Genomic DNA, 57671 nt, shown 5'->3' on the forward strand with positions numbered 1-57671 from the left:
TTGGCCGCCCATCATCATACCTGGCTGGCTTCCATTTTGGCCGCCCATCATCATGCCTGGCTGGCCTCCATTTTGACCGCCCATCATCATGCCTGGCTGGCTTCCGTTTTGACCGCCCATCATCATGCCTGGCTGGCCTCCGTTTTGACCGCCCATCATCATGCCTGGCTGGCTTCCATTTTGGCCGCCCATCATCATGCCTGGCTGGCCTCCATTTTGGCCGCCCATCATCATGCCTGGCTGGCCTCCATTTTGGCCGCCCATCATCATACCTGGCTGACCTCCATTTTGACCGCCCATCATCATGCCTGGCTGACCACCGTTTTGACCGCCCATCATCATGAATCCTTCATATTGTTGAGCCGATTCTACTGACTCTTCTTCATATTGATATTGCATCTCTTTACCCATCTGAGACTCTTGAGGTGACATCCCTTGGTATGGGGCCTGTTGCTGCTGTGACTGAACGGATTGATTTTGGTGATAATCTGGATGGTGATGTGCATTGACATCCATTTTTTGGTTTCCTTGATACTGCCCCTTCACTTCCGGCCCATAAGTGCCAAGTAACCCCTTATTACAGCCGCAATCTTCCTCTTCCTCACCGGCAGTTTGGGAATAATGCTGAGGGAAGTTATGATTGTATGGAGATGGCGATTCGCCTGGTGACTCATAATCTTGCTGCATATATGAACCTGCTACTTGAGCTTGTTGATTCATCCCTCCATAATAATGGTGCGGAACCGGTGCGGAGGCTTGATATGGATATTGTTGCTGGCTTGGTATATTCATGCTCGCCCCTTGGACGAATCCTTGATCCATCATTTGCATGTCAGGAGATTCTCCCCAAAAATCAGAACTCTCTTCCATCATTTGATAACCATGTGTCTCCGGAGCCGCCTGATACCCAGGAGCTACTTGATATGGGGCTTGCATGTGCATATGCGCCCACGGTGGCGGCTGAATGCAATAACCGCTTCCGGGCAAAATTGGCGTTACTGGAATACAATCATCCACCGGCTCACTATATTCCTGTGCTGGCTGTACAGCTGGCTTTTTCTTCTTCTTTTTAGTGACTGCAGGCTCTTCTTTTTTCTTTGGTAAAGGTGGTGGTGCAGGAGGCTTTTGCACACTCATATTGGTCATGTTGACCATATAATAATTATTGATATCGATTTCCGGAATCACCGGCATGGGCACCGGCACTTCTTTTGGAACGATTTTTTGCTTTTCTTTAATGATTGGCTTTGGCTGAACGATCTGCTGCTCTTTCTTGACTGGTTGTTCTTTCACTGGTTGTTTAACGATTGGTTTCTCTTTTACCGGCTGCTGAAATTTCGGCTGTTCCTTTACAGGCTGTTGAAATTTTGGCTGTTCTTTTACCGGCTGCTGAAATTTCGGCTGTTCCTTTACAGGCTGTTGAAATTTCGGCTGTTCTTTTACCGGCTGTTGAAATTTCGGTTGCTCCTTTACAGGCTGTTGAAACATCGGCTGTTCTTTAACAGCCATTTTTTGCATAATTTGCTGCTCTTTTATAGGCGCTGGCTGAGCCTGGTACGGTTGAATTTGGGATTCTTTAATTCCCTGTTGAATATTCACGTTTGGTTTAACCGTTTCTTTTATTACAGCTCCGGATGTCCCTGGAATTTTAATTTTCATTCCGGGCATCATCATGTCCGGGTTGCTCAATTGCGTGTTAACTTTTTTAAGTTCTTCAAAACTGACGCCGTATTTTTTGGCGAGTTTCCAAAGTGTATCGCCTTTTTGGACTATATGAATTTTCACGCTGTTAACCCCTCCTGTGCATATGTCCATATATTCTATGAAGCAGTGGGTGAATTGCTATTATTTTTATCATGAAAACTTATGCGTGAGAAATGACTTTTATGATTGGATCAATGATTTAGTGACATGGAAGGTACTTTTTCGGGGTGGAAATAAATGATATGACATGTCGAAAAAAGACATCCGACTCTTTGGTTTCCATTCTAAAAAAGAATATTCATTTAGAACCATTGCATTCTTCCAAAAAGAGGAGGCAATGGTTTTTAGGTTAGAAGCACTCATGTTTTAAACGCTTCTTTTAAGCTTCTGTCTAAACTCAGGGAAATCCGGGTATAAGAATGTAAATGACCTGAGGCTTTGTCTTCAGGTACTTATCTTACTTCCCTGGAGGGAATTATAATGAAATGGAAAGGTAGACAGGGCAGCTCGAACTTCGAGGACAGAAGAGGCATGAGCAAAAAAGGCATGGCCGGAATCGGCGGAGGGGTCGGATTGGTCATCGTCTTGATCATGACGCTCCTTGGCGGTAATCAAAGCGAATTGCTAGGCAGCTTGAATTCAACTGAATCGAACAATGGCAACACTTATGTCGAAACGGATGAAGAGAAGGAACTTGCGCAGTTCGTATCTGTCGTCCTTGCAGAAACGGAGCAGGTCTGGGCAGAAGAATTCCGTAAAAATGGCCTGGAATATAAGGAACCGACCCTTGTCCTGTATTCAGGCAGTGTCGAATCGGCATGCGGGATGGCAGCTTCTTCAGTAGGGCCATTTTATTGTCCGGGTGACATGAAACTATATATTGATCTCAGCTTTTATCAAGAGTTGAATCAAGAATTTCAGGCACCCGGTGATTTCGCCATGCCTATGTTATTGCCCACGAAGTCGGACATCACGTTCAGACACTTTTAGGGACAACGGAAAAGGAAATGCCCGATCGTTCAAAGGTCAGCGAGACCGAATATAATAGGTATTCTGTCCGTCTTGAATTACAGGCCGACTATTTGGCTGGAGTTTGGGCACATCATGTCCAAGGAGAGAATTTGCTTGAAGAAGGCGATCTTGAGGAGGCCTTGAATGCAGCAAGTGGTGTGGGGGATGACCGTATCCAGGAAAAGGCACAGGGGTACGTGGTTCCAGATAGCTTCACGCACGGTACATCCGAACAAAGGAAACGGTGGTTCAATAAAGGATTTAAATCCGGTGATATGAATGAAGGCAATACTTTTAAAGCGAATAACCTTTAAAATTTCTTTATGGTTTTAATTACATAAAAAAGAGGGGGGCTTCCCCCTCTTTTTCTTTTGATCAAAAGACTTTTTAAAAAGCACTGACTCAAACGCGTTCCAGCATTCTGTTTAAAGCTAGGATGGCATTATCCGCTATGTTCTTCTCCACTTTGATCGGATTGATGATTATACCTTCTTCAATGGATTCTAGCGCCCACAGCAGGTGAGGCAGATCAATTCGGTTCATCGTAAGACATGGACACATATTCGGATTTAACGAGATGATCTTCTTGTCAGGATTATTGGCGATAAGTCGCTTGACAAGGTTCATTTCCGTTCCGATTGCCCAGGAACTACCTGGTTCGGCTCTTTCGATCATATTGATGATGTACGATGTCGAACCCGCATAATCAGACAGGGCGACTACCTCACGGCGACATTCGGGATGAACGATGATATTCATTTCAGGCTGTTCCGCTCGAAGCGTTTCAATATTCGCCGTGGTGAAATTTTCATGGACTGAACAATGTCCTTTCCAAAGGAGTACCTTCAGATCTTCGAGTTCCCCTTCATAGATCAGTTCATCCTTATGCGGATCCCAGACAGCCATTTCATTCAATGGGATACCAAGGTCAAAGGCTGTATTCCTTCCAAGATGCTGATCGGGGAGAAAAAGGATTCTTTCTTTTTGCGAAAGAGCCCACGATACCATCCCTTGTGCATTGGAAGAAGTCACCGTCGCCCCGCCATTTTTTCCTACGAAAGCTTTGATGGCCGCGGTGGAATTAACATAAGTTAGCGGAAGGATCGTATCGCCAAATAAATGCTGAAGCTTTGTCCACGCCCGTTCCGTTTGTTCAATGTCCGCCATATCCGCCATGGAGCAGCCTGCACGCATGTCAGGAAGGATAACCTTCTGCCCTTCTTCAGTCAAAATATCGGCAGTTTCAGCCATGAAATGCACGCCGCAAAACACGATATAATCCGCTTCGCGATTTTGCGCGGAAAGCTGAGCCAATTGAAGTGAATCTCCCGTTGAATCCGAAAATTGAATGACTTCCTCCCGTTGATAATGATGACCTGGGATATAAAGACGGTTCCCCAGTCGTTTCTTGATGTCATGGACCCGATTCTCCATCTCTTCCTTTGTCATCGTTTTATACTTTTCAGGCAATGCATTTCCTGCTGTTTTAGCCATCTCCAATATGTTCATTTCAATATCCCCTCACGTTCTTTGACCTTTGCGCTAATATCAAGTGCCCTGACACTGTGCGTCAAGCTGCCCAACGAAATATAATCTACCCCTGTTTCCCGATATGAAGCTAGATTGTCTAAATGGATCCCTCCAGAAGCTTCAGTTATGATGTGGGCGGGAACCAATTTAATCAGCTGCTTGATTTCTTCGGGGCTCCGGTTATCGAACATGATGATATCTGCACCGGCTTCCACTGCTTCAAGCACCTGTTGTGGTGATTCCGTTTCCACTTCCACTTTAGTGGTATGTCCCAGTTTGGATTTTACCGTTTGAACCGCTTTCGTTATGGACCCAGCGAAAGAAATATGGTTGTCCTTTATCATGACTGCATCATACAGGCCATTTCGGTGATTGAATGCCCCGCCGGAACGTACCGCATATTTTTCAAGCATCCGCAAGCCTGGTGTAGTTTTCCTCGTATCACAAGCTCTTGTCTTCGTCCCCGCTAAAATCAGGGCAGCTTTATTAGCCTGTGTGGCAATGCCGGACATACGCTGCACTAAATTCAAAACGACCCGTTCCCCTTTTAAAAGAGAAGCCATATCGCCGTTCATTCTTGCAAGCTCCTGTCCTTCCTGAAAAACTTCGCCATCTTGAACAAAAAGGAAAACCTCGATTTGCTCATCCAACAATGCAAATCCCGTCTTGATGACATCCCCTCCACTAAAGATCCCGCCTTCTTTTGCGATGAATGTCAAAGTTCCTTGTTCACCTTGATCGAAAATCGTATCACTCGTTACATCGCATTCCCCTATATCTTCCATTAAAAATTGTTGCAGCATCTGCTTAAGCTTCAATATATTCATATAGTCGTCTCCCTTTCACTCGTTTTTTCACATCCGTGCAAGCAAGGATAACCGAGTTTTCAAGCCATTGGGCGTCATCTTCGCTAGGATAGTCACTGCGGAAATGACCGCCCCTGCTTTCCGTTCTGGTCAATGCGGATTCGGCAATCAGCCACGCCACGATCATGCTATTGATTTTCGTTATTTCTTGTATCGATAATTCCGTTACTTCCATATGCAGCAATCTTTCTATATTAAATGTCTCAAGATAATCCTTCAGTCGGGTTAAACCTGCTTCATTTCGAACGATTCCCGCTTCATTCATTAATTTTTCCTGCAATGTCGTGAAATCAGGTAAAAAGGAAACTGGACTGGAGCTCTTGGACTGCTCTTTTTCCTCCGGTATCGACCTTGCCGGCACTTTAGCAAGGAAACGGCCAAGCGTATTTCCAAAAACCAGCCCTTCAAGAAGGGAGTTGCTTGCCAACCGGTTCGCACCATGTACACCAGTGCATGCCACTTCACCAACAGCATACAAAGAAGGGACTGAGGTTCGCCCGTATTCATCCACTTCAATCCCTCCCATTAGAAAATGGTTTCCAGGTGCAACGGGGATTTTCCCCGATTGAAGGTCGAGCCCGTTTTTTTCACATAATGAGCTCACTGTCGGAAAACGATTCTTAAAATCCTTAATCATCGAAATATCCAAAAATACCTTTTCACCGCGCTGTAAATAAGAAAAAATCGTCTGGGCCACAATATGCCTAGGAGCTAGATCTTTCAAGCTATGGACATCCTCCATGATCGGCCTTCCCATTTCAGTCACCAATCTCGCACCATCCCCGCGTACCGCTTCTGAAACCAGCCCTTCCGCTTTGCCATTTACAAAAAGCAGGGTCGGATGGAATTGTATGAATTCCATGTCACGAACTTTTGCTCCGGCCTTGAATGCAAGTGCGATTCCATCACCTGAAACCGTTTGTGAATTTGAAGTGAAATGGTAGAGGGAACCACACCCGCCTGTTGCCAAAACCGTCTGTTCAGCATGATAGGTAACAAGGTCGCCTGCCTTATCAATTGTTTTGACGCCAATGCAGGAATCATCTTTCCCGATGATCAATTCCACTGCAGCAACATTCTCCATCACAGTAATCGATGAGTTTTTCAGGCACTCTATAAGATGTTCCATGATGTACTTTCCGGTGGCATCCCCGTGGCTATGAAGGATTCTTCGTTCACTATGGGCGCCCTCCATGCCAAGCAGGAGAGTTCCGTCATGATCATGGTCAAATCGCATACCTGATTCAATAAGTTCAGCTATAACCGAAGGTCCCTCTTCGACGAGTTTTTCCACTGCCTTCACCTTGTTATATCGCTGACCAGCCGACAGCGTATCTTTTTTATGTAAGGATACTCTGTCACGATCAGATATTGCTGCAGCAATCCCGCCCTGAGCTAAATAAGAATTACCATGACGGATATTTGATTTTGTGATGAGTATCACATGCTTATGTTCACTTGCTTCCAATGCCGTTTTCAAGGCAGCAATCCCGCTGCCTATCACGATGATTTCCGCTTTTTCCATTATTTATTCCTCCTGTTTATGACAGGTGTCTTGACAACTATATTTACATATTATTAAACTATTATCAAGAGTTTTTTAAGATTAAAGGATGGAAGTGATTTCTTGATTTATTTGGATTATGCCGCTACAACTCCGATTGATGAGGAGGCTCTCGACGTATTCAGCCAAGCATCCCGGAAGTTTTTCGGGAATGCGAGCAGTTTGCATGATATTGGCTCTGAAGCGGCACGTTTATTGGATATGTCACGGCAGCAACTCGCAGAAATGCTGAACATAAAAAAGGAAGGAATCATCTTTACAAGCGGCGGATCAGAAAGCAACATGCTTGCCATTGATACGTTCATCGCTTCGCAACCATCCTGGCAGAACCACTTGATCGTAAGCAAAACTGAACATGCATCTCTTGCCAATTACGTGGCAAGGCTTGAACAAGATGGCTTCGAGGTTACTTATTTACGGCATTTGGAAGATGGCCGTGTTGATATTGAGCATCTGCAGGAATGTATCTCGGAGAAAACGTGCTTGGTCATTGTCCAGCATGTGAATTCGGAAATCGGCGTCATTCAACCCATTGAGGAAATAAGTGAAATCGTTCGAAAACACCAGGCTTTTTTTCATGTGGATTGTGTCCAATCATTTGCTAAATTACCGCTTGGGAAGATAGTTACCTCATGTGATGGACTATCCGTTTCCAGTCATAAAGTTTATGGTCCAAAAGGGACTGGGGCCGTCATTTTCCCGGCCATCCATCAGTTGAAGCCACCGGTACCGAATATCACTCATGAATATGGTTTCCGTCCAGGAACAGTGGACGTCCCCGGTATAGCTTCCTTCGTAACCGCTGCTAAGAAATTGGGGGATATCATGGAAGATGAACGAAACCGGATTTCCACACTTAGGATGCAATTGATCCAGCGGCTAACGGAAAGGAAAATCGACTTTCAAATCATCGAAGCAAAAAACGAGCAATTGCCTCACATTCTGGCGCTGACCTTCGCTGGATTGCAAGGACAGTACATCATGCTGGAATTAAACCAGAAGGGATTCGCCGTTTCGACGGGGAGCGCCTGTCAAATCGGTAAACAGGAGCCTTCAAGAACGATGATGGCCATTGGGAAAAGCGAATATGAAGCCCATCAATTCGTCCGCTTTTCCTTTGGCAAAACCACGAAGGCGGACGACATTCACAAGTTGGCGGACTGCATCGAAGGAATAGCTGCCATTCGATAAAACCCTCCAATCTGTGTTAGAATGTTTGTAATTAAAGAGGTGAATGTTTATGGAAAGAAAGAAATTACTCGGGGAAGAAAGACGGACGAAACTCTTACATTTATTGCAAACAAGCGCGGAGCCGGTAACAGGCAGCGAGCTTTCGCAGATAACGAATGTAAGCCGGCAGGTTATCGTTGGTGACATAACCCTCCTGAAAGCGCGGAATGAACCTATCATTGCCACGAGCCAGGGCTATCTGTACTTACAAACAGGGAACACTCAAAAGCCGGAAAGGATCATTGCTTGCCAACACGATCCTTCCCGGACCCAAGAAGAGCTATATATACTCGTGGATATCGGCATCACGGTGAAAGATGTCAAAATCGAGCACCCCGTATACGGCGACCTAACGGCTTCCATCATGGTCAGCAGCCGTAAGGAAGTCCAGCAATTCCTTTCAAGGGTGACGGCGACGAATGCATCTTTTTTATCGGAACTAACGAGCGGCATCCATCTCCATACACTGAGCGCATCATCTGAAGAACTGCTCGACGAAGCGGAGTGTGCTTTGAGGGATGCCGGCATTTTAGTCGATTGAATGAACGAAAAATCCTCAAAAGCCATATCTTTTGAGGATTTTTTTTATTGGCCCCTATGCTCACTCATCATTGGAATTGCTTTCATTTGAGCTGCCATCCCCGGAGTTTTCTTCATCGTTACTTCTCAACTGCCCGATAAGACTAATGATGGCACCGACCGCCTGTACCCAGCCTCCCATCACTTGGATTAATTCAGCATCAGATGGCTTATCTTCCAAATAAGGATATTGATATTTTTGTAAATCCTGCTCCTTATCTTGTTCTTCTTGCTTTTGATCCTTTTCTTGGTCTTTTTCTAGAATGCTATTTTTAAGTTCGGCACTTCCACCTATCGCTTGCATCGAATTCCCAATCACCGACAAAAAATTTCCCGTAGCATTGAAGGCCTGCTCCGGTTCATCCGGATTTTCGTAGGCCCCTGCCAAAGCGGTGCCTCCGCCCAACGCTTGAATCAAATTACCTTTGATGATCAATTCCTGTTTCGTAACTTCATCGAAATCAATGACCAATCCCAAGATAACAGTCGAATTCCCGATCGCCTGTATTTGATTTCCGAATTTATTCAGAGACCAGGTTTCTTCCGCGTCCGCCAATATGGCATTTCCTGTTGCTTGAAGTTCGTTTCCAATCAAATCCAGGTTCTTGCGAAATTCTTCGTCCAAGACATTGGATGGTGTACCCGCAACAGCAGAAATGACGGTTCCTATCGCTTGAGTCCAAGAACCGAAAGTTTCTTTGAATTGATTATCCATCTCTGCTGACCACCACCCTCTCTCTGCATTTTTGAATAAAAAAAGGTGCATCCACTGAATTATTCATCAACGTATGTATTACTGTTCCCATTCCACATGTGACCTACCAAGATTTACTTATTGTATTTGCGTTCATCACAATCGGTGTTTGTTTTTCATCCCGCTCTTTTTATCATGAAAAACTTTCGCCCACATCCTAAAAAATCAAAAAATGAACGCATTCCTTTCTTGCTCTTTTCCTGCCTATTTCTATTTATTTCATAAAATGACAGCCAACCATTTTAGGAACTTGTACGCAAGGGAAATACAAACCTTAACGACAGCCTTCACAAAAAAAATGCCCCGGAAATACTCCCGGGTCACCCTTCTTATTCAATGTATAAAACTCAGCTTGTACCATTTATCACTCTTGAAAAATTTTCACAAATGATAAATCATCGTTGCGGTACACCAGTTTGGACTTTAAAGCATGAATAGCTTCCCATGATCGAAACCGTACATCCTAAGGCCTCGAGCTCAGAGATCGCTCCTGGGATGAGAACATCGTCAAGGGGCATCTCGATGTCGATGATGAAAAAGTAATTGCCCAATCCTGTTTTCATTGGTCTTGATTCAATCTTGGAAAGGTTAAGTTTCCTCCAGGAAAAAGCGGAAAGGACTTGGTGCAGCTGCCCTGAGTGGTCGGCAGGCAGCTGAATCATCAAGGTCGTTTTCTTGTCCCCTTCAACGGTCAAATGCCCTTCATAGTCGACTTCACTGTTGGAAACGACGATAAACTTGGTGTGATTATGTTCGTAATCGTGAATATTTTGTTTTGCAATCGTCAAACCGTACTCCTCTGCAGCCATATCATTTGCAATCGCAGCAATATTGATATCGGGATTCTCCATCACCATCTTTGCAGCTGCTGCAGTGGATGTGACATACTCATATGGAATGCCCCTTAGCTCATTATGTAGAAATTTGCGGCATTGAGCGATGGCATGGGAATGCGAATAAACCATGTCAGGTTTGAAACCAGGATATGCATGATCCGGATGCACCATATAATGCTGTTGGATTGGAATCGTCACTTCGCCTTTCATCGGTAATGTGACTTCATGGACTAAGTAATCCATCGTTATATTTACCGAACCCTCCAAAGCATTCTCGATCGGCACGAGCGCGTGATTCACTTCCCCGTCCCGAACGGCATCAAGGCAGTCCGGAATCGTGTTCATCGGTATTTTTATATCATTAGGAAATAGTCGCGATACAGCTAAATCCGTGAACGTTGCTTTTGGTCCAAGAAATGCAATTTTTGATGTCATATTATAAACTCCTTTTCACGGAAAATCTATTGTTTATGTTATGCCATTTTCTGATTTTTTACAATAGTTAATCGTTAATTTCCTCTTACAAATGAAAACAGCCTGTAGACAAACTCGATAATAATTGAGGATGTCTACAGGCTGTTTTAGATTTTTAAAAATTGACCGTTGATTGGAACGTAGGGCACTCGCTTTCCGCGGGCGGTCCGGGAGCCTCCTCGGCGCCATTGCGCCTGCGGGGTCTCCCTTGGACACGCTTTTCTAAGCAGGAGTCTCGCACACCCGCCCCAATCAACTTGGTTTAAACATTAAGATAGAACTCCTTTTGCCCTTGATCTTTTTTTGTTTTAAAATGATGATAAGGACGCTTTCTAACATTATTCTATTCAACGAGATCAACTTGAAATGATTGATAACTTCCGGACGGGTGGTACCATCATCCACAACACAAATTCCTTAGTGTCTACTGCCGCATGAAACGAATAGGCAAACTGTTCGTTCATCTCTTTATAACATTGTAGCCGCCACTCTCAGAATCAGTTGGAAAAGGTTTCGGAATGTAACGATTCCGAAACCTTTTTGTCTACAAACTGACAGCCTGTACATTTCAAATGTACAGGCTGTTTTCATGCGCCGTTACCAATGATTTCGACTTTTTCGACGAACTCCATTTTACGCAGTTTAGTAAGCAGTTCATCAATATCCATCGTCATCCCACCCGTATTCAGGGATAGGGTGACATTTGCACGTCCCTGCAAAGGAATCGTTTGGTGGATGGTCATGATGTTGCAACCGGATGAGGCGACGAGCCGTAAGAGCTCCGATAGAGTACCAGAACGATCTTCGAGATAGAAGAACAGTGTAATCAGCTTTTCCTTAACAACTGTATGAAACGGAAAAACCGTGTCACGGTATTTGTAAAAAGCACTCCTGCTTAGGTCCACTCGCTGTACCGCTTCCCAAACTGATTCTGCTTTTCCCCGTTCAATCATTTCTTTTGCATCCAGCGTTTTTTTCATCGCTTCGGGAAGGACATCCTCTCGAACGAGGAAAAATTTCTGATCGGCCTTATTCAAACTCCGTACGCCTCCTTTTGCCTGCCATCATGGTTTACAATCAATCAACAAATTCAAATTCATATTCAAGGATACGGACGATATCGCCATTTGTCGCACCTTTTTGGCGAAGGCCTTCGTCGACTCCGAATGAACGAAGCTGTCTGGCGAAACGACGTACGGACTCTTCACGTGTGAAGTCAGTCATTTTGAATAGACGCTCGATCTTGAATCCTGATACGGCAAAGCTGCCATCGGGTTCGCGTTCAATGTTAAATTCATCCGACTGTGATGTATGTTTATATAGAACCCGGTGGATTCCAGTATTCTCTTCTTCATGTTCAAGAGGGAACTCAGGGGTCTCTTCGATTTTATCAGCTATTGCATAAAGAAGTTCACGGATCCCTTCACGCGTAACGGCAGAAATCGGGAAGACAGGATAGTCTTCTTCCAGCTTTTCTTTGAATGCCGCTAAATTATCTGCTGAGTCCGGCATATCCATTTTACTTGCTACAATGATTTGCGGACGTTCAGTCAAGCGCAGGTTATACTCTTCCAACTCTTTATTGATTGTTTGGTAGTCTTCATATGGATCCCGGCCTTCAAGACCCGACATATCGATTACATGAACGATTACCCTCGTTCTTTCAATATGGCGCAGGAATTGATGTCCAAGGCCCACTCCTTCTGAAGCGCCTTCGATCAGACCAGGTAAATCGGCCATGACGAAGCTGCGGTGATCTTCCGTTTCCACCATTCCGAGGTTCGGTACGATCGTCGTAAAATGGTATTCGGCAATTTTAGGCCTTGCTGCGGATACGACAGAAAGCAAAGTGGATTTCCCTACGCTTGGGAAACCAACCAAACCGACATCAGCCAACAGTTTCAATTCCATGACGATATCGCGTTCTTGGCCCGGTTCGCCGTTCTCCGCGATTTCAGGTGCAGGGTTGGCAGGTGTAGCAAAACGAGAATTCCCCCGGCCTCCGCGTCCACCTTTAGCGATAGTGGCGCGCTGCCCGTGCTCAACTAAATCAGCAATGACTTCCTTCGTTTTATCATCAATGACAACCGTGCCAGGTGGAACCTTGATGACCATATCCTTTGCGGCCGCACCATGCATGTTTTTGGACATGCCGTGTTCTCCGCGAGGTGCCTTAAAGTGACGTTGATAACGGAAATCCATTAATGTACGCAAGCCCTCTTCCACTTCAAAAACGACATTGGCCCCATTACCGCCATCTCCGCCGGCAGGTCCGCCTTTAGGTATGAATTTCTCACGACGATAAGCAACTATCCCGTTACCACCGTCTCCGCCTTTTACATAGACTTTCGTTTGATCGACAAACATGCTATCACTTCCTTGTTTTCTGCAAGTCATTTCTTGCTGTATACTTCTCTAAAAGTTAATATCCATCTTAAAAAATATTTCATCCTCATTACATTCAAGAATTTGAATTGATTGCTCTGCCGTTAATGAACTTTCCAAAAACTCGATCACTGGGGATTGATCAATGAACCTGCCTTGCATATGAAATGAACAGTGCATATCGCTCACTTCTTTTTTACACATGGAAACAGCCAGTATATTTTCAAAAAACGGGTCCAGATTCTTATCGAGGACTTTAAAGAAATCGTTTGTCCAGCGATACATCAGCCCGTCCATTTCAGTTGAGCCTTCAAAAACATCAATGATTTCATATTCGCAATAAAATGATCCATTATTCCAATTCGACGTCAACAACATCTCGGTGAACTTAGGTAAATTCAAACTGGAGAGGCGTGCTTCATTCTGGGTTTCAACAATGATTTCATCAATGATGCCCTTGACACGATCGATTCTGTTCAACTCCAGATTCCCTTTGATGATTTGAATTTTATTCAGCCAGTCATGCCTGGTTTGACGCAGAGTTTCAATAGTCGTCCAATTTTTATCCATTATTAACACCTTCAATTATGATAAAGAAACTTTTTTTCAGCTCTATCATGTTGAATACTTCCATTTGTACAGTATATCAAAAAAACAACAAACAGGAAATGAAGCTCGATTCACATGCCTTCACATGAAAGCCCCCGTCCAAAAAATACAGCCGCACACCCTGAGTTCTTTGGACGATGGTAGAGCCATTTGAACTAAAAAAGAGAATGGGCCTTATTTATGCACCAATTGGAGATATTACAGTTGAATTGGAGTGTCTATTTGGTTTAAACCAAATCGGATGGATGAGTAATCTTGGATTTCCCCCCTGAAAGTTTAAGAAAGCCCGCCGATTGGCGAGCCTTTTGTAAGTCAGAGGTTGTTTTCCTTATACTAATGACTAAAGTCTCCTGCAAAATGCTGGTTCATTTCCTATAGTATAAATAAAGGGCCGGACCCCTTCATCACTATATTGCATACCATTATTAAAAATGACGCGGTATATAGTGTCTTGTAGAAGGAATCAGACCCTTTTGAGTCAGCCTCTGTTCAAAGATGCCAATTATGCTTCTTGTGCAACTGGATATACGCTTACTTTTTTACGGTCACGTCCGAAACGTTCGAATTTAACAACACCGTCTACTTTAGCGTATAGAGTATCGTCTCCACCACGGCCTACGTTCTCACCAGGATAGATTTTTGTTCCGCGTTGACGGTAAAGGATAGAACCACCAGATACGAATTGACCATCTGCACGTTTAGCGCCAAGACGCTTAGAGATTGAGTCACGTCCGTTCTTTGTAGAACCTACTCCTTTTTTCGAAGCGAAGAACTGAAGATTTAATCTTAACATTTGTTCCACCTCCTATTGGTTGAGGATAATTTTCATGTATTTACCATAATCACGTTCGATGGTTTGCAGCGATATGAGCATGCCGTTCAAAAGCAGCTGAACCTTCTCTTCCGATTCCGGCGAAAGATTCCCCGGAATGACGCAGCGAAGATAGCCGCCTTCTCTCCCTTGCTCAATCTCAGGCTCTACGTCCGTTAAGGACATGATCGCATTGACTGCCCCGAAGGAAACAGCCGATACACCTGCACAAACGATATCAGAACCTTTTTTAGCAAAATTAGCATGTCCGCTTAAGGTGAACGAAGCAATCCGTTCCTGCGGAGCATCAAATACAACTTTAATCATCTAGAATCAGCCCTTACGCGTTGATTGCTTCGATAACAACTTTAGTGTATGGTTGACGATGACCTTGTTTTTTACGATTGTTTTTCTTCGCTTTGTATTTGAAAACAGTGATTTTCTTTTGCTTACCTTGTTTTTCGACAGTACCTGTTACAGTAGCGCCTTCAACTAGTGGAGCACCGACTTTCACGTCTTCGCCACCTACGAATAAAACTTTGTCAAATGTAACAGTTTCGCCTGCTTCTGCGTTTAATTTTTCAATGTAAACCGCTTCGCCAGCTGCTACTTTAATTTGTTTACCGCCAGTTTCGATAATTGCGTACATACTTGCACCTCCTTAAATGTCTCAGACTCGCCAATCACAGGCGTTTTACCAGAAAGGCAAAAGCTTAAAACCTGTTGTTGAGCGGTTGTAGCACGGGTGCTACAAACATAACATTAAAATCCTAACATGAAACAGGAAAGGCTGTCAATATATTTATACGAATTCCCGCCCTTCACTCGAAAGCCCGCCCGATTTCCTGAATGCTCCCGAAGCGCTTGATGGAGTAGGCATTCCTCGAACCTGGGATAAAAGATAGGAATAACCTTTTAGCGATCAATTCCTCCAGTGTCGGCCGATATGATTCCTTTTCACCAAGCAGCACGTCTGCCACCGCTTTACTGACCTCCACCCAGACCGCTTCATCATCCGTCTTCCTGTGTTCCAGCAGTTCACGTTCCAACCGGAAGGCCACCGTTTCAGGGCTCTCGATTTTACCGCTTCCGCTGCACACGGGGCAAGGCACCGTCGTCATTTCACTTAAAGACGGGGAGGTTCGCTTTCTCGTCATTTGTAAAATGCCCAGTTCCGTAAAACCGATGACCTGGATTCGCTTCTCATCCCTCACCGCTTCCTTTTTGACGATTTCGATGATCTCCTTCTCATGCCGGGACTGGTCCATATTGATGAAATCCACCAAGATGATTCCGCTTATATTCCTCAATCTCAGTTGACGGGCAACCTCTTTCGCTGCAGCCTGATTAACCGCAAACAATGTTGCTTCCTTCGCCACCTTGCCGGTGAACTTACCTGAATTGACATCGATTACGGTGAAAGCTTCCGTTTCTTCAAAAATTAAATATCCGCCATTCTCAAGCCAAACGATTTTCTTGGCCATTTTCTCAACTTGCGCTTCCACATTCCATTCGGAAAAAATATTCTTCGGACCCGATACATGGGATATTTCCCACTCCTTACGGTTTTCCTGTATCCACTTTTTCAACTCCCGATAGGCCTCGAAATCATCGATGGCAAGTTCCCCGGTCGCCGTTCCCGACATTTCGGAAATGATCATGTCAAGGTATGTGTCCCTCTCATAGAGAAGGGACGGGGCCTTGAGGGACGCAGCCTTAAGTTCAAGCCCTTTATAGAGCTCCCGTAATTCAGTTAACCTGTCAAGGAAGACCGATTCACTTTCGCTCTCCATCGAGGTGCGGACAATCAATCCCTCATCAGGATTTTTATACTGCAAGGCCGTTTCCCGCCACTGCTTATGAAGATCATCGTTTTTGAATTTCTTTGAAACACCAACATAATCTATTCCATGTATGTATACGAGGGAATCTGTTGAAAACTCGATCAGCCCAGTCAATTTTGCTCCTTTGGTGCCCGTTTCATCCCGCGTCACCTGAACTAGCAGCTTTTCCCCTTGACGGACAAATTGACCGATCGATGCTTTCCCATCACTTTTTTCTTTCAGCTGGAAAGAGGGAATCTCGTCACGGTGTAAAAAACCATTCTTCTCTGCACCATAATCAATGAAGACGGCATCCATGCCCGGTAACACCTTCGTCACCTTCCCAAGATAAATGTTACCGACCGTACTGCGCTTTTGAGGCGGCATGATTTCAAGTTTACGTAAAACACCATTCTCAAGTACAGCCACTCTTTTTTCGCGTGAAGCTAGGTTCGCGATCATTTTTTTCATCAAAAAAAATCCTCTCCTCAATTTGAAGAAAGGATAACATATTTAATAAGAATATAATAGGTCGCCGATTTTCCCGTTTGTCATTTTCTCTGAAAAATAGGCATGAAGGATTTCCGTTTCATCCAACGAGCCGCTCTCTTTCCCGTTTTTCATGATGATCACGGGGTGTTTACAACCGCGTTGAAACATTTCCAGCACTTTATAAATTGGTTCTTGTGAATCAACCGAGATCGGCTTCAGTTTCGCCAAATCATTCGTATGCCCGTAATGGCGCTGCAAAAGAAAGCGAATGAACGCATAATACCTCTGCCGCCATTCCATGATGAGTGAGAGGCTTATGAAAAAGATGATAAGCCAGATGTTCAAATTGAGCGGATCCAGAATGAGCCAGGTCAAAAAAGCCAGGACAGCGAATACTGCAGAAAAGTGAAGTGTATGTTTCTGCGCTTCCAGAAAGGTGCAGTATAGGGAAACACCGATGAATAGCAGCCGTCCCCCGTCCAAGGGCCAAATTGGCAGCAGATTAAAAATCAGCAGCATAAGATTCATATACAAAAAGGGCTGATACAGCTCATATGGGATAATAGTAAAGAAATAGAGCAAAAAAGCTGCACCAATGAGCCAAACATGTTGAAGCGGACCGGCAAGCACCACCGCCAAATCCTCCTTCAAACTCTTATTTCCATATTCCTCAGTCTCGACAGCCCCGCCAAAAGGAAGCAGCTGGATTGACTTTATCCGCCATTTGAAGTGCTGGGCACAGACGGCATGCCCCATCTCATGTATGAAGACGATGAGCAACAGCATCATCACTTCAACGAAATGGGCTGTGAGGATGGCGATGCCAATGACAAACCACAAAGTCGGGTGCACCCTGATTTTAAACAGTAACTTCCCATATTCACTCAAAGGAAATCACCTTTTTAGGATCGACGAAAGCATCATTTTCTTTTATCGCTAAATAAAATCTGCCCTTGGATCCATCTTCACTTAGTGTAACCTGTCCGACTTCATTGCCCTTTTTAACGAACTCATACAATTTCACATCAATTCCTTCCAGCTGCCCATACCAGGATTCACTTTTATTGGCATGCTGAATGACGACCGTCTTTCCGATCCCCTCCTTTTCACCGGCAAAAATGACTACCCCTTCGTTAACGGCCTCGACCTTTGAGCCTTTGCTCGTTTCCAATATGATTCCCTCACCGTTCGTCTCGAAGTTTTGGGTAATCTTCGCAGAAGCTGGCATTGCATATTCTTCATTCGAATCAACAGTTTCCGTATCGGCTTCATTCGGTAAAAAAGCGATCGGTTTACCAAATGCACTTTCGTACCAATTGGAGATTGAAGCGAACTGAAATTCCTTGTTCATGTTCTCCGTGACAAAACTTCTGGCAGGATCGAGCCGCACAGAAGGGTGTTTGAACATCACCGCGACAATCAGGAACAGACATACACTGGCAAGGATTTTAAAGAAAAAATATTCTTTCTTGAAGAGCGGATGATCTTTCTCGGAATACCCGTTATATGAATCAATCCCATATGGTTCCTCATTGTTGATCTCCGTCCAACTACTGCTTCCTGCCGGTTTATCATTAAACTTGCGTCTTTTGGCGATACGATTGCGGATATCTTTCCTGCGATCATCCATTCCAGATTCCCCCCCTGCTCATGTCAAAGCGCTATATTACAACGTATGAGCAACTTGTCCAGACTATTCTGCACTTCCCTGAAAAATTTTTCCCAATGAAATATTCACCGAATTTCCAAGGTGGTTCGGGCATCTTTTCAGAAAATCGAATAATTGAGATTGATATTGTTCCCCTGAATTTGTTATAATAAAGTGGTTTTAACATTATTGAGGGGGAACATTTTTTTATGTCAATCGAAATAGGCAGCAAAGTACAAGGTAAAGTAACAGGTATCACTAATTTTGGAGCATTCGTAGAATTACCAGGAGGCTCAACAGGTCTTGTGCATATCAGTGAAGTAGCAGATAGCTATGTAAAAGACGTAAATGACCATCTTAAAGTAGGCGACCAAATTGAAGTAAAAGTGATTAGTGAGAAAGACGGAAAAACTGCCTTGTCCATCAAAAAGGCTATAGATAGACCCGAAGGGCAAACCTCTTCTTATACCAAACGCCCACCACGCCAAGGGGATAGCCGTTCTAAAGATTTTCGTTCAAAAGGTAACTTCCAACCAAAGGAAAATTTCGAAGATAAAATGGTTCGCTTTTTAAAGACTAGTGAAGAAAATTTATCGACTCTTAAACGCAGCACCGAATCAAAACGCGGCGGCAGAGGCGGAAGACGCGGATAACCCGCGGCATTTTTAGCATATAGATCAGGCAAGCCAGTATATGGCTTGCCTTTTTTATTTTACAAAAAGCATAAAAAAAAGCGAGGGCATCAAATGCTCCCCGCTTCTTGACAAAGTAATACAGATTTACCGCACACTAAAGAATTTTTTCAATTTGAACATGAAGCCCTTTGGTTCACTGCCAATTGGAGTCAAGGGCACAGATTCACCAAGGATCCTTCTGGCAATGTTCCGATAGGCAATCGAAACTCTATTGTCCGGATTATAGGCAATGGGTTCCTTTTTATTCGCTGCCACAATGACCTGGTCATCATCAGGAATGACGCCGATCAAATCAATCTTAAGAAAATCGGCAACTCCATCGATATCCATTTCTTCATCCTCATGTAGCAAATGGCCGCGTATCCGGTTGATGATCAATCGAGGCGGTTCAATATGCTCTTCTTTTTCAAGCAAGCCAATAATACGGTCTGCATCCCTTACAGCCGGTCTCTCTGCAGTCGTAACGATGATTGCCTTGTCTGCCCCAGCTATGGCATTCCTGAACCCCTGTTCAATGCCTGCAGGGCAATCAATGATGACATAATCATAGTCAGGCTTCATATCGCTGATGAGTTTCCTCATCTGCTCTTCATTCACCACTGTTTTATCACTATTTTGTGGAGCTGGAAGCAAATAAAGCAAATCCTCGAAATGTTTATCCTTAATGAGCGCCTGGTGTATCTTACAGCGCCCTTCGACCACATCGACCAAATCATAGATGATGCGATTTTCCAATCCCATGATCACATCCAAATTCCGAAGACCAATATCCGTATCAATCAAGCAAACCTTTTTGCCTAGAAGAGCTAAAGATGTTCCTAAATTGGCGGAGGTGGTCGTTTTCCCTACACCACCCTTACCGGATGTTATAACTATTGCCTCTCCCACGATTAGAGACCCCCTTCTAATCTATTTAAATTAGGTCTATATTTCTTTAAGACTTGCAGTTTTTCTATAATGATATTTTCTTCTTCATCCATGAAGGCACATTCCAAGTCATGTCCCCATTTCGTGTATTGATCAGGAGATAAATTCACTTGTCCGGCAATGCGCAGCTGGGCAGGCTTCATGACAGAGGCAGCTATTATGGCCTCATTATTCCCTTTATAACCGGCATGGGCTATTCCCTTTAGCTGTCCCATGATATATATGTTGCCACCCGCACGAACCGTTCCGTCGGGATTGACATCCCCTATTAGCAGTAAGTCTCCGGGAACTTCAAAAACCTGTCCCGACCTTATCACCTTGGTCACGGTCGTCACTTGGTTTTCATCTTTCCATCGTTTCGCTTCATCCTTCGTCAGGACATTCGAAATCATCTCATCTACGAAAAGCTTCTTCTTTTTATGGATGACCTCTTTAATCTTTTCTTCTTGTTGTTCATCAAGATAGCGGTTCCCTGTATGTACTTTTACGGAAATGGACGGGTCATTTTCTTGAAACTGATAGTTCGCCGAAAGCTTCACTTCTAACTCTTTCACTAATTCGGAAAATGAGCAAGAATCATCGAGATGAAGCATAAACCCGTCTTTTGTTCCCTTAATCATGACATTTTGCTGAATTCTTTTATTCATGACGTTAGTTTCACCTCAATGAAATATAATTCGACATAGGAAAACAAATTTCCTTTTTCTACGTACACGGAAAAGAGAAAATACATTTCCCGCCTGCTTCTTAAGACACAGGAACGTTATTCCGTTTCTACTTGCAAATCAAGCTTTTCAATCATTCTCTTTAAAGGGTAGCAGCTGATGATAATGAATGCGAGATTCAATAATAATGTCGGAATCAATCTCCGTTCCGCAAATTCACCAAATCCCATATCTGCAAAAGATAGGATGATATTCATCTGAAAGATGACAACCTCTAAAACTGCCGTGAATAAAAGCGAAGTAAGGCAGGCAATCAATATATTATTTTGCAGGATTTTCATGCATTTCGATATCAGATAGGCAAGAAAAGGGAGCAGGAACATGTAAGTCCCAAGGATTTCCGTATATACGACATCATAAGTCAACCCAAGAATCGCCCCATAAAGCATACCCATTTTCCTGGACCCGAACATGGTCAGGAAAAAAACGAAAATCATCATGAAATGGGGCACGAGGATTTTATCGGACCCGAATGCATCTCCAGCGAACATCTGGGCGAAGATGCTTTCAAAAACAAAAAAAACCAAGGCTATGAAAGAAAGGATGAAATATCTCACTCAGCTTCATCCTCCCCTTCACTTTCTTTCGGTACACCGTCCACTTCGCGCTGAACGACCATAACATTATTAATATCATAAAAATCCGTCGAAGGTTCAATATATGCGGTCTGGTTCAATCCATATTGATCCACTTTGACATCGACAACTTTCCCGATCAGCAGACCTTTCGGAAAGATCCCTCCATAACCGGATGTGATGACCAATGAATTTTTCTTGATCTTTTTATCATATGGAATCCGTTTCATCAGCAAAAGGTTCTTCTTATCATCGAATCCTTCAATCAAGCCATATGCTTTATCATCACCTTGAACGATCGCTGAGACACGATTGGCTTTATCGATCGAACTTAGAAGTTGAACCGAGGCCGTGAAATCCGTCGCTGATTTCACCTTACCGACTAACCCATTGGACGTGATGACAGCCATGTTTTTTTCCACCCCATTACGCTTCCCTTTATTAATCGTCAGCATTTCATGCCAGCGGTCGGGATTACGTCCAATGACCGTAGCCTGAGTGGGCGAATACTTCCGCAGGTCATCTTCTTTTTTGAGGCTATCGCGAAGTTCTTCATTTTCTTCCTTTAAATCTTGGACTTGGGTTTTCAATAATACATATTCATCCAAGCGGGCTTTCAATTTTTTGTTTTCATCGTATGTATGTTGAAGGTCTTTTAAGCCCCCTACAAAACCTGTTATACCCGATACTGGCTTATTAAACACATTTCCGACCCAGCCTGTCGTATCTTTCAGGAATTGCTCCGGCCAAGTCAACTCTTCTCTCTCCCTTAATGAAAAACCGATCAATGCCACGAGAACGATAATACTAACGAGCAAGAGAAGGAGCTTTTTATTAAAAAACTGTGGCATGGTGATTACACCTCTATCTAAAATTTCTTAAAAATACACTATGGATTTAATTAAACAGCAAAACATAAGAAAACCGGCTCAAAATTGCACCTTTTGTTGAGCCGGCCCTATTTGAGAAGTAATGCTTATCGCGAATCTCTTGATTTAGTCTTGAATAAATGAATGTGGTCCAGCGCTTTTCCCGTTCCGATTGCAACACAATCCAGCGGATTTTCAGCGATGATCACCGGCATTTGCGTTTCTTCACTGATGACTTTATCCAAATTGCGCAGCAAAGCGCCCCCGCCTGTCAGAACAATGCCTCTGTCCATGATGTCAGCGGCTAATTCAGGTGGTGTTTTCTCTAACGTGTTTTTCACGGAATCCACAATTGCAGAAACTGTGTCACTTAATGCTTTGGATATTTCCTCAGCTGTAATTTCGATCGTTTTCGGTAATCCAGTCAATAGGTCACGGCCGCGAATTTCCATGTTTTCCACGCCTTCCGTGTCTCCAGCAGAACCAATTTCCATTTTGATCGCTTCGGCAGTACGTTCACCGATCATCAAATTGTAGTTCTTACGGATGTAAACGATAATGGCATCGTCCATTTCGTCACCGGCGATACGGATCGATTGGCTTGTAACGATCCCGCCAAGGGAAATGATTGCCACTTCCGTCGTTCCTCCGCCGATATCAACGACCATGCTGCCTGTAGGCTCCCAAACAGGAAGGTCCGCACCGATTGCTGCTGCAAACGGTTCTTCGATAGGATATGCGTCACGGGCTCCAGCTTGTCTGGCTGCATCGATTACTGCACGCTGCTCAACTGCCGTAATTCCTGAAGGCACACAAATCATGACATATGGCTTGTTGCCGAATACGCCCTTCTTTTGAGCTTCCTTCATATAGTACTTCATCATCGTAGCCGTCGTTTCATAATCGGCAATTACTCCATCCTTCATCGGGCGAAGGGCAACCACGTTACCAGGTGTACGGCCGATCATGTTTTTCGCATCGTTTCCGACTGCAACGATTTGCTTTGTATCTGTTTGCACAGCTACAACCGATGGTTCACGTACTGCAATGCCTTTTCCTTTCACATAGACAAGCGTATTCGCCGTCCCTAAATCAATCCCTATATCTCTAGCGCCAATTCCAAACATTATGGTATCTCCCTTTCGTAAACAAAAATGCCTTTTTATAAGTTCAAGTAATAATTTGTCGTATTTTTGACAATAAGAGTTTTGAAAAAGTTTCCTCTTTTAAAAATCATAAACAACATTATATCGTATCGTCAAAAATTTTGATAGTGTCATAAATAACCTTTTTCCTTCAAACTAACATATTTATGCTCCCCGATGATGATATGGTCCAATACTTCAATCCCGATTATTTTACCACATTCGACTAATCTTTTCGTCACTTCAATATCTTCTCTGCTGGGAGAGGGGTCTCCGGAGGGGTGGTTATGAAGACAGATGATAGAGGCTGCGGACCTTTTGAAAGCTTCTTTAAAAACCTCACGCGGATGCACGATCGAGGCATTGAGGCTGCCGATGAATACCGTAGTTTTTTGAAGCACTTGATTTTTCGTATTTAAATAGAGACAGACGAAATGTTCCTGTGACAAAAACCGCATTTCTTCCATGCAATAATTGGCTCCATCTTCTGGAGATCGGATCACATAACGGTCTTGATCATTCAAATTGTTAATTCTTCTGCCAAGTTCGACAGAGGCCAGGATTTGAATCGCTTTTGCTTCACCAATCCCCTTGATCACGGTCAGTTCTTCCACTGAGGCTTCTTTTAGCAGGCGCAGGCCCTTGAAGGAATTGATGAGCCTGCCGGATAGCTGCAGGACGGATTCTTCCCTTGATCCCGTCCTCAATAGCAAAGCAAGCAAATCTTGATTGGAGAGACTTTGCGGTCCGTCCTGCAGAAACCTTTCGCGCGGCCTCTCTTCTTTCGGGTAATCTCGTATTAACATTTTTCCGCTCAAAAAATCAATCCTTCCTTAGAAAAGGGAAGGTGCCAGAGGAAATCAGATCATCCTAAGTCTTCCTGCATCGCTTTTAGTTCCCGGGCCAGTCTTGAGACCGGAAGCCCGACGACTGAGAAATAGTCCCCTTTGATTTGTTCGACAAGAAGAGATCCGTATCCTTGAATCCCATAGCCGCCAGCTTTGTCAAAAGGTTCCCCGCTATCCAGATAACGTTCGATTTCAGCTTCTGGCAGCTCCCAAAATGTCACTTCCGTTTTTTCTGCGAATACTCTGCGATGCTTGCCGAATAGGATGGCGACCCCTGTGTACACTTCATGTGTCCGTCCTGATAACATTTCCAGCATTCTTTTTCCATCCGCCCGGCTTGTCGGCTTACCCAATATCTCACCATCAAGGACTACAACGGTATCCGAGCCGATTACCCAGCTTTCCTGAAATTTTGCTGCGATGGCTTCCGCTTTACGGGTGGCAAGTTCTTTCACCGCTGCATCGGGAAACATGTTTTCATCAATACTTTCATCGACATTGGAATTCATGCTTTCAAAGGGGATTTGAAGAAATTGTAGAAGTTCTTTACGACGTGGTGATGAAGAAGCTAAAATCAATGGCTGCATAATAAAAGTCACCTTTCTTTACATAGGGAGATACATATCTATCCTATCAAATTATGGTGCAATCCACAATTATTGTTTACTAGGAATCGACAAATGCCTATAAGTATTTCCCGGAAAATAAAAAAGGTGTCACAGAGGGTTTTATATTGGGGAGCTTCTCCCATTCGGCAGCCCCCCTTTTTTCTTTACTTAACTCATATGTTTTGGAAATTCAATAAAAAATCAAGAAGACTTTCTTGAGCATGGAATAGCTTTTCTTCGTTCTTGGAAGTCTCATATTCGTCAATCGACTTTGCGGCAGCAGTCAGATCATCGTTCATATTCGAAAACTCCGGCGATAATTTCCCCGCCTTCAGTTCATTCATGTTTTTTTTCAGGGTTTCTTTGTTTACCGTCCCTTCCTTTCCACGAAGCTTGGTTGCGGATATTTCTGCCAACGAAGCATATACTGCCTTCATCTTGTCGAGGGTTTTCTCACCTTCCTTGCTTGTCCCAGCCGCTTCAAAATTGATTTCCTTCCAATATACGTCCACATCATAGGACTTTAAGAACAAAGCCAGCTCCTTACTTGCAGCCAGGCTCTCTGCCGATCCCAAGAATAGATAATAGCTGTCTTCCAATTTGAAAATTTCAGCAGGAACCTGCTTTTCAATGATTTTCTTTTGTATTTGCCTTGCCGCATCCTCGCTGCTGAACACTCCTCCCTGTACAAGGAATGTCTTCAGCTGGTTCCCTGGTTCTGTCACTGCCGCTTTTTTATCCTCAACAGTGGCTTCCGTTGGAACCGAGGTCTCGACCGAAGATACTTCGGCTTTTTCCTTTGTAATCGTTTTAACGGCGATCAAGCCAAGAATCGACCCAAAAAAAACAGCACAAATGACAGCGATCATGAATGTCTTGATCGGTCTTTTATCAGAACTTTTCAGCGAACTGGTACCAAAACCGATGAGCTTCGGCATTTTCTTCTTTGGAGGTGAGGGAACCAATACGATTTTGTTTTCGTTTGAATCCTCAGGGAGTATCCATTCGAAACTCTCATCTGTGTGTTCCTGTTCCTGCTCCTTACTCGCCGCCTCTTGACTTTCAATCTTTTTATCGGCAAATACCTTTTCTTCCCCATTTATTTTAATCGTTACACCCTTGCTTTGTTCCGGCTTGCCCAATTTTTTTCCTCCCCTCCAGATCATTTTTTTCATCCTAACATAGAGGTAAAAAAAAATAACAAGACTTTTGTCGTCTTGTCATTAATAGGTTTCGTCAAATTTCCCTATTCATATAGGGGTAACGAAAATAGACTTCCAGGTACTGGTACTTCTGGTCCATGAACCATTCAATATCGCCACTCACCAATTACATACCTTACCCTTTCATGTCATCTTCACTTGCAGCCAATTGGGGATAGTTCCCCACTGCGCTATTGTCCGGTGATTTTTGACAAATTCCTCTTGGATCAGGATGGTCCTTTAAGCTCATCTTAAAAAAGTTACATACCAATGTAAAAGGGAATCGCCCCAAAAATAAGCAGTCAATGTCCCAAAAACGATATACGGTCCGAAAGGAATAAGTGTTTTCTTTTTTAGGATTCCGGTCATTAGCCCAATGATGCCAAGGAATGCCCCATAAAAGCACGCAAAAAGAAACGATAACAGCACCATCTTCATTCCCAGTACAAAGCCAATCACTGCAAATAGCTTGATATCACCGCCACCCATGCCACCCTGACTCACGACAGCGATCAATAACAGCAGGCTAAAGCCAACCGCGGCCCCGACAATTGAATCCCACCAGGGCGACAGCGGAAATAGAACTCTTAGAACGATAAAAATCACCGTAAAGAAAAGCAGTATTTTATCAGGTATGAGCATATAGGCGACATCAGTCACGAAGATGATCATAAATAATGAAATCAATGTCCAGCCAACCAAGAGTTCGCTCGACCAGCCAAGGACTATGGGAGCAGAGGCAAACAAAACACCGGTGAGTATTTCCACTATCGGATAAAGGGGGGAAATCCTTGCTTTACAGCCCCGGCATTTTCCGTCTTGCAACATATAAGAAATAACCGGTATCAACTCGAGGAATGTCAATGTGCGCCCGCAAGAAGGGCAGGCGGAGCGACGATTCACAAAGGAGTGACTAGCTGGAACACTTAAACCGACAACGTTAAAGAATGAGCCTAAAATTAAGCCGAAGACGAAGAGGTAGATATGGATACACATCATTTATACAAAGTGCATGAGGATTCGATTGCCTTTCTATGAAACCCTAATAAAAAAGTCCCTTCCGCTATGTAATAATCACTGGGGTTCTTCATGATTATTCATTCCTCCCGTCATTTCATTAAGTAGATCCTACCATTCATCAGTCATGTAGAATCAATATATAAACATATTTTAACAAATATACTTGGTGATTTGTTATCAATCACTCTATTAGATTTTTTTCTTTTCAAGCGGCTCTGTTAACAAGAGAAAAGGACCTTTGAAAAGGTCCTTCTCTCATACTGTAGACAAACTCTATGAAAATCGAGTTTGTCTACAGTCTTTTAGGGGTTTGTGCAATTTGAACGTTGATTTCCACTCCAGTCACTCGCTTTCCGCGGGCGGTCCGGGAGCCTCCTCGGCGCCTTTGCGCCTGCGGGGTCTTCCCTGGACTCGCTTTTCCCGCAGGAGTCTCGTACACCCGCTCCAATCAACTTTGTTTTAATTTATAAATAGAACCCTTTTGCTTTAAGTCTTTATTATTAAAAAATGGAATTATTAAAACTTGAGGTGATGAGGATACAAGATATGTATTCAGTGATAGGACGCTCAAGTATTGCTTACCGTTGGTTCTTAGGCTTTGGTTTCCATGATAAAGTGCCTCATTCATTGACATTCGGGAAAAATAATTAGTCCACCTAAGTCAGATCCCTTTAGGCATTTCCTCTGATCAGGAACTCCCTCACAAGTGAAAGGAAATGCAGCGACCCTGTGATGACAAGAATCTCTTTTTCCCCTGTTTTCCTTCTGCCTTCCGTTATCGCCGCCTGCCAATCCTTGTTTATACTTTTATTTGGATGACTGCATTTTTCATAAAGCGTTTTCGCATCCGCCGCCCGTTCATGGTCGAATTCGGTAATGATGATTTCCAACGCTTCCGTTTCCAGCCCATGAAGCATCTCGGAATAATTTTTATCTTTAAATGAACTGAATACAAATCGGTACTTATAGTCGGGGTAATGCACTTTTAGCGTTTCCTTCAGCACGTCGATGCCGGCAGGATTATGTGCACCATCGATGATCACCAACGGCTCATCCGATATTTTTTCAAAGCGGCCATCCCATTTCGCTTCGCCTATTCCTTTAAGGATGCTTTTTTCATCGATATTTTCCATTCCTAATGTGACAGCAGCAATGGCCAGTGCCGCATTCTCCATTTGATGACGGCCTAACATTCGCATTTCCACATTTTCGATGGACCTGTCGGCAAAGGATAATGAGAAACTTTGCCCTCGTTCACTTTGCTTTATTTTGCCTATATGAAAGTCTTTACCTAATTGGTAATAAGGTACGCCTAATGATGCTGCTTTTTCTTCAATCACTTTTGCTGATTCCCCGGCTGTGACTCCGCTGATGATCGGCGCCCCGCTCTTAATGATGCCTGCCTTCTCAAAAGCAATTTCCCCAAGTGTGTTACCCAGGATACTCGTATGTTCCAAAGAAATCGAGGTAATGATCGAAAGAAACGGCTGGATGACATTCGTTGTATCGAGCCTGCCTCCCAAACCGGTTTCCATCAAAACCAAATCCACTTCCTTTTTGCTAAAATAAGAAAATGCCAACGCAGTCAAAATTTCGAACTGAGTGGGACCATTCCCTTTACTGTCCATCTCTTGGATGATCGGCCAAAGCTCCCGGAAGACAGCGATAAAGTCCTTATCACTGATTTCATCCTCATTTATCTTCAGCTGTTCATTCATCCGTATTAAATAAGGTGAAGTGAAGGAAGCGACAGAAATCCCTTGGGCAAGTAGGATTTCTTTAATATATTGCAGTGTTGATCCTTTCCCGTTAGTTCCTGCAATGTGAATATACTTTAGCGCCTTGTGCGGGTCACCTAATTCAGTTAACAATGCTTCCATCCGTGATAGGCCAAAATTCATGCCCAATTGAACTTGGCGCCGTTCAAAAAAATGATTGATTTCTTTCATGGTTGCTACCATTATCGTTGAGCCTCCTCTTTCTTTATACCGCTCTTATGCGTTAAGATTATTTTATCAATATATTAACGATTAACCTAGATGAAAGGTAGTGTTTTACCATGAAACCTTCAGATTTCCACTGTTGGATTGTCGTAAACGGCTATTTACAGCATGATAAGTTTTCCAGTTTAGCTTTGTTCATTAAAGAGGCGGCTGAAAGGAAAGGAATCAAGGCAACCCTTATCCGTAATTCAGATCTCATTCCCATAATCGAAAAAGGAGTGCCACTTCTTAAAGGAGCCTTCGATAAGCTGCCTGATTTTGTTCTGTTCATGGATAAGGACATTCACTTGGCGCGCCATTTGGAATTGCTCGGCATCCCCGTATATAACAGCAGTAAAGCGATCGATATTTGCGACAGCAAAGCAAAAACACATCAAGCATTAACCGGGCATGGCATACCGATGCCGAAAACCTTATTTCCCCCTTTTACGTACGAAGGGATTGAAAGGGTCAATATGGATGCTTTTATACAAATCGGCAATGAACTTGGGTATCCACTTGTCGTTAAGGAAGCATACGGTTCTTTTGGGGAACAAGTATATTTGATCCAAACAGAGGATGAGTTATTAAAGACAATCCGTAATCTTGGCCACAAACCATTTATACTCCAGGAATTCATCGAGCACAGTAAAGGTCGGGATATCCGTGTGAATGTCGTCGGCAATCAAGTCATAGCAGCGATGCAACGCCATTCCGAGCAAGACTTCCGAGCTAATATGACTGCCGGGGGGCAGGCTGCACCATATCTCCCCACCAGTGAAGAAGCACAACTTGCCATTCGATGTGCGCAAATTCTGGGTGCCGACTTCGCTGGCGTCGATTTGTTGTTCGGTGAAGAAGGTCCGCTTTTGTGCGAAGTGAATTCAAATTCGCATTTACTGAACATTTATGAATGTACAGGCATCAACATCGCTGATAGCATGTTCGATTATATCTTGAAAGAATTAGGAAAAGGAAGTGCACCTGATGAAAAAACAAGCAGGCTGGTTGATTTATAACCGTGAGGATGCCATGAAAAATAAAGGATACATAGACTGGATGCTTGACGAAGCAAGTAAGCTTGATCTTGATTTACACTTTCACTTTCGGGAAGACCTTAGGATCGGTCATCGTTTCAACGAGTTGTACGTGGAACATGAGAAGCATCCAATTTCATTGCCAGACTTTGCAATCGTCCGGACCATCGACCCTTTTTTTACAAGGCAACTGGAGCAACTGGGGATTGCTTGCTTTAACTCCTCCTTCGTATCGGAAATCGCGAATGACAAAGCAAAGACGCATCAATATTTGTCCTCGCTGGGAATTCCAATGGCCGATACCTTATATTGCAACGGAAAACCAAGTGCCGATGACATGGACTTCCCTTTCATTGCTAAAGAAACAAGTGGACGCGGCGGGAAACAAGTATATCTAATCGAAGATGCCGATGATCTTGCCGAATTGAATGATGGAAATTGGATTGTCCAAAAACCTGGCTTATTCGGTAAAGATATCCGCGTATTTGTAGTTGGTAAAAAAGTGAAGGCTGCTATACTTAGGGAATCCGCTTCAGATTTCAAGGCAAATTATACGCTGGGCGGATCGGCTTCACTATATGAGCTATCTGCATCTGAATCAGCCCTTGTTGAAAGAGTAATCAGGCCGTTTGATTTTGGCCTGGTCGGGATCGATTTCATATTTGCCGAGGATGGCAGCCTCATGCTCAACGAAATCGAGGATGTCGTCGGCAGCCGGACATTAAGTGCACTAAGTGACATGAATATCGTATCGGAGTACCTTACATTCATAAAAGAAAAAATATCCTCCTAGAAACACAAAAAAGGATGAACCGGCATAAAGCTGGTTCATCCTTTTGTTTTACAGTTGTTTCAGTTCGCTGATCCTGTGGATTACAGAGTCACGTTTTTCGCTATAGTCTTTTTCCTTGGCACGTTCTTCTTCGATGACGCTTGCCGGCGCCTTTTTAACGAAGCCCTCGTTGCCTAATTTTTTCTGAACGCGCTCCACTTCTTTATTAAGTTTGTCGAGTTCTTTTTCAAGACGTTTCACTTCTTCGTCAATATTGATCAGTCCTGTAAGCGGAAGGATCAGTTCTACGCCAGTTACCACAGCTGTCATGGCTTGAGCAGGTTCCTCGACTTCGATTCCGATCGTCAATTGTTCAGGATTACAGAAACGCTCGATATAGCTGCTGTTTTTCTGTAACGTCTCTAAGATGGACTCATCTTTCGCTTTTAAAATCAAATTGATTTTTTTGCTTAGCGGTGTGTTCACCTCAGCACGGATATTACGGACGGAGCGGATGATTTCAACAAGCAGTTTCATTTCCTCGGCTGCAGCTGTATCTGTCAACCCTTCATTCACTTCCGGCCAAGCGGCAACAGTGATGGACTCACCTTGGTGCGGAAGGTTCTGCCAGATTTCTTCGGTAATGAATGGCATGAACGGGTGTAATAATCTCATCGTGTTATCCAGTACATAAGCCAAGATCGAGCGCGTCGTTTTCTTCGCTGCTTCGTCTTCGCCATATAGCGGAAGCTTCGCCATTTCAATATACCAGTCACAGAAGTCATCCCAAATGAAGTTGTATAGCACACGGCCCACTTCACCAAACTCATAACGGTCCGCAAGTCTGGTTACGTTGGAAATCGTTTCATTCAAGCGCGTCAAGATCCATTTATCTGCTACAGACTTCTCACCGCTTAAATCGATTTCGTCATAAGTCATGCCATTCATGTTCATTAAAGCAAAACGGGATGCGTTCCAAATTTTATTGGAGAAGTTCCAGACCGCTTCCACTTTTTCCGTGCTGTAACGAAGGTCCTGGCCTGGTGAGCTGCCCGTAGATAAGAAGTAACGCAGTGAATCGGCACCGTATTGATCGATGACCTCCATCGGATCGACTCCATTGCCAAGTGATTTACTCATCTTGCGCCCCTGTTCGTCACGAACGAGACCGTGGATCAGCACATCTTCAAATGGACGTTCGCCCGTGAACTCAAGTGCTTGGAAAATCATCCGCGATACCCAGAAGAAAATGATATCATAGCCTGTCACAAGCGCCCCGGTTGGATAGTAACGTTGGAAATCGACACTGTCCTTGTCAGGCCAGCCCATAGTCGAGAACGGCCATAATGCCGAGCTGAACCATGTGTCGAGAACGTCCGTATCTTGTTCCCAGTTTTCAGCGTCCGCAGGCTCTTCGTTACCTACATACACTTCACCTGTTTCTTTATGGTACCAGGCTGGAATGCGGTGACCCCACCAAAGCTGACGGGAAATGCACCAGTCACGGATATTTTCCATCCAATGCAGGTACGTTTTTTCGAAACGGTCCGGTACGAAATGAACTTTTTCCTCATCGGATCCTTTTTGAAGCTCAACGGATGCATCAGCCAGCGGCTGCATTTTAACGAACCATTGAGTCGAAAGATATGGTTCAACAACAGCACCGCTTCTCTCTGAATGGCCGACAGAGTGAAGGTGATCTTCGATTTTGAAGAGCACTCCTTCTTCCTGAAGGTCTTTGACGATTTGTTTACGGCATTCAAAACGGTCCATGCCTTCATATTTATCGGCCTTTTCATTCATCGAGCCATCTTCATGCATGACAAGGATGCGCTCCAAATCGTGACGGTTCCCGATTTCGAAATCATTCGGGTCATGAGCCGGAGTAATTTTGACCGCGCCTGAACCGAATTCCATATCGACATAATCATCACCGACAATCGGGATTTCCCGGCCTGTAATTGGCAGGCGGACCATTTTGCCGATCAAGTGTTTATAACGGTCATCCTCAGGGTGTACAGCAACAGCAGTATCGCCAAGCATCGTTTCTGGACGGGTGGTGGCAATTTCAATTTCACCTGTTCCGTCAACCAACGGATATTTCATATGGTAAAATGCGCCCTGCACATCTTTGTAAATAACCTCGATATCGGATAACGCCGTTTTCGTCGATGGATCCCAGTTGATGATGTATTCGCCGCGATAAATCAAGCCCTTGTTATAAAGCGAAACGAACACTTCGCGCACAGCTTTTGAAAGGCCCTCATCAAGAGTGAAGCGTTCACGTGTATAATCAAGTCCAAGACCCAGCTTTGACCATTGTTCACGGATATGGCTCGCATATTCCTCTTTCCATTTCCATGTCTCTTCTACGAATTTTTCACGTCCAAGGTCATAACGGCTCACGCCTTCCGCACGAAGTTTCTGTTCTACTTTCGCTTGAGTGGCTATACCGGCATGATCCATGCCCGGCAACCATAAAACATCATAGCCTTGCATTCTTTTCATGCGTGTCAATATATCTTGAAGTGTCGTATCCCAAGCGTGGCCAAGGTGAAGCTTACCTGTCACGTTAGGCGGCGGGATGACAATCGTATATGGTTCTTTTTTATCGTCACCCGTCGTTTCGAAAAACTTTCCATCAAGCCACCATTTGTAGCGGCCTTTCTCTATCGTCTGCGGATCATATTTAGTCGGCATAGAAATTTGGTTCTCTTCCATATCATTTCCTCCTTTTTGGGCATAAAAAAACTTCCATCATCACAAAAGGACGAAGGAAGTTGTTCGCGGTGCCACCTTTTTTCCGAAAAAGAAAAAAATCTCTTTCGGCTCTCAAATCGGATAACGGCTCTTCACCGGCCTTCGCTACTAAAAAGTTCACGAAGACTGCTCGCGGACGACTTCGGATGCTGCTGCCTGGAAACCTCGCACCAATTTGGTTTCCTCTCTGAAAAGTGCATTTCATCTTACTATTTCCGGTCTTTGCATTGATTTATATTCATATGTAAAATCATTGAATGCATATAGTATATAGTACAAAAAATATGGGGCTCGAGTCAATCATCTTTTCGCTTACTTTCCCAGGAATCATCCCATTTGATACATTCAAGGTCATTTTCTTTATTTTATCCTCCAGGAACAATGAATGTGACGGCTTTTTCACCTTTTCCACTGCCCACCCATAGAATATAAGAAGTCCTAAAAAGGAAGGTAATAATATGAAACGAAGATATACTCCCTATACTTTACCGCCTTGGATGAAGAAATTCCGCGGTGTCTGCCAGCAGTTCATCGTCCCCTTTATCGTATTCCAAGGATTACGTACGCTGATTTTTCCGACTTTCTTCGATATGCTCCTGTTAATCGCATTTATTTTCCTGGCCATGTCTTTATATTTCGAATGGATTTAATTATTCCCTTACAGCAAAAAAATATACATGACTGGAGATAATCCAATCATGTATATTTAGCTTGGGGGTGATTGTTCTTCTTTGGCAGCCTCGGTAGCAGCCTTTTTCTGCTGTTCGATCTCTTCGATTTTCATCACCATATATTCAATATTTTTCAGAAGCCAAAATTGCCGCTGCAGTTGAGTAACATTATCAAGCTCTGAACGATGGCTCCTGCCATCGGAATAACCCTTCACTAATTCCAAAGCTGATCCAGGGAATGCCAGATAACTTTGCATGAGCAGCAATTCCTCTTCTTTCAACGGAAAATAACGAAAATAGTTATATAGCCAGTCAACGCAGTCATCGCATTGGACAGGATAGGTCCTGGCCGATTTAACGAGAAATGGCAGTAAATCGAAATGCGGCGGAGCCGTATTCGAATTCTCAAAATTGATGAAGTAGCCATACCCCCTCTCATCATAAACGAAATGCTTTAAAGAAACCTTTCCGTGCGTAACCACGGTTCGAACCTTTTCACTATCCTTCGTTTTTTCATACCAGGTTTCAAACTTCTTGATCGAATACTTCAGCGCCTGTGAAATATCAGTGTAGAAAGAACAAACCGTCAGTTCGAATGGAGACATATACCACTTCTTTTCACAGCTGACAATATACTCATCCATAAAGTCCTTCTCGTTATTCCAGGCATCAAGCGTCCGCTCATAATGGGCCTCCCGTTCCTCGATATCCACTTGTATTTCCTTAACGGAAAGTGCATGCATTCGGGCAAGCTCCCTGAACATTTGCTTATGTTTTTCATCGCGCTCCCCGTCCCCATCATTATTGAGCCAGGGCATCAGGTAATACAAACGTCCATTATGAAGAACGGCGTAACGCTGATCCATCGTTTGATAAATCGGAACGATCCGATTAAAGCCGCGATGGTACAGTTTTTGAACATTTTTAATAAAATCAATTCCGTTCTGCGGTAACATCGATTTCAAGGCAAATGTTCCGCGATCACTGTATACTTTTTTCACACGCCCGAAGTCCTCGATATATTGTACATACATGGCATATTCCTTCAATACGGTCTCCGTGTCCCGATCCCGATTGGCAGGCTGCTGATTCTCGTTTTCCCTCACGAGACTCACTCACTTTCTCTAAAAAAACTAAACAATCCGATTCCACTAGCACCTAAAAAACAGGAGCAGACCATATGCTCTGCTCTCTGTCCTGGTCAATTCTTATATGCAACCGCCTTCGGTATATAGATGACTTGCCCTTCATGGACGTTCTGATTCGACTCCAATTCATTGCTGAAAAGTATCGATTGAACCGTAACATCATATCGTTGGGCCAAGTCATCAAGCGTTTCCCCTTGCTGAACGATGCAAACCTTCATCCTTACCAGTTCTTCTTCTTGTTTCCGTCCGAATAAATCCATGATGGAAGGCTGCTTTTCATGATCGGCCGTTTCTTTATCATCACGTTCCGCTTGTTTCCTGCCTTTGAGATTCTTACCCTCCTTAGCCGGAGGCGCAGGTCTTTCCCTCTTTTTGAATAGATCGCTTACGGACGAATTGGCTTCCTCTTCCTGCTCCACCTTTACATGTTCATTAAGGATAGGACCCGCTGCAACGACATCTTCCTCCTGCCGGATAACATCCTCGGTTTCTAAATTTGGAACAGGGCTATCTTGATGATTGGTTGCTTCACTTAGCTCTTCAACTGCTTCTTCTTTCAATGTCACTCTAGGAATCTCCATCTTCTCCACAGAATCCTGCCTGATTGCTTCTTCCACCAGTTTCTCCTCTTCCACGGAATCCTGCCTGATTGCTTCTTCCACCAGTTTCTCCTCTTCCATGGAATCCTGCCTGACTGCTTCTTCCACCAGTTTCTCCTCTTCCATGGTAGGTACCTTATCCGTGGAGACAGACGGATCTCCAATAACTTCTTCCTCTACAGCTTCAACTTCAGCTTCTTCCTGTCTATGCACTTCCGTTTCCCACTCCTCCTCTTCAGGATATGGTGAAACGGGAATTTCAAAAACTGGGGCACTATGCTGATCGCTTAAATAAATCGGTTCCTCTTCCTCTTCATTTGCTTCAGAAACTCGTTTTGACTCTGCAGAAAAAGGCGCGTATAACTCTTCTTCCTCCTCATCACGGAAAACAGGCTGAAAATCCGGGATTGGCGGCACTGCAGCCGCATAAGGAATATATGACTCATTTTCTCCATCCGTTTCTTCCTGTTCCTCTGTTTCCCCAACTTCCTGCTCCGTATCGAACCGTTCTTCCACGTATGAATCATTATAGATTCCGGTTATCAAAAGGTCCGCCTGCAATTTCAAACAGTTATGCTCTGGGAGGGCATAATCAAAGCTTTGAATCGAGACATCGACCTCATCCAATGAGGCAATCCGATTATTCGGAATCGTTATATCAACCGGAAAACGGTGTGTGAACTCATTAAGTCCATTGAGATGCCTCTCGACCTTTTGAACCGCTTTTGGCAAAAAGGTCTGCGAAAACTCCTCTTCTTCACCATTTTGCGAGTCTTTGTATTCACCGCTTAAATCTAACGAGCCACGTATGAAAACATATTGATCACTTTCTTGAATCGTCACATTTGGATCAAGCGAAATGGAATATAGCTCAGCCACTTCCTGTCCCTTCTGGAACCAAACGGATTCCTCTAAAGAAAATCGTAAATACGATTCATTTTCTTGCGACAAAACAACTCCTCCTTTCAACTTCATGAAACGGTACCTATACCAATATCAATCTATGAAGAAAGGAAGCTGATTATTCCTTAATTTCATATGTAACCCTCCAGATCTTATATTTCCCGAACCTTTTAAAAAGAAGGAGATTCAACTTTTTCAGATTTAAATTGTATCAATCGGCCTGAAAATTTCTGAATGAAACCATTTATTCGGCCTTCTACCATATTATTTCGACCTAACTCCATATTATTTCGACCTATCTCTATATTAATTCGTCCTTCCACGTACTGATTGAATTGAAAAAAAACTGGCTACCTTTTTCCAAAAGTTTTTGGAAAAATGGTAGCCAGTTCAAATTCATCATTATCGAATATAGCGGTATTTCATGAAGCCTTGCATCATTTTTTTAATTTTGCAAAAGCCTGTTCTGCCGCTGCAATGGTCTTTTCGATATCTTCATCACTATGTGCAGTGGAAAGGAATAAACCTTCAAACTGTGACGGCGGCAAGTAGATGCCTTGATTCGCCATTTCCCTATAGTAAGAAGCAAAGAACTCTAAATCTGATGTTTTTGCTGTATCATAGTTTACGACTTCTTCATTCGTAAAGAAAAGACCAATCATTGACCCGGCACGGTTGAATGTATGGGGAACTCCGTACTTTTCCGCTGCTTCCCCAATTCCTTTTTCGAGCATATCCCCTTTTCGGGTGAACTCATCATAAGATTCTGGAGTCAATTGACTCAGCGTTTCAAGGCCGGCCGTCATGGCAAGAGGGTTACCAGACAATGTTCCCGCTTGATAGATTGTCCCACTCGGGGCAATTTGTTCCATGAATTCGCGCTTGCCTCCGAATGCTCCTACAGGCAGGCCGCCGCCAATTACTTTACCAAGGCAAGTCAGGTCAGGTACGATGCCAAAATAGCCTTGTGCACAATTATAGCCGACACGGAATCCTGTCATAACTTCGTCAAAGATCAATAGAGCTCCGTATTGGGTCGTCACTTCACGTAAGCCTTCGAGGAAACCAGGTTGTGGCGGAACCACACCCATGTTCCCTGCAACAGGTTCTACGATGATACAGGCAATGTCTTCGCCAAATTGTTCAAACGCATATTTGGTTGCAGCTAGATCATTATATGCTACGGTAATCGTATTTTTCGCAATGCCTTCCGGTACTCCCGGGCTATCCGGTAAACCTAATGTTGCAACGCCGGAACCCGCTTTGATCAGCAATGAATCACCATGGCCATGATAGGAACCTTCGAATTTCAGGATTTTATCACGGCCTGTAATGCCTCGTGCAAGCCTTAGTGCACTCATCGTCGCTTCGGTTCCTGAAGATACCATCCGGATCATTTCAATCGAAGGCACCCGTTCCATGACCAACTTGGCCAGTTCATTCTCAATCAGCGTCGAGGTTCCAAAGCTTGTACCAGACTCCGCTACCTTTTTCAATGATTCCACTACACGGTCATTCGTGTGACCCAAGATAAGCGGTCCCCATGAAAGAACATAGTCGATATATTCATTTCCATCGATATCATACATTTTTGAGCCTTTTCCACGCTCCATGAAAATGGGATCCATGTCCACAGATTTGAAGGCACGTACCGGGCTGTTCACGCCGCCTGGCATCAAATTTTTTGCTTCGGCAAACGCTTTTTTCGATTTTTCATATGACCGCATGATTCAATCCCCTTTTTCCATTACAGGTTATATTTATATTTTTTATATCATTGATTATCTTCGTTTATCCAGCGTGCTACCTCTTTTGAAAAATACGTAATGATCAAGTCGGATCCTGCGCGTTTCAAGCCTGTCAGCATTTCCATCACTATCGCTTTTTCATCAATCCAGCCATTTTGGGCAGCAGCCTTAACCATTGAATATTCACCGCTGACATTATAGGAAACAATCGGAAGATTAAAGTTATTCTTAACGTCCCTGATGATATCCATGTAGGAAAGGGCTGGTTTCACGATTAGGAAGTCCGCACCTTCAGCAACATCTGATTCAGCTTCACGGAATGCTTCAAGGCGATTGGCGGGATCCATTTGGTAAGTTTTCCTGTCGCCAAATTGTGGCGCACCATTCGCAGCATCACGGAATGGACCGTAAAAAGCCGAAGCATATTTCACCGCATAGGACATGATTGGAATATCTTCATAACCCGCTTCATCCAGACCTGCACGGATGGCCGCAACGAAACCGTCCATCATGTTGGAAGGCGCAATGATATCGGCGCCGGCCTCTGCCTGGCTGATTGCCGTTTTGGCAAGAAGGTCAAGTGAAGCGTCATTGAGGATTTTTTCCCCTTCAACGACCCCGCAATGGCCATGGCTTGTATACTCGCAAAGGCAGGTATCCGCTATGACAATAACTTCAGGATATTGTTTTTTAATAAAACGGGTTGCCTCTTGCACAAGTCCGTTATGGTGAAATGCACCTGTGCCCTGTTCGTCTTTATCATGATCAAAAGGGACTCCGAATAAAATGACTGATTTAATGCCCAGACTCACGACTTCATCCATTTCGGCCCCCAGATTATCCATGGATAGCTGATAGATGCCTGGCATGGAGTTGATTTCATTTTTCACATTTTCCCCGTCGATGACGAAGATCGGATAGATCAAATCCTCTTTATGCAATTGTGTTTCACGGACTAGAGCCCTCATGCCAGCACTTGCACGCAAGCGACGGTGGCGATTGAATGGAATGTTTTTCATTTTAAAGTTCCTCCCTTTTTACTTCTTTTCGAAATGAAGCGTATTAACTCCGCAACCATGGCATCCGTCGTATAAACATCCGGACAGACATCGACGGATAGCCCATGTTTTTCAGCCGTTTTAGCGGCAATCGGCCCGATGCAGGCGATTATGATCCGGTCTATGTATGTATCCAATTTATGGCGTTTCATGATCTGTAAAAAATGATTGACCGTCGATGAACTCGTAAAGGTTATGATGTCGATATCATCGTTCTTTATAAGCTGCACCAGTTTTTTTTCACTGCTTCGAGGAAGCACGGTATGATAAATAATCACTTCATCACAGGATGCACCAGCTTCATTGATTGCCTCCGCAATAACCGCCCTTGCGAGATTTCCTTTTGCCAGCAACACACGGGACCTCCGATCAAGCAGGGGATTGAACTCCGCCACGAACCCTTCGGCAACAAACTGAGCTGGAACGAAATCCGCCTTATAACCATGTCGATTCAGGGCCGCTTCTGTTTTGGAGCCGATTACGGCTATTTTCGGGAGCTTTAAAGGCTGGTTACCAAGAAGCTTAAAGAAGAAATCCACCCCATTTTGACTGGTCAGAATGATCCAGTCATATGTAAGCAACTCATCTAACCGCTGTTGCACTTCTTCCATATGATCAGGAAGAGTGAACTCAAGCAATGGCACAAGAAGCGGCGTTCCGCCATTTTTCTCGATCGACTCTTTTAAACCATCTGCCTGTCCTATCCCTCTGGTGATTAATACCTGATAATCCTTAAGAGGTTGAACGGGATTCATTACTGATCAAGCTCTTCTTTTACGCGATCGATCAATTCTTTACCGCCCATTTCGCTAATCTGTTTGGCAGCAGCATGCCCAACCGCCTCGGGATCAGTTCCCTCAACCATTTCTTTATAAATCACCTTTCCATCCGGGGCAGCGACCAAAGCCGTCAGGGAAACGGATCCATTATCTTTTGCCACCGCAAATCCGGCAATCGGCACCTGGCATCCGCCTTCCATTTTATCCAAAAAGGCGCGTTCCGCTTCAACCGTTCTTTTCGTCTTTTCACAGGTCAATTTCGCAAGTTGCGCCAGCAGTTCTTTGTCGTCTTCGCGGCATTCAATGGAAAGTGCTCCTTGTCCAACTGCCGGAATGCAAATATCTTCATCTAAAAATTCCGTTACGATGTCCTTCTCCCATCCCATTCTTGATAGTCCTGCTGCCGCTAAAATGATAGCATCATAATCTTCCGTTTTCAGCTTATTCAGACGTGTATCGATATTACCGCGAATCCATTTAATTTCAAGGTCCGGCCTTCTAGCCAATATTTGCGCGCCACGGCGCAAGCTGCTTGTACCTATGATGGAACCGGGCTTAAGTTCGGAAAGTGTTTCATGATTCTTTGAAATCAAGGCATCCCGATGGTCCTCCCGCGGTGGTATGCAGCCAATCGTCAAGCCTGAAGGCAGCACTGCGGGCATATCTTTCATACTATGTACTGCCATATCAATTTCTTTATCCAGCATCGCTTGTTCGATTTCTTTAACGAATAAGCCCTTTCCGCCTACCTTGGAAAGTGTTACATCAAGGATTTGGTCACCCTTTGTGACAATTTCCTTCACCTCGAAATCGTATGGGACCCCAAGCTCTTTAAGTTGATCGATAACCCAGTTCGTTTGGGTGATCGCTAATTTACTACGTCTAGAACCGACAATTATTTTTCTCATAGTTTCCTCCTATGTATTCCAAAAGTGGAATGTTGAAAGGCTTCCGAAAAGGAAAAAGTTAATTAACACAATCATGAAAGATCCAATATTCAGAAAGGCTAGCGTCCTTCCATACATTTGTTTCCGAATTTTCAAGTATAAAAACACACTGTAAGCGATAAGCAAAATAAATGAACCGATGATTTTCATGTCAAGCCAGGATACCCCAGGCACTTTGATATATGCCCATTGAATCCCGAGGATAAGGGAAACCACTAATAATGGAACACCTATTACTGCGAGGACATAAGACATTTGCTCGAGCTTTGTTAAATCGCCGAGTCGAAGCAGGCGTTTTCCCCATTTCTTCCGTTTCAGTAAATCATATTGAATTAAGTATAAAAGTGAAAAAACGAAAGAAAGCGTGAATGCCCCATATGATAGGATGGCAAAAGTGATATGTATGAGCAGTAGCTCTGAAACCAGGCGCTGTGCAAGCACTTGAGATTCTATCTGAACAGGTGCAAAGGTATGGATGGCCATAACCATGAAACCTAATACATTCGTAAAAAAGACCGTAAAATCGACTCTTAGCAATCGGTTAATGATTAAAGATAACGATATGAGGACCCATGCATAAAAATATAAGCCTTCAAAAATCGTCAATACCGGGAATCTTCCCGTTTTCAACACATACAGAAATAAAAAAATTGTTTGCAGTACCCAAACAATAGAAAGCAACCAGAAGGCGACCCTGTTCGCCTTCTGGTTATTATTGAGGAAATCGATAAAATATAAAAGCATACTGATGGCATACAACAATACAGTTGCTTCATGCAATCTTGTCATTAGTAATTCCATATCTACCTCATTACTGGACAGGAACTGGATTCAATAAGGATGACTTGGAGCTGTTCCGTTCTTTTTCATCCTCAACCAGCTGGTCTTCAATCAATTCCTCTAAATGGAAGATTTTCACGAAATTATTTAATTGCTCTTTTGCATTCGGCTCATCTGCCAGCTCTTTTGCATAAAGTATCGGATCTTTCAGCAATTGGTTGATGATGCTTTTCGTATGCTTGTTCAGAACTTTTTTGTCACGTTCGCTTAAATGCGGAAGCTTTCTTTCGATGCTTTCCATCGTTTCCTTTTGAATCGATAGGGATTTTTCCCGTAAGGAAGAAATGACGGGAACCACACCAAGCAAATTAATCCATTGATTGAAGTCAACGATTTCTGATTCGATCATCAATTCTATTTTCTCGGCAGCTTTTTTACGTTCTTCGATATTGGCTTGCACGATCCCTTCAAGATCGTCAATGTCATACAAGAAGACATTTTCCAGCTCGGCCAATGTTGGATCGAGGTCACGCGGCACTGCGATATCGACCATGAAAATAGGACGGCCTTTACGAAGCTTATTGACGAATGACATCATTTCTTTTGTTACAAGAAGATCTTTTGATCCAGTGGAAGTAATCAGGATATCAGTTTCCACTAAAGCGCATTGCAGCTCTTGAAGCTGTTTCGCCGTACCATTGAATCTCTCCGCCAGGTCGACCGCTTTCTGAAAGGTGCGGTTAATGACTGTAATGCTGTCGGCACCATTGCTATGCAGATTTTGTATGGCCAGCTCACCCATCTTACCGGCCCCAAGAATCAAGACATTCTTGCCGTTCAGGCCTCCGAAGATTTTTTTTGCAAGCTCGACTGCCGCATAGCTGACTGAAACGGCATTTGTATTGATTTCGGTTTCCGAATGGCTTTTTTTAGCTAATGTAAGGGCTTGCTTGAAGAGATGGTTAAAAACGGTACCAATCGTATCTTCCTTCTGCCCTAACAGATAGCTTGAACGTACCTGTCCCAAAATCTGAGTTTCTCCCAGTATCATGGAATTCAAGCCGCAGGTAACTGAAAATAAATGCTCGACAGCCCCATCTCCTTCATAAATGAACAGATATTTAGAAAATTCTTCTTTATCGATATTAAACCATTCCGAAAGAAATTCCTTTATATAATACCTGCTTGTATGAAGCTGGTCACCCACCGCATATATTTCCGTCCTGTTACATGTTGAAATAATAATATTTTCCAAGATGCTTTTTTTATTTTTAAGAGCTTTCATTGCCTCGGCAAGTTCGGCTTCGTTAAACGATAGTTTTTCCCGAATTTCTACAGGGGCAGTTTTATAATTTATACCAACCGCTAGAATATGCATCCTTTTGTTTTGCACCCCCAAAATTTTTCATGTAAATTTATTATACCATGTACTAAAATGGTTTCACGCAAATAATATGAACAGTTTATGAAAACGTATGCTACCATGAAAAGACAGCCAAAACGCCTGGAATGCTACAAAAGGTGCCTAAGCGGGATTTCTAAGTTACATACATATTTCGACATTGTGTACAAAAGTACCATATCAAAAATGGCAAAAAACTTCAAGTAATCGAATTGCATAGGAGGATAAAATGAAAACGCAGCGTATTTTCCCAGGAATCGTTTTAATCGGTTTCGGGCTCTATTTTTTTCTAGAACGTTCCCAAATCGAAATCTTTCCAGGCTTTTTCAGCTGGCCCACTTTATTATGTATAGTTGGTGCCGCCTTCCTGATTCAGGCATATAGCGGTAATGAATATGAGTCCATCCTGCCAGGCGTCATCTTACTGGGGTTCGGGGCTCACTTCCATATCGTCGAGAACCTGGATATTTGGCCGGATAATATAGGTATCTTTATTTTAATCATCTCGCTGGGATTTATTCTCCGGGCACGCAAAACAAATTCTGGAATGTTTCACGGAATGGTCATACTTCTCATCTCGATCACTTTCTTATTCTATGATCAAATCACATCGTCTTTTGGGATTGTTGAAACAAGCACTGCGAACATCGAAAGGTTCTGGCCATTTGCCTTGATGGCAATCGGCATTTATTTTTTGGTTCGTAAAAAGTGAGAATTGCAGATTGGCTATGTTTTACGAATTCCATGATGAAAAAGGGTATTCCAGATGCGGAATACCCTTTTCTATTACATATACTTTTTAAGCACGCCCCATGCTTGTTCCTTGCCTTCGCCTGTTTCACCAGAGAATAGAAGCAATTCGTCTTCTTTTTCCATATTTAACGTTTGGCGCGTGATTTTCAAGTGCTTCTGCCATTTGCCTTTTGGAATTTTATCCGCTTTGGTGGCAATGACGATCCGGGGCAGGTCATAATGCTTCAGGAATTCATACATTGCGATATCATCCTTTGTCGGCGGATGACGCAAATCGACGATCAGAAGCGCAGCCCGGAGCTGGTCTCGGGAAGTGAAGTACGTTTCGATCATCTTACCCCAAGCATCACGCTCGGTCTTAGATACTTTTGCATAACCATAACCCGGTACATCCACAAAATGGAGTGCTTCATTTATGATATAAAAATTCAAGGTCTGCGTCTTACCCGGTTTAGAGGATGTGCGCGCCAAGTTTTTTCGATTGATCATTTTGTTGATGAAACTGGATTTACCAACGTTGGAACGGCCCGCCAAGGCAAATTCCGGTATTGGAGTATTGGGATATTGTTCAGGCTTCACAGCACTGATGACAATATCTGAACTCGTCACTTTCATTCGTTCACACCTACCAATGCATGCTCAAGGACTTCATCGACGTGTGAAACTGGAACAAATGTTAATGCTTTACGGACACTTTCCGGGATATCATCAATATCCTTTTCGTTATTTTGCGGGATGATGATTTTCGTAAGTCCTGCGCGATGGGCCGCTAAAGATTTTTCTTTAAGCCCGCCGATCGGAAGAACCCGTCCGCGTAATGTAATTTCGCCTGTCATGCCTACCTCTTTTCTGATCGGCCTATTTGTAAGGGCCGATATTAACGCTGTTGCAATCGTGATGCCTGCAGAAGGGCCATCTTTCGGGACCGCACCTTCAGGGACATGAATATGAATATCATATTTTTCATGGAAGTTCGCATCAATCTGAAGTTTCTCGGTTTTTGAACGGACATAACTGAAAGCAGCTTGGGCTGACTCTTTCATTACATCGCCAAGCTTTCCTGTCAGGATCAGCTTGCCTTTACCTGGTGATAAGGAAACCTCGATTTGCAGCGTATCGCCACCTACCGACGTGTATGCTAATCCATTAGCTACACCGACTTGGTTCTCGACCTCCGCCTGTCCATAATGGAACATGGTTTTCCCTAAAAACTCCTCGACATTCTTTTCGGATATGACGACCCGCTTTTTATCTCCGGACACGATGATTTTTGCAGTCTTCCGACAGATGCTTGCAAGCTGTCGCTCCAGACTCCGAACACCGGCTTCCCGAGTATAATATCGGATGATTTTTGTAAGAGCTTCCTCACGGATTTGCAGTTGTGTCTTCAATAAACCATGGTTTTCCAGCTGTCTAGGCAGCAAGTGATCCTTGGCTATATGAAGTTTCTCTATCTCAGTATAACCTGCAATCGAAATGATTTCCATACGATCGCGAAGCGGGCCAGGAATCGACCCCAAATTATTCGCCGTCGCCACGAACATGACCTTGGAAAGATTATAGGTTTCTTCAATATAATGATCACTGAAATTATGGTTTTGCTCTGGATCGAGCACCTCCAGCATCGCTGCAGATGGATCTCCCCTAAAGTCATTGGACATCTTATCCACTTCGTCCAGTAAAAAGACTGGATTGATGGTTCCAGCTTTTTTCATGCCTTGAATGATCCGTCCCGGCATCGCCCCTACATATGTGCGGCGATGTCCTCGGATTTCTGATTCATCGCGCACCCCGCCTAAAGATATACGGACGAAATTCCTATTCAGGGATGAAGCGATCGATTTAGCCAAGCTGGTTTTCCCGACCCCTGGCGGTCCCACCAGGCAAAGGATCGGCCCCTTCAATGAATTGGTCAATTGCTGGACGGCCAAATACTCAAGCACCCGCTCCTTCACCTTTTCCAAACCATGGTGGTCCCGATTCAGGATTTTTTCGGCTTTATGAATATTCAAGTCATCTTTGGTCGCTTTGGTCCAAGGAAGCGAGATCAACCATTCGATATAATTGCGGATGACAGAACTCTCGGCCGAGCTGGAAGGAACCTTTTCATAACGGTCCAATTCCTTTAATGCCGTTTCTTTGATGTGCTCAGGCATATCCGCTTCTTCTATCTTTTCGTTGAGGACCTCAATTTCCCCTGTTTTTCCTTCTTTATCGCCCAATTCCTTTTGGATCGCTTTCATTTGTTCTCGTAAATAATATTCCTTTTGAGTACGTTCCATCGAACGCTTAACACGCTGGCCGATCTTTTTCTCGAGAAAAAGAACTTCTTTCTCGTTATTTATGATCTCGATTACACGGCTTAAACGCTCTTTCATATCAATGGTCTCAAGCACTTCTTGCTTCTCCTTCAATTTCAAAGGCAAATGGGAAGCGATTATATCCGCTAATCGCCCAGGCTCTTCAATATCCGAAGTGGACGAAAACGTTTCACCGGTTATTTTCTTGGACATTTTTATGTATTGTTCAAAATAATCCAGTAGTGTGCGCATTAATGCCTGATGTTCAGCATCCTTTTCATCACTGTCTTCATATATTTTAATCTTGGCACCATAATGTGTCTCATAATCGTAAAATTCAATGACCTCTGCTCGGTTCAACCCTTCAACCAACACCCGGATTGTACCATTCGGAAGCTTCAACATCTGTTTTACCTTTGTTAAAGTTCCCATTGTAAATAAATCTTCTTCACCTGGTTCGTCCAACGAAACATCTTGTTGTGTCGTCAAAAATATAAGATGGTCTTCCACCATTGCTTTCTCAAGGGCTTGTACCGATTTATCTCGGCCTACATCTAAATGAAGTACCATCGTTGGATATACAAGCAGTCCTCTAAGCGGCAGGAGGGGGACGATGATTTCTTTATCAGTCATTTCCTGACACCTCCATCTAATTAGTATCGTCGTTGTAAACTATTTACCCATGTTCTCAACCTTTTAACAATTCTATCCTATTTATATAGAAGTGTCTATTCGTTTACCTTAACACGTTTCGACTGCTATTATTATCTCCAATATTAGATAAAAAAGCACGTCATAATGCGTGTTTATTTTTTACGTTACGTTTGTCGGGAACGCCAATATGGTCCTTAAAATGCCCCGGTTCTTGTTTTTAGCCGGGGCATTTCCTTTATACACTTTCTTTTTTTGATAGGTCCAAGGTTGTAAGGATTTGTTCCGACATCAATTCTTTTTTCAGTGCCTGATCCAACACTTCTTTCACATTCGAAACCGGAATGATTTCTATATCCTTGATTTCAGATAGAAGTGGCTGCATGTTTTCGGCTGGGATGATTACTTTCTTTGCCCCGGCAAGTTTTGCGGCCTTGATTTTCGGAATGACACCGCCAATCGGTTTAACGCCGCCATGGATGCTTATTTCTCCAGTCATCGCCACTGTGTGATCAACAGGGATTTTATATATGGCCGAGTATATGCCTGTGGCCATTGCAATTCCTGCAGAAGGGCCATCTACTGGACTTCCGCCCGGAAAGTTCACATGGATATCGAATTGATTGGCAGGCACTCCCATCGACCGTAAGACCGTAAGGACATTTTCAATTGAACCTTTCGCCATGCTCTTGCGGCGAACCGATTTGCCACTTCCGCCGCCGATACTTTCTTCTTCAACGATTCCAGTAATGTTTATCGACCCTTTTTCATCAGAAGCGGCCATGACAGTAACCTCGATTTCCAGCAAAGCCCCGCTGTTGGGACCATAAACTGCAAGACCGTTGACAAGGCCTATTTTAGAATTCGATTCTATTTTCCTGTCCATTCTTTGGGTCAGCTGGCTGCTATGGGCCATCCAATCTATATCTTCTTCTCTTATAAAAGTCCTGTTTTCATTAATTGATATTCCTGCAAGAGTCTGAATCATGTTTACAGCTTCCCTGCCATTTCGGGCATAATCCGAGATCGACTGTAAGCCTTTTTCACTGATGGTGATCCCCACTTTATCTGAGGCATTCTTAGCCACGGTGATTATTTCTTCCCGGTCAAGTTCACGGAAAAACACTTCTATGCATCTTGAACGTATCGCAGGCGCGATTTCATTTGGCGTTCTTGTTGTGGCTCCAATCAAGCGAAAGTCAGCCGGCAGTCCATTTTTAAAAATATCATGGATGTGAGTGGGAATATTTTGATTTTCCTCTTGATAATAAGCACTTTCCAGAAATACCTTACGATCCTCCAATACCTTTAACAGTTTATTCATCTGTATTGGATGAAGCTCCCCTATTTCATCTATGAACAGGACGCCTCCATGAGCATTGCTGACTGCACCCTGCTTTGGCTGCGGAATGCCTGCCTGTCCCATTGCCCCGGCTCCTTGATAGATTGGATCGTGCACAGAACCAATGAGCGGATCGGCAATCCCCCGTTCATCGAACCTGGCTGTGGTGGCGTCCAATTCAACGAAGACGGCCGAATTCTTAAAAGGGGACTTGCCATTTTTCTTCGCCTCTTCCAAAACAAGTCTGGCAGCTGCTGTTTTCCCAACCCCTGGAGGACCGTAAATTATCACATGCTGGGGATTCGGCCCACATAAAGCAGCTTTTAAAGATTTAATCCCATCTTCTTGACCGACGATTTCATTAAATGTGCTTGGTCTAACCTTTTCTGCCAATGGCTCTGTTAACGAAATCGATCTCATCTTCCGTAATTGGTCCATCTCCTTACGTGAATCACGGTCAATGGAAACTTTTTGTGTCCGCTGGCCTTTCAATAAATTCAAAAAATACAATCCAATAATAATCCCGAAAAACAGCTGGATAAACAACGCCAATCCTGTCCAATTCATCGTATTCCCTCCTGCACTCTCCTAGTTTGTCATTTCTGTTAGTATCTCCTTTGGAAGGGCGAAATTATCCAAGAAATTCGTGTTGAAAATTTTGGCGTTTTTATCCTAAATACCAACAATTTGAAAAAAAGACAAAGAAAAAGACTGCCAGGATGACTGGCAGTCTCAGACTGTAAACAACTCAAAATTAACTGGTTTTACCCTACTGTTTTTTTGAGGGTTGAACGTTGATTTCCACTACAGGCATTCGCTTTCCGCGGGCGGTCCGGGAGCCTCCTCAGCGCTCCTTGCGCCTGTGGGGTCTCCCTGGAACGCGTATTCCCGCAGAAGTCTCGTACACCCGTTACAATCAACTTTGGTCTATAAACTAAAAGACTGCCAGGATGAACTGGCAGTCTTTCTTTTCCTTATAAATCAAGCAGATGTTTTCTTTTCTTGTCCTTTGATGGTTGTACCGTCCTTAAGGACAAGCTTTGGCGATTCATTTTTCGAAATCGTGCTGCCTGTGATTACACATTTTGCAACATCATCACGTGAAGGCAGATCGAACATCACTTCAAGAATGATGCCTTCGATGATGGAGCGCAGACCACGTGCACCAGTTTTACGTTCAATTGCCTTTTTAGCAATTTCACTTAGCGCTTCCTGTTCGAATTCCAATTCAACATCGTCAAGCTCAAGTAATTTTTGATATTGTTTAACAAGGGCATTTTTCGGCTTTGTAAGGATTTCTATCAAAGCAGCTTCATCCAATTGCTCAAGAGTCGCAATTACCGGAAGACGTCCGATGAATTCCGGAATTAATCCGAAACGAAGCAAGTCTTCAGGAAGGACTTTTGAAAGCAATTCTTTTTCTGCAACATCATCCTTTTTCACGTCAGAGCCAAAGCCAATGACTTTTTGACCAAGACGGCGTTTGATGATCGGTTCGATGCCATCAAAGGCACCGCCGCAGATGAACAAAATATTGGTCGTATCGATTTGGATGAATTCCTGATGTGGATGTTTACGTCCACCTTGAGGCGGAACGCTTGCAACCGTTCCTTCAAGAATTTTCAATAATGCTTGTTGCACACCTTCACCAGACACGTCACGTGTAATGGAAGGATTTTCCGATTTGCGGGCAACTTTATCGATTTCATCAATATAAATGATGCCTTTTTCCGCTTTTTCCACATCATAATCAGCGGCTTGGATTAATTTTAGAAGGATGTTTTCGACATCTTCCCCAACATATCCAGCTTCCGTCAATGAAGTGGCATCAGCAATAGCAAAAGGAACATTCAGTAATCGCGCCAATGTTTGCGCAAGAAGGGTTTTCCCGCTTCCCGTCGGTCCGATTAAGGCGATGTTACTTTTAGACAGCTCCACATCGTCGACTTTGCTATTGGAATTGATACGTTTATAGTGGTTGTAAACAGCGACAGCCAAAGATTTCTTTGCCTGTTCTTGTCCAATCACATATTCATCAAGAATTTCACGGATTTCCATAGGTTTAGGAACATCCCTGAATTCCACTTCTTCATCTGTGCCCAGCTCTTCTTCGACGATCTCCGTACAAAGTTCTATACACTCGTCACAAATATAGACACCTGGACCAGCAACCAGTTTACGGACTTGTTCTTGTGTTTTACCGCAAAAAGAACATTTTAACTGTCCTTTTTCATCATTAAATTTAAACATGTACGTTCACCCCTTTAAATACTCTTCCAACTCTATTACATAGCGGTACCCAATCGTAATGAATAAAAACTAGGCACACATCTACTTAAGCATTCCAAAATCCATAGTATGTTTTGCATTTTATCATGTTCTTGGAAGTTTAGTAACAAAAATGCTCACGCGTCCGAGTTGTTAAATAAGTATAATAATCAATCAATATGTATTTGCCCTTTACCAGTATGCCCAAAACTTTGGATTTTTAAAAGCAGGATTTGCTGTATAAATATGTATATGCGGTATTAGAACTAATCTACACCGAAATCCAAAAAAAATCAATCAGGAAATAACCGATATTTGAATTTTACACTAATTCTCAATATGTATAAAACAAGGCACGATTACTCGCGCCTTGTTTTTTTTAAGGAAATATTTAAATCTACTTATTTATAAAAATTATTTTGCGTCAACTGTTTTGCTGTTTTCTACCAAGAAGTCAATCGCTTTCTTAATTTTAAGATCGCCTTTGATTCCTTCTACGTTTCCAAGAGCTTGTTTGATCGCATCAACTTCCATATTGTACATAGTAGCCATTTGTGCAAGTTCAGCTTCTACATCTTCGTCAGTCGCTTCAAGTTTTTCAACTTCAGCGATTGCTTCAAGAGTTAGGCTCGTACGAACTTGTCCTTCAGCTTCTTCTTTCATTTGCGCTTTTAAAGCTTCTTCGTCTTGACCTGAGAATTGGTAGTAAAGTTCCAAATTAAGACCTTGAGATTGAATGCGTTGAGAGAACTCATTCATCATGCGGTCTACTTCATTTGAAATCATTGCTTCAGGAACGTCAATTTCTGCACCTTCAACAGCTTTACCGATTACTGTGTTTTGAATGAAGTTTTCTTCTTCGTGTTTTTTGTCATGCTCTAGTTTATGTTTTGTTTTTTCTTTAAGTTCAGCCAAAGTTTCCACTTCGTCGTCGACATCTTTCGCGAACTCATCATCCAACTCAGGAAGTTGTTTTGTTTTGATTTCGTGAATTTTCACTTTGAATACTGCTGGTTTACCTGCAAGTTCAGCAGCATGGTATTCTTCAGGGAATGTAACTTCGATATCTTTTTCAGCGCCAGTTTCAAGACCGACAAGTTGCTCTTCAAATCCTGGAATGAAAGAGTTTGAACCGATTTCCAATGAATGGTTTTCTGAAGCTCCGCCTTCGAATGCTTCACCATCAACGAATCCTTCAAAGTCAAGAACAACTGTATCGCCTTCAGCAACTTGTCCTTCTTCTTTAACGACAAGCTCAGCTTGACGCTCTTGTAAAGTTTTCAATTCGTTTTCAACATCTTCGTCAGTTACTTCAGTATTGAATTTTTCAACTTCAACACCTTTGTAATCTCCCAATTTAACTTCAGGCTTAACTGTTACAGTTGCAGTGAAGATCAGGTTTTCGCCTTTTTCCATTTTCTCGATGTCGATTTCTGGACGATCTACAGGCTGAATTCCAGCTTCTTCGACAGCATTTGCATAAGCATCTGGAAGAATGATATCAAGCGCATCTTGGTAAAGTGATTCTACGCCGAATTTTTTTTCGAACATTTGACGTGGCATTTTACCTTTACGGAAGCCAGGTACATTTACTTGTTTCACTACTTTTTTGAAAGCTGCGTCTAAACCTTCGTTTACTTTTGCAGCGTCAACTTCAATTGTTAGTACGCCTTGATTACCTTCTTGTTTTTCCCATTTTACAGACATGTGTTTCCCTCCAAAAATCTATATACTTCAATAATAAGCATTGGATGAATATGCTTTGCAAGTGTTAACAAGTCATCCTTCAAATATACCCAAAAATATTGGGGAAATCGTCAAAATTAGACGATTATACATTACAACCACTACATTATACCACAGGATTAATCTGTTACAACAGCAATAGCTTAAATAATGGGATAAGAAATTTCTTCAATTTCTTTTATATAGGAAAGAATATCTGCAACGCTTTCCTCTTCAGCCTCGTATAGGTCCGCTAAGTCCCTCCCGAAAACCTCCCCGGTCATATATTCTTCCGCCAAGGCATGGTAGGCAGCTGCCCATGCAGGAAAGCTTTCAGGTCCGGGTTCAAAAGGAAACAATAAAAAAGAATGACGTTCAATCAAACTATGGACCATTTCAAATAAGCTCGGATTATCCTGACTGATTTCCTCTTCCGTCAGTACGGTTACCTTCTTATAGAAGTCCGTCTCCTTCAAACTTTTCAATTCCCTTGGTATGACCGACTTCGATTGATTGAATTTCCTCAACGTCACTTCCTCGTTATATTCCTGGTCGATAAGGATGTTAAGGAGCATCGTTTTAAAGAAAGGGTGTCCCTCATCTTTTTGTAGAAATTTTTCGATTTGAGGGATAAATGGTCGAATATTGATATTCGTGAGTTTTGAAATGACTGTAAGCATTTCATTATCCGTTTTCCCTACAAAAAGTTCATCCTCCTGCAATTCCTCTGAAAGCTGCTGATTTTGCCTTTCCTTCTCCTCTTTTTTATCCTCAAGGGCCCTTTGGCTGAACTGAAGCATCTTTTCGAAATGTTCCTCTTTATCAAAGGGAATTTGGTTTTCTTCAAATAGCAGTTCGATCGTCGTAACCATTTCCTGATGCTCGCCTAATTGCAGCAGTACCATCAAATAAATATTGATCAGTTGAAAATAGTCGCCGATGCCTTTATTCAGCATCTCTATACACAACTCTTTTGACTCCTTGTAATGCTCAAGTTCGACTAGTGAGACCACTAGCCCCATGCAAACTTCATCATTCTCGGGCTCATACTCCCTTGCTTGGCTGAAAAGCTGTGCAGCCGCTTTAAAGTTTCTGTTTCCAAGCTCATCCAGTCCTTTTGCAATCAGCCTTTCACCGAGATTTGGAAAGGCGATAATCTTGGTTTCTCCGGCCTTCTTTGGGTTATTCTCATTATCCATCCTATTTTCCGCCTCACCGTTCGCTTTTTGAGAAACAGTTTAGCATGTAATGGCAGGAAACACAAAATTTATATGGGCGGATGAACACCTTTCTTTCACCGAAAAAAATCCCGCATCCTTTCAAATTAAGAAAGGATTACGGGAAATGACCTTCTTCTATTAAATACTCGATACAGCCTTTTTTTGAGATTCATAGGCAGAAATCTCTTTATCATATTGAAGCGTTATCGAAATTTCATCCCAGCCTTTGATGAGCATTTCCTTCCAATATGGATGAATTTCAAAGCTTGTTTCAAACCCTTGACCATCTTTCAATGTCTGATTGGGAAGGTCGATCGTCAACTCATAGTCAGGTGCCGACACTCTCTCCATTAAATAGTTTACTTCAGCCTGGGTCAAGGCGATGGGCACCATGCCATTTTTCATGCAATTACTTTTAAAGATATCGGCATAAGACGGAGCGATGATGATATCGAATCCGTAGTCTTTCAATGACCAAGGGGCATGCTCACGCGAAGAACCGCAGCCAAAATTCTCTCCTGCTATTAAGATGGACGTGTTTTGATTATGAGGCTGATTCAATTCAAAATCAGGACGTTTGTTTCCATTTTCATCAAAACGCCAGTTATAGAATAAAAATTCGCCAAATCCGCTTCGCTCAATCCGTTTTAAAAATTGCTTCGGAATGATTTGGTCCGTATCCACGTTTTTACGGTCAAGTGCCGCCGCTCTTCCTTTATATATAGTAATGGGTTCCATTCTTTGCACCTCCGGTTAATTCGTATTCTTAATGGACTTGTTCAGTTCTTTTCAAATTCCTAATATCGACAAATTTCCCATGAATGGCTGCCGCGGCAGCCATAGCCGGACTAACGAGGTGTGTTCTTGCTCCAGCTCCTTGCCTGCCTTCAAAGTTCCGATTACTTGTGGAGGCACAATGCTCACCGGCCGGAACCACGTCAGGATTCATGCTCAGGCACATGCTGCAGCCCGATTCACGCCATTCGAAGCCCGCAGTTTTGAAGATTTCATCCAACCCTTCATCTTCCGCTTGCCTTTTGACGCTTTGTGAACCGGGAACGACCATTGCCCGAACTCCTTTTTGAACAGTTTGGCCTTCAATCATTTCTGCAGCTTGCCGTAAGTCCTCAATGCGTGAATTGGTACACGATCCTATGAAAACATGTTGTACGGGAATTTCCGTGATCGGCATGCCTTCCTCAAGACCCATATACTCAATGGCTCGATTCAATTCCTTGGGATCCATGATATCTTCCGCAAAGGTAGGCACTTTACCGTCCACTCCACTAGCCATTCCAGGATTCGTCCCCCAGCTCACCATTGGTGGAATCAGACTGCCATCAAGAATGATTTCTTGGTCATATACAGCATCCTCATCACTTGAAAGTGACTTCCAATCCTGAACACATCGCTCGAACTCTTCTCCTTTCGGCAAATATTTACGACCTTTCAAATAAGAGAAAGTTGTTTCATCGGGAGCTACCAGCCCCGCTCTAGCCCCGCCTTCTATCGACATATTGCAAACCGTCATTCTCTCTTCCATTGACATATCCCGGAAAACTTCCCCACAATACTCAATGACATGCCCCGTGCCAAAATCGACGCCGAATTGGGAAATCACATATAAAATGACATCTTTCGCCATTACGCCATGACCAAGCTTGCCATTAACCTCAAGCTTTAATGTTTTGGGTTTTGTTTGCCATAGGGTTTGTGTGGCCAAAACATGCTCGACCTCACTCGTACCGATTCCGAACGCAATCGATCCAAAAGCACCATGTGTGGAAGTATGACTGTCACCGCAGACAATCGTCATCCCTGGCTGTGTAAGCCCTAATTCCGGCCCGATAACGTGAACGATCCCTTGATCCGGGCTGTCTAAATCTGCAAGGCGGATACCGAATTCCTTACAGTTTTGCGCAAGCGCCTCTAATTGTTTCCTTGCAATATCATCCTCGATGAAATAGCGGTTAACGGTTGGCACATTATGATCCATTGTAGCAAAAGTGCGGTCGGGCCTTCTGACTGTGCGTCCTTTTAATCTCAATCCTTCGAATGCTTGCGGAGAGGTCACTTCATGAATATATTGAAGGTCTATATAAATTAAATCCGGTTTATTCTCCTCTTCATTTACAATATGGCGATCCCATATTTTCTCTATTATCGACTTTCCCATCACTATCCCACCTCGATCAATCTTGTATTTTTTTAAAAAACACGGCCTAATGTTAGGCCGTGAAAGAAGTTTATGCGTAAGCTCCCATGATGTTGGAAATGGCTTCCTGGTCTAAAAGATTAGCTTTTATTTCTGCAATCATCTCTGAAGTAGACGTAATATTTGGTTGGCCATTGGCGATATCGCCTGTTCTCAAGCCATATTCAAGGACCGTTTCCACCGCCTGCTCAACGGCTTGCGCCTCATCTTCCAAACCAAAGGATAGACGCAGCATGGAAGCCGCTGATAAAATCGTCCCAATCGGATTAGCCAGGTTTTTGCCCGCGATATCCGGGGCAGAACCATGAATCGGTTCATATAGATTAGGCCCTTTTGTTGATATAGAGGCGGAAGGAAGCATTCCAAGCGAGCCAGTCAATACCGACGCTTCATCGCTTAAAATATCACCGAACATATTCTCCGTCACGATAATATCAAATTGTTTCGGGTTTTTGATCAATTGCATGGCTGCATTATCAACAAGCATATTTTCAAGGATTACATCCGGATAGTCCTTGGCAATTTCTTCAGCCGTCTCACGCCACATCCTGCTTGATTCAAGAACATTCGCTTTATCCACGGATGTTACTTTTTTCTTGCGATCCGATGCTAATGCAAAAGCAAGTTCAATGATGCGCTTCATTTCGCTTTTCTGATAGAAAAGCGTATCGACGACCGCTTCTTTCCCTTCTTTTTCAACGCGCTCACTTGGCTTTCCGAAATAAAGGCCGCCAGTTAGTTCCCTGACAATCACGAAATCCACATCTTCAATGAATTCCTTTTTAAGAGGAGAAGATTCCGACAAGCTGGAATAATAGCTGATTGGACGGATGTTAGCATAAAGATTCAAATCTTTTCGGATTTTCAACAAACCTCGTTCCGGTCTTAGGTGTGCAGGCTGGTCATCCCACTTAGGTCCTCCAACGGCCCCTAATAATACCGCATCGCTGTTTTTACAAATCTCCACTGTTTCATCCGGCAGGGGCGAACCTGTGTTATCAATGGCCCCGCCGCCAATCTCACCATATTGAAATTCAAAATCGTGTCCATATCTTTGGGCAACGGCTTCGAGGATTTCTACAGCGCCTCTTGTTACTTCTTTCCCGATGCCATCTCCTTGAAGCACCGCAATATTCCTTTTCATCGAAATCTCCCCTTCCTATAGTAATACTGCTTTTTCTTCCAGTTCCTTCATGATGATCACACGGTTCACAGCATTCAAATATGCTTTAGCGGATGCTTCCAAGACGTCCTGATCAAGACCGCGGCCGCTTGTTTCCACTCCGTTATAAACAATTTTCACAAAAACCTGAGCAAGGGCATCCATTCCGCCGCCCACCGATTGAATTCGATAGTCCAGCAGGTTGATCTCGCTGCCCAAACATCTTTCAAGCGTGTTATAAAGGGCCTCAACACTTCCTGCACCTGTAGCCGCTTCCTGAATCTCTTCATTATCGCCTTTTTTCAGTGTGACCGTCGCTGTCGCCGTTTGATGGGTACCGTGGGAAATCTGTAAGGAAATCATGTCAAAGAAGCTGATATCCGCCGCTTTCTCTTCAAGCACCAACGCAACGATATCTTCATCCGTCATGGTCTTTTTATTATCTGCCAATTCCTTGAATTGGACGAATAATGAGTTCATTTCCTCATCCGTTACCGTAAAATTCAACTCTTGTAATCT

At 43.4% G+C, this 57671-nt stretch carries 50 protein-coding genes, 2 pseudogenes and 2 other annotated features (1 of these 54 running past the window's edge); of the genes and pseudogenes, 8 read left to right on the forward strand and 44 right to left on the reverse strand.

Features of this window, described 5'->3' with window-relative positions; translation table 11 throughout:
• Window positions 1-1640 precede the first annotated feature (1640 nt).
• Window positions 1641-1785: pseudogene (gene safA, locus J7E52_RS27450) on the reverse strand (SafA/ExsA family spore coat assembly protein); the annotation flags it as partial.
• A 399-nt stretch (window positions 1786-2184) separates the two neighbouring features.
• On the opposite strand from safA, the pseudogene ypfJ reads away from it, so the two are divergent.
• A pseudogene (ypfJ, locus tag J7E52_RS15530) lies at window positions 2185-3029 on the forward strand (KPN_02809 family neutral zinc metallopeptidase).
• A gap of 88 nt (window positions 3030-3117) precedes the next feature.
• Here ypfJ and nadA read toward each other — a convergent pair.
• From nadA to nadB, 3 genes are read right to left on the reverse strand one after another with little or no spacing between them, the layout of a single operon-like run.
• Entirely contained in the window at window positions 3118-4224 is a 1107-nt protein-coding gene (gene nadA / locus J7E52_RS15535; protein WP_214748217.1) for a quinolinate synthase NadA, read from the reverse strand.
• A complete protein-coding gene (gene nadC, locus J7E52_RS15540) occupies window positions 4221-5072 on the reverse strand; it encodes a carboxylating nicotinate-nucleotide diphosphorylase (protein ID WP_214748220.1) in 852 nt (283 codons plus the stop codon). The genes nadA and nadC overlap by 4 nt, the downstream gene beginning before the upstream one ends.
• Entirely contained in the window at window positions 5053-6636 is a 1584-nt protein-coding gene (gene nadB / locus J7E52_RS15545; protein WP_214748223.1) for an L-aspartate oxidase, read from the reverse strand. Before nadB ends, nadC begins: the two co-directional genes overlap by 20 nt.
• 102 nt (window positions 6637-6738) lie before the next feature.
• Between nadB and J7E52_RS15550 the strand changes: the two genes are divergently transcribed.
• Window positions 6739-7866: an IscS subfamily cysteine desulfurase gene (locus J7E52_RS15550; protein WP_214748226.1), complete on the forward strand. Its 1128-nt coding sequence runs from the start codon at window positions 6739-6741 to the stop codon at window positions 7864-7866.
• Between the two features lie 49 nt (window positions 7867-7915).
• Window positions 7916-8446 carry a transcription repressor NadR gene (locus J7E52_RS15555; protein ID WP_214748229.1) on the forward strand — a complete coding sequence of 177 codons (531 nt, stop codon included), beginning with the start codon at window positions 7916-7918 and terminating at the stop codon, window positions 8444-8446.
• A 60-nt stretch (window positions 8447-8506) separates the two neighbouring features.
• Here the strand turns inward: J7E52_RS15555 and J7E52_RS15560 are convergent, their stop codons facing one another.
• From J7E52_RS15560 to J7E52_RS15610, 11 genes are all read right to left on the reverse strand, one after another.
• Window positions 8507-9199, reverse strand: coding sequence for a DUF6944 family repetitive protein (locus J7E52_RS15560; RefSeq protein ID WP_214748232.1), 693 nt, complete (start codon window positions 9197-9199; stop codon window positions 8507-8509).
• 434 nt (window positions 9200-9633) lie between these two features.
• A complete protein-coding gene (gene pheA / locus J7E52_RS15565) occupies window positions 9634-10509 on the reverse strand; it encodes a prephenate dehydratase (RefSeq protein ID WP_101222781.1) in 876 nt (291 codons plus the stop codon).
• A gap of 626 nt (window positions 10510-11135) precedes the next feature.
• Window positions 11136-11585 (reverse strand): ACT domain-containing protein, encoded by a 450-nt coding sequence (locus J7E52_RS15570; RefSeq protein ID WP_061464241.1) that lies wholly within the window; start codon window positions 11583-11585, stop codon window positions 11136-11138.
• 40 nt (window positions 11586-11625) lie between these two features.
• Window positions 11626-12915, reverse strand: a complete 1290-nt coding sequence (gene obgE, locus J7E52_RS15575) for a GTPase ObgE (RefSeq protein ID WP_214748235.1) — start codon at window positions 12913-12915, stop codon at window positions 11626-11628.
• A gap of 48 nt (window positions 12916-12963) precedes the next feature.
• Window positions 12964-13503 carry a Spo0B domain-containing protein gene (locus J7E52_RS15580; RefSeq protein WP_214748238.1) on the reverse strand — a complete coding sequence of 180 codons (540 nt, stop codon included), beginning with the start codon at window positions 13501-13503 and terminating at the stop codon, window positions 12964-12966.
• Window positions 13504-14044: 541 nt separating this feature from the next.
• The gene (rpmA, locus tag J7E52_RS15585; protein ID WP_061143474.1) at window positions 14045-14335 is read right to left on the reverse strand and encodes a 50S ribosomal protein L27; all 291 of its coding nucleotides are present in this window, start codon (window positions 14333-14335) and stop codon (window positions 14045-14047) included.
• Window positions 14336-14347: 12 nt separating this feature from the next.
• Window positions 14348-14680: a ribosomal-processing cysteine protease Prp gene (locus tag J7E52_RS15590; RefSeq protein WP_101222784.1), complete on the reverse strand. Its 333-nt coding sequence runs from the start codon at window positions 14678-14680 to the stop codon at window positions 14348-14350.
• 13 nt (window positions 14681-14693) lie between these two features.
• Complete coding sequence (gene rplU, locus J7E52_RS15595) at window positions 14694-15002, reverse strand: 50S ribosomal protein L21 (RefSeq protein ID WP_034308849.1); 309 nt, start codon at window positions 15000-15002, stop codon at window positions 14694-14696.
• Between the two features lie 13 nt (window positions 15003-15015).
• Window positions 15016-15099, reverse strand: a sequence feature (ribosomal protein L21 leader region).
• A 75-nt stretch (window positions 15100-15174) separates the two neighbouring features.
• Complete coding sequence (locus J7E52_RS15600; RefSeq protein ID WP_286197828.1) at window positions 15175-16647, reverse strand: Rne/Rng family ribonuclease; 1473 nt, start codon at window positions 16645-16647, stop codon at window positions 15175-15177.
• Between the two features lie 42 nt (window positions 16648-16689).
• The gene (locus J7E52_RS15605; RefSeq protein ID WP_214748244.1) at window positions 16690-17556 is read right to left on the reverse strand and encodes a M50 family metallopeptidase; all 867 of its coding nucleotides are present in this window, start codon (window positions 17554-17556) and stop codon (window positions 16690-16692) included.
• The gene (locus J7E52_RS15610) at window positions 17549-18298 is read right to left on the reverse strand and encodes a M23 family metallopeptidase (protein ID WP_214748247.1); all 750 of its coding nucleotides are present in this window, start codon (window positions 18296-18298) and stop codon (window positions 17549-17551) included. The genes J7E52_RS15605 and J7E52_RS15610 overlap by 8 nt, the downstream gene beginning before the upstream one ends.
• A 227-nt stretch (window positions 18299-18525) precedes the next feature.
• On the opposite strand from J7E52_RS15610, the gene J7E52_RS15615 reads away from it, so the two are divergent.
• A complete protein-coding gene (locus J7E52_RS15615; protein WP_034308861.1) occupies window positions 18526-18969 on the forward strand; it encodes a S1 domain-containing RNA-binding protein in 444 nt (147 codons plus the stop codon).
• Between the two features lie 126 nt (window positions 18970-19095).
• Here the strand turns inward: J7E52_RS15615 and minD are convergent, their stop codons facing one another.
• From minD to J7E52_RS15665, 10 genes are all read right to left on the reverse strand, one after another.
• Window positions 19096-19899 (reverse strand): septum site-determining protein MinD, encoded by an 804-nt coding sequence (gene minD, locus J7E52_RS15620; RefSeq protein ID WP_214748250.1) that lies wholly within the window; start codon window positions 19897-19899, stop codon window positions 19096-19098.
• A 2-nt stretch (window positions 19900-19901) separates the two neighbouring features.
• A complete protein-coding gene (gene minC, locus J7E52_RS15625) occupies window positions 19902-20585 on the reverse strand; it encodes a septum site-determining protein MinC (protein WP_214748253.1) in 684 nt (227 codons plus the stop codon).
• 116 nt (window positions 20586-20701) lie between these two features.
• A complete protein-coding gene (mreD, locus tag J7E52_RS15630; RefSeq protein ID WP_214748256.1) occupies window positions 20702-21220 on the reverse strand; it encodes a rod shape-determining protein MreD in 519 nt (172 codons plus the stop codon).
• A complete protein-coding gene (gene mreC / locus J7E52_RS15635; protein ID WP_214748259.1) occupies window positions 21217-22089 on the reverse strand; it encodes a rod shape-determining protein MreC in 873 nt (290 codons plus the stop codon). The genes mreD and mreC overlap by 4 nt, the downstream gene beginning before the upstream one ends.
• Window positions 22090-22214: 125 nt before the next feature.
• Window positions 22215-23234 (reverse strand): rod shape-determining protein, encoded by a 1020-nt coding sequence (locus J7E52_RS15640; RefSeq protein WP_034308871.1) that lies wholly within the window; start codon window positions 23232-23234, stop codon window positions 22215-22217.
• Window positions 23235-23383: 149 nt separating this feature from the next.
• On the reverse strand, window positions 23384-24058 hold the full coding sequence (radC, locus tag J7E52_RS15645; RefSeq protein WP_286197829.1) for a RadC family protein: 675 nt from the start codon (window positions 24056-24058) through the stop codon (window positions 23384-23386).
• A 59-nt stretch (window positions 24059-24117) separates the two neighbouring features.
• Window positions 24118-24687 carry a Maf family protein gene (locus J7E52_RS15650; RefSeq protein ID WP_214748265.1) on the reverse strand — a complete coding sequence of 190 codons (570 nt, stop codon included), beginning with the start codon at window positions 24685-24687 and terminating at the stop codon, window positions 24118-24120.
• 194 nt (window positions 24688-24881) lie between these two features.
• Window positions 24882-25850, reverse strand: coding sequence for a hypothetical protein (locus J7E52_RS15655; protein WP_214748268.1), 969 nt, complete (start codon window positions 25848-25850; stop codon window positions 24882-24884).
• 306 nt (window positions 25851-26156) lie between these two features.
• The gene (locus J7E52_RS15660; RefSeq protein ID WP_214748271.1) at window positions 26157-26909 is read right to left on the reverse strand and encodes a prepilin peptidase; all 753 of its coding nucleotides are present in this window, start codon (window positions 26907-26909) and stop codon (window positions 26157-26159) included.
• A 692-nt stretch (window positions 26910-27601) separates the two neighbouring features.
• Window positions 27602-28891 (reverse strand): bifunctional folylpolyglutamate synthase/dihydrofolate synthase, encoded by a 1290-nt coding sequence (locus tag J7E52_RS15665; RefSeq protein WP_214748274.1) that lies wholly within the window; start codon window positions 28889-28891, stop codon window positions 27602-27604.
• A gap of 98 nt (window positions 28892-28989) precedes the next feature.
• Between J7E52_RS15665 and J7E52_RS15670 the strand changes: the two genes are divergently transcribed.
• Complete coding sequence (locus tag J7E52_RS15670; RefSeq protein WP_214748278.1) at window positions 28990-29931, forward strand: ATP-grasp domain-containing protein; 942 nt, start codon at window positions 28990-28992, stop codon at window positions 29929-29931.
• On the forward strand, window positions 29900-30742 hold the full coding sequence (locus J7E52_RS15675) for an ATP-grasp domain-containing protein (RefSeq protein ID WP_214748281.1): 843 nt from the start codon (window positions 29900-29902) through the stop codon (window positions 30740-30742). The genes J7E52_RS15670 and J7E52_RS15675 overlap by 32 nt, the downstream gene beginning before the upstream one ends.
• A gap of 48 nt (window positions 30743-30790) precedes the next feature.
• Here the strand turns inward: J7E52_RS15675 and J7E52_RS15680 are convergent, their stop codons facing one another.
• Window positions 30791-33442, reverse strand: coding sequence for a valine--tRNA ligase (locus tag J7E52_RS15680; protein WP_214748284.1), 2652 nt, complete (start codon window positions 33440-33442; stop codon window positions 30791-30793).
• 42 nt (window positions 33443-33484) lie between these two features.
• Window positions 33485-33713 (reverse strand) — a binding site (T-box leader).
• 226 nt (window positions 33714-33939) lie between these two features.
• Here J7E52_RS15680 and J7E52_RS15685 point away from each other — a divergent pair.
• Window positions 33940-34131, forward strand: coding sequence for a hypothetical protein (locus J7E52_RS15685; RefSeq protein WP_101222799.1), 192 nt, complete (start codon window positions 33940-33942; stop codon window positions 34129-34131).
• 56 nt (window positions 34132-34187) lie between these two features.
• Here J7E52_RS15685 and ysxE read toward each other — a convergent pair whose 3' ends face one another.
• The 8 genes from ysxE to hemA all read right to left on the reverse strand — a co-directional run bounded on the left by ysxE (window position 34188) and on the right by hemA (window position 43492).
• Window positions 34188-35258 (reverse strand): spore coat protein YsxE, encoded by a 1071-nt coding sequence (ysxE, locus tag J7E52_RS15690; protein ID WP_309476897.1) that lies wholly within the window; start codon window positions 35256-35258, stop codon window positions 34188-34190.
• Between the two features lie 95 nt (window positions 35259-35353).
• Window positions 35354-36850, reverse strand: coding sequence for a stage VI sporulation protein D (gene spoVID / locus J7E52_RS15695; RefSeq protein ID WP_286197801.1), 1497 nt, complete (start codon window positions 36848-36850; stop codon window positions 35354-35356).
• Between the two features lie 389 nt (window positions 36851-37239).
• Window positions 37240-38529, reverse strand: a complete 1290-nt coding sequence (gene hemL, locus J7E52_RS15700; protein WP_214748289.1) for a glutamate-1-semialdehyde 2,1-aminomutase — start codon at window positions 38527-38529, stop codon at window positions 37240-37242.
• 47 nt (window positions 38530-38576) lie between these two features.
• Window positions 38577-39569 carry a porphobilinogen synthase gene (hemB, locus tag J7E52_RS15705; protein WP_072273336.1) on the reverse strand — a complete coding sequence of 331 codons (993 nt, stop codon included), beginning with the start codon at window positions 39567-39569 and terminating at the stop codon, window positions 38577-38579.
• The gene (locus J7E52_RS15710; protein WP_214748292.1) at window positions 39566-40363 is read right to left on the reverse strand and encodes a uroporphyrinogen-III synthase; all 798 of its coding nucleotides are present in this window, start codon (window positions 40361-40363) and stop codon (window positions 39566-39568) included. Before J7E52_RS15710 ends, hemB begins: the two co-directional genes overlap by 4 nt.
• The gene (gene hemC / locus J7E52_RS15715; protein ID WP_214748294.1) at window positions 40363-41295 is read right to left on the reverse strand and encodes a hydroxymethylbilane synthase; all 933 of its coding nucleotides are present in this window, start codon (window positions 41293-41295) and stop codon (window positions 40363-40365) included. The genes J7E52_RS15710 and hemC overlap by 1 nt, the downstream gene beginning before the upstream one ends.
• Before the next feature lie 9 nt (window positions 41296-41304).
• Window positions 41305-42135, reverse strand: coding sequence for a cytochrome C assembly family protein (locus tag J7E52_RS15720; protein WP_133349505.1), 831 nt, complete (start codon window positions 42133-42135; stop codon window positions 41305-41307).
• A 10-nt stretch (window positions 42136-42145) separates the two neighbouring features.
• Entirely contained in the window at window positions 42146-43492 is a 1347-nt protein-coding gene (hemA, locus tag J7E52_RS15725; protein ID WP_214748296.1) for a glutamyl-tRNA reductase, read from the reverse strand.
• 253 nt (window positions 43493-43745) lie between these two features.
• Between hemA and J7E52_RS15730 the strand changes: the two genes are divergently transcribed.
• Complete coding sequence (locus tag J7E52_RS15730; RefSeq protein ID WP_214748297.1) at window positions 43746-44228, forward strand: LiaI-LiaF-like domain-containing protein; 483 nt, start codon at window positions 43746-43748, stop codon at window positions 44226-44228.
• A 74-nt stretch (window positions 44229-44302) separates the two neighbouring features.
• On the opposite strand, the gene yihA is transcribed toward J7E52_RS15730, so the two are convergent.
• The 10 genes from yihA to J7E52_RS15780 form a co-directional block, all read right to left on the reverse strand.
• Window positions 44303-44884, reverse strand: coding sequence for a ribosome biogenesis GTP-binding protein YihA/YsxC (yihA, locus tag J7E52_RS15735; protein ID WP_034308918.1), 582 nt, complete (start codon window positions 44882-44884; stop codon window positions 44303-44305).
• Window positions 44881-47202 (reverse strand): endopeptidase La, encoded by a 2322-nt coding sequence (lon, locus tag J7E52_RS15740; RefSeq protein ID WP_214748299.1) that lies wholly within the window; start codon window positions 47200-47202, stop codon window positions 44881-44883. The genes yihA and lon overlap by 4 nt, the downstream gene beginning before the upstream one ends.
• A gap of 256 nt (window positions 47203-47458) precedes the next feature.
• Complete coding sequence (gene lonB / locus J7E52_RS15745; protein ID WP_214748302.1) at window positions 47459-49129, reverse strand: ATP-dependent protease LonB; 1671 nt, start codon at window positions 49127-49129, stop codon at window positions 47459-47461.
• A gap of 414 nt (window positions 49130-49543) precedes the next feature.
• A complete protein-coding gene (clpX, locus tag J7E52_RS15750; protein ID WP_101222811.1) occupies window positions 49544-50812 on the reverse strand; it encodes an ATP-dependent protease ATP-binding subunit ClpX in 1269 nt (422 codons plus the stop codon).
• Window positions 50813-51244: 432 nt separating this feature from the next.
• Entirely contained in the window at window positions 51245-52537 is a 1293-nt protein-coding gene (gene tig, locus J7E52_RS15755; protein WP_214748306.1) for a trigger factor, read from the reverse strand.
• Window positions 52538-52719: 182 nt separating this feature from the next.
• Window positions 52720-53754, reverse strand: coding sequence for a tetratricopeptide repeat protein (locus J7E52_RS15760; RefSeq protein WP_214748308.1), 1035 nt, complete (start codon window positions 53752-53754; stop codon window positions 52720-52722).
• A gap of 159 nt (window positions 53755-53913) precedes the next feature.
• Entirely contained in the window at window positions 53914-54513 is a 600-nt protein-coding gene (leuD, locus tag J7E52_RS15765) for a 3-isopropylmalate dehydratase small subunit (protein ID WP_214748311.1), read from the reverse strand.
• A gap of 28 nt (window positions 54514-54541) precedes the next feature.
• Entirely contained in the window at window positions 54542-55951 is a 1410-nt protein-coding gene (gene leuC, locus J7E52_RS15770; RefSeq protein WP_214748313.1) for a 3-isopropylmalate dehydratase large subunit, read from the reverse strand.
• 70 nt (window positions 55952-56021) lie between these two features.
• Complete coding sequence (leuB, locus tag J7E52_RS15775) at window positions 56022-57134, reverse strand: 3-isopropylmalate dehydrogenase (RefSeq protein ID WP_214748315.1); 1113 nt, start codon at window positions 57132-57134, stop codon at window positions 56022-56024.
• 15 nt (window positions 57135-57149) lie between these two features.
• Window positions 57150-57671, reverse strand: the 3' end of a protein-coding gene (locus J7E52_RS15780; protein ID WP_214748317.1) for a 2-isopropylmalate synthase. It continues 1014 nt past the right edge of the window; the window shows 522 of its 1536 coding nt (coding positions 1015-1536); its start codon lies off the right edge, out of view — the gene reads right to left on this strand; the stop codon is at window positions 57150-57152.

The organism is Bacillus sp. ISL-34 (assembly GCF_018613325.1).
Lineage (GTDB): Bacteria > Bacillota > Bacilli > Bacillales > DSM-1321 > Peribacillus.

What these genes read in the sequence shown, in the direction of transcription:
- J7E52_RS15680 (WP_214748284.1), bottom strand. Translation starts at nt 33,442, where the DNA reads ATGGAAGAGAACCAAATTTCTATGCCGACTAAATATGATCCGCAGACG.
- J7E52_RS15660 (WP_214748271.1), bottom strand. Translation starts at nt 26,909, where the DNA reads ATGATGTGTATCCATATCTACCTCTTCGTCTTCGGCTTAATTTTAGGC.
- pheA (WP_101222781.1), bottom strand. Translation starts at nt 10,509, where the DNA reads ATGACATCAAAAATTGCATTTCTTGGACCAAAAGCAACGTTCACGGAT.
- rpmA (WP_061143474.1), bottom strand. Translation starts at nt 14,335, where the DNA reads ATGTTAAGATTAAATCTTCAGTTCTTCGCTTCGAAAAAAGGAGTAGGT.
- minC (WP_214748253.1), bottom strand. Translation starts at nt 20,585, where the DNA reads ATGAATAAAAGAATTCAGCAAAATGTCATGATTAAGGGAACAAAAGAC.
- nadB (WP_214748223.1), bottom strand. Translation starts at nt 6,636, where the DNA reads ATGGAAAAAGCGGAAATCATCGTGATAGGCAGCGGGATTGCTGCCTTG.
- leuD (WP_214748311.1), bottom strand. Translation starts at nt 54,513, where the DNA reads ATGGAACCCATTACTATATATAAAGGAAGAGCGGCGGCACTTGACCGT.
- nadC (WP_214748220.1), bottom strand. Translation starts at nt 5,072, where the DNA reads ATGAATATATTGAAGCTTAAGCAGATGCTGCAACAATTTTTAATGGAA.
- J7E52_RS15730 (WP_214748297.1), top strand. Translation starts at nt 43,746, where the DNA reads ATGAAAACGCAGCGTATTTTCCCAGGAATCGTTTTAATCGGTTTCGGG.
- mreC (WP_214748259.1), bottom strand. Translation starts at nt 22,089, where the DNA reads ATGCCACAGTTTTTTAATAAAAAGCTCCTTCTCTTGCTCGTTAGTATT.
- J7E52_RS15760 (WP_214748308.1), bottom strand. Translation starts at nt 53,754, where the DNA reads ATGGATAATGAGAATAACCCAAAGAAGGCCGGAGAAACCAAGATTATC.
- hemC (WP_214748294.1), bottom strand. Translation starts at nt 41,295, where the DNA reads ATGAGAAAAATAATTGTCGGTTCTAGACGTAGTAAATTAGCGATCACC.
- hemL (WP_214748289.1), bottom strand. Translation starts at nt 38,529, where the DNA reads ATGCGGTCATATGAAAAATCGAAAAAAGCGTTTGCCGAAGCAAAAAAT.
- J7E52_RS15670 (WP_214748278.1), top strand. Translation starts at nt 28,990, where the DNA reads ATGAAACCTTCAGATTTCCACTGTTGGATTGTCGTAAACGGCTATTTA.
- rplU (WP_034308849.1), bottom strand. Translation starts at nt 15,002, where the DNA reads ATGTACGCAATTATCGAAACTGGCGGTAAACAAATTAAAGTAGCAGCT.
- yihA (WP_034308918.1), bottom strand. Translation starts at nt 44,884, where the DNA reads ATGAAAGTGACGAGTTCAGATATTGTCATCAGTGCTGTGAAGCCTGAA.
- leuB (WP_214748315.1), bottom strand. Translation starts at nt 57,134, where the DNA reads ATGAAAAGGAATATTGCGGTGCTTCAAGGAGATGGCATCGGGAAAGAA.
- nadA (WP_214748217.1), bottom strand. Translation starts at nt 4,224, where the DNA reads ATGAACATATTGGAGATGGCTAAAACAGCAGGAAATGCATTGCCTGAA.
- lonB (WP_214748302.1), bottom strand. Translation starts at nt 49,129, where the DNA reads ATGAATTGGACAGGATTGGCGTTGTTTATCCAGCTGTTTTTCGGGATT.
- clpX (WP_101222811.1), bottom strand. Translation starts at nt 50,812, where the DNA reads ATGTTTAAATTTAATGATGAAAAAGGACAGTTAAAATGTTCTTTTTGC.
- J7E52_RS15590 (WP_101222784.1), bottom strand. Translation starts at nt 14,680, where the DNA reads ATGATTAAAGTTGTATTTGATGCTCCGCAGGAACGGATTGCTTCGTTC.
- J7E52_RS15555 (WP_214748229.1), top strand. Translation starts at nt 7,916, where the DNA reads ATGGAAAGAAAGAAATTACTCGGGGAAGAAAGACGGACGAAACTCTTA.
- J7E52_RS15580 (WP_214748238.1), bottom strand. Translation starts at nt 13,503, where the DNA reads ATGGATAAAAATTGGACGACTATTGAAACTCTGCGTCAAACCAGGCAT.
- J7E52_RS15560 (WP_214748232.1), bottom strand. Translation starts at nt 9,199, where the DNA reads ATGGATAATCAATTCAAAGAAACTTTCGGTTCTTGGACTCAAGCGATA.
- J7E52_RS15650 (WP_214748265.1), bottom strand. Translation starts at nt 24,687, where the DNA reads ATGCAGCCATTGATTTTAGCTTCTTCATCACCACGTCGTAAAGAACTT.
- J7E52_RS15640 (WP_034308871.1), bottom strand. Translation starts at nt 23,234, where the DNA reads ATGTTTGGAATTGGCGCTAGAGATATAGGGATTGATTTAGGGACGGCG.
- hemA (WP_214748296.1), bottom strand. Translation starts at nt 43,492, where the DNA reads ATGCATATTCTAGCGGTTGGTATAAATTATAAAACTGCCCCTGTAGAA.
- J7E52_RS15600 (WP_286197828.1), bottom strand. Translation starts at nt 16,647, where the DNA reads ATGAAAAAAATGATCGCGAACCTAGCTTCACGCGAAAAAAGAGTGGCT.
- J7E52_RS15615 (WP_034308861.1), top strand. Translation starts at nt 18,526, where the DNA reads ATGTCAATCGAAATAGGCAGCAAAGTACAAGGTAAAGTAACAGGTATC.
- radC (WP_286197829.1), bottom strand. Translation starts at nt 24,058, where the DNA reads ATGTTAATACGAGATTACCCGAAAGAAGAGAGGCCGCGCGAAAGGTTT.
- tig (WP_214748306.1), bottom strand. Translation starts at nt 52,537, where the DNA reads ATGTCTGTAAAATGGGAAAAACAAGAAGGTAATCAAGGCGTACTAACA.
- lon (WP_214748299.1), bottom strand. Translation starts at nt 47,202, where the DNA reads ATGACTGATAAAGAAATCATCGTCCCCCTCCTGCCGCTTAGAGGACTG.
- obgE (WP_214748235.1), bottom strand. Translation starts at nt 12,915, where the DNA reads ATGTTTGTCGATCAAACGAAAGTCTATGTAAAAGGCGGAGACGGTGGT.
- J7E52_RS15610 (WP_214748247.1), bottom strand. Translation starts at nt 18,298, where the DNA reads ATGGATGATCGCAGGAAAGATATCCGCAATCGTATCGCCAAAAGACGC.
- J7E52_RS15685 (WP_101222799.1), top strand. Translation starts at nt 33,940, where the DNA reads ATGAAACGAAGATATACTCCCTATACTTTACCGCCTTGGATGAAGAAA.
- J7E52_RS15665 (WP_214748274.1), bottom strand. Translation starts at nt 28,891, where the DNA reads ATGGTAGCAACCATGAAAGAAATCAATCATTTTTTTGAACGGCGCCAA.
- J7E52_RS15710 (WP_214748292.1), bottom strand. Translation starts at nt 40,363, where the DNA reads ATGAATCCCGTTCAACCTCTTAAGGATTATCAGGTATTAATCACCAGA.
- J7E52_RS15675 (WP_214748281.1), top strand. Translation starts at nt 29,900, where the DNA reads ATGAAAAAACAAGCAGGCTGGTTGATTTATAACCGTGAGGATGCCATG.
- hemB (WP_072273336.1), bottom strand. Translation starts at nt 39,569, where the DNA reads ATGAAAAACATTCCATTCAATCGCCACCGTCGCTTGCGTGCAAGTGCT.
- leuC (WP_214748313.1), bottom strand. Translation starts at nt 55,951, where the DNA reads ATGGGAAAGTCGATAATAGAGAAAATATGGGATCGCCATATTGTAAAT.
- J7E52_RS15720 (WP_133349505.1), bottom strand. Translation starts at nt 42,135, where the DNA reads ATGGAATTACTAATGACAAGATTGCATGAAGCAACTGTATTGTTGTAT.